Here is a 56,159-nt window from a genome sequence, read left to right on the forward strand (position 1 = left end):
CGTTGTCAGTTGGTGTTCCTGACCCGTGGCGGTCAGGGGGCGACGGTGTTCAGCCGGGCTCATGGCACATGGTCGGTGCCGGCTTGTTCGGTGAAGATTGCCGACACCGTCGGGGCTGGCGATACCTTCCAGGCGGCGCTGATTACCTGGCTGACCGAGCAGCAGCTGGATTCAGTCGACGGTTTGCAACAGCTGAGCAAGGAGCAGATCGATGCCATGCTCAGATTCGCCGTCAGCGCCGCCGCCCTGACCTGCAGCAAGACCGGGCCGGATTTGCCGTATCGGCGGCAGTTGGACTGAAATTCGCGCCCCCATGCCTCTTCTATCGCAGGTCCTGATTTCAGGACCTGCCGGTGGATTTGAATAAAAGACAGCCCGTATAGTTTTCTTCATTGGCTGTTGTATTTTTACGCCCATTATATTTTTTAGATATATTCTTATTGCAAATTAAAAAATATTAACCCAGACAAAAGATAGGCGGCCATTGACAGTTTTATATTTTTATTTCCGAAGTAAATTTATAGCGTTTTACACTTTCAGCTATTCCAAAAACGTAACCGACTACAACCAAGTAGTTACTTGACCGTTACATACCTTCAACTAGTCTCTTTTCCACGCACAGCGCAGGTAAGGATAACTGCTGTGCGCAATCCTTATACCCCCACAACAGGAAAAGGAACTCCAACATGGAAAGTGTCGCTATCTCAGCTGCCCAAATTAACTGGAACGGCGGACAACGCATTACGCTCACCGCAGGTGATACAGCCACCTGTACCGCGCTTAGCCCAGGCCAGCTGTATGGGATCTTTATCTACAACTCCGCGCAAAATGACAACAACTCGACTGTCTCCGTGAACTGGAGCAACAGCCAGCCGCCCGTACCGATCACGGTACCTGGCACCACGGCCAATGCAGGCCTGGCATCATTGGGCTTTGTCTCGGGCACCGATACTCAAACCGTTTCGGTCTCACTGTCCAGCAACGCCGGTAAATCACAGGTCGAAATCTGGCTGGGAAGTGTCAGCATGCCGACCAACACATCGGGGCTCAGCAACTATCCGCTGCCGGCCGATGGTGAGCAGCATCCGTTCAACAAGTACACCCGCTACTATGCGGTCCCCCCATCAAAATGGATGAACCTGACGATCACCAGCACCATTACACAGTTCCTCTCCTGCCAGTTCCGTGAGGCGCAGGCGACCGTGTTCGTCGTCAATGAGACCTCGAACGGCCTGCTCTCCGGCCAGGTCACCACGATCGGGCCTACTGCAAGTGAAGTTGGGGCCGTCAAGATCAGCTACTCGCAGATTCAGAGCATTTCCAATAATCTGCAAGGCGACGGTACGCAGTGGGTCTGGATGGATGCTGACAGCCAGCAAAACTCTCAGAGCGCGACCATTTCCTTGCAATCGCTTTGAATTTATTGGCTGAGTCATAAACGAAGGCCCCATCTGTGGGGCCTTCTTTTTTATCTGGCGTAGCGGTCAATTGCCTCGAAAAGTGCCTGTATTCATCGTGCAAAACCTCAGCTATAGGGGAAAGCCCTACAAGCGTCAGGCCCTTGACCTACGGCATTTGCGCCTTGAATGTGGCTCTTTAATATTGCACCATCCGCCCCTGCTTTTTCAAAGGACGGAATTCAAGGCATGCTGGACGCAAACGCAATCCATATCTCCCTCACCCTCGAAGGCATTTCCGTCGACCTTCAGGTGCTCAGCTTCATCGGCCGTGAGGCCCTCAACCAGCCGTTCTGTTTCGACATCGAACTGGTCAGCACCCGCCCCGACCTGAAACTCGAAGAGCTGCTGCACAAACCCGGCTGCCTGACCTTCGGCGCCACCGGCCAGGGCAAAATCCATGGCCTGGTGTACCGCATCGAGCAAGGCGATTCCGGCAAGAGCCTGACCCGCTACAGCATCAGCCTGGTGCCGCAACTTGCCTACCTGCGCCACAACCACGACCAACAGATTTTCCAGCACCTCAGCGTGCCGAAGATCATCGCCCAGGTGCTCGAGGCCCGCGGCATTCTGGCCGACGCCTACAGCTTCCAGCTCGGCGCGATCTACCCGGAGCGCGTGTACTGCGTGCAGTACGACGAATCCGACCTGCATTTCATCCAGCGCCTGTGCGAAGAGGAAGGCATCCATTTCCACTTCCAGCACTCGGCCAGCGGCCACAAACTGGTGTTCGGCGATGACCAGACGGTGTTCCGCAAACTGGCGCCGGTGAGCTACCAGCAGGACTCCGGCATGGCCGCCGAGAAGACGGTGATCAAGCGCTTCAACCTGCGCCTGGAAACCCGCACCACCCGCGTCAGCCGCCGCGACTACGACTTCGAAAAGCCCCGGCTGCTGCCGGAAAGCGCGGCCAAAAGCGCGTTCGCCCCGGACCTCGAAGACTACGACTACCCCGGCCGTTTCACCGACCGCGCGCGCGGTAAGCAACTGGCGACCCGCGCCCTGGAACGCCATCGCAGCGACTACCAACTGGCTGAAGGCAAAGGCGACGAACCGACCCTGGTCAGCGGCCATTTCCTGGCCCTCAGCGAACACCCGCGCGCCGAATGGAACGACCTCTGGCTGCTGCTGGAAATCGTCCACGAGGGCAAACAGCCGCAAGTGCTTGGCGAGAACATCACCAGCGACGTCACCGACAGCAAGGACGATTTCCACCAGGGCTACCGCAACCGCTTCCTCGCCACCCCGTGGGACGCCCATTACCGCCCAGCCCTGGAACACCCGAAACCGCAAGTGCTGGGCAGCCAGACCGCCATCGTCACCGGCCCGCCGGGGGAAGAGATCCACTGCGACGAATACGGCCGGGTCAAAGTGCAATTCCACTGGGACCGCGACGGCCAGGCCGACGACAAGACCAGCTGCTGGCTGCGCGTCGCCAGCGGCTGGGCCGGCAATGCCTACGGCGGCATCGCCATCCCGCGAGTCGGCATGGAAGTGCTCGTCACCTTCCTCGAAGGCGACCCCGACCAGCCGCTGATCACCGGCTGCCTGTACCACAAGGAAAACGTCGTCCCCTACGACCTGCCGGCGAACAAGACCCGCAGCACCTTCAAAACCCTCAGCTCCCCGGGCGGCAAGGGCTACAACGAGTTTCGCATCGAAGACAAAAAAGGTGCGGAACAGATCTACCTGCACGCCCAGCGCGACTGGGATGAAAACATCGAGCACGACCAGAAGATCCGCGTCGGCAATGAACGGCATGACACGGTCGAGGCCAATGTGTTCAGCGAGTTCAAGGTGGAAGAGCATCGCCTCACCCATCTGGATCGCAAGACCGAAGCGCGGGCGGATGATCACCTCACTGTGGGCGTGACCCAGCATGTGAAGGTGGGCACCGCGCAGTTTGTCGAGGCCGGTCAGGAGATTCATTACAACGCTGGCGAGAAGGTAGTGGTTGAGGGTGGCATGGAGCTCACGGCCAAGGCTGGCGGGAGTTTTGTGAAGATTGATGCGGGGGGTGTGACGATCAGTGGGGCTGAGGTGAAGGTGAATTCGGGTGGCGCTCCCGGCGCGGGCACGGGGATTCAGATTCTCGACCCCGTCATCCCATGGGCCGCCGCCAAAGACAAGGCTGGTGCCCTGCTCGTCCCGGCCGCCGTGCAAATGGCCATGGCCAAAGCCGCCCGAGCGGCCGGCGACATCCGCTGCCCGATTTGCGAAGCCTGCCGTGAAGGCAAATGTGATTTGGGGGCAACAGCATGAGCGACGCACTGAACAACTGGCTTGGCGAACAAGCAAAACTCAATCGCGTCCTGATCCTGGCCCTCGACAGCCTCGCCGAACCGAACCCCGTCACCTCGCTGTACGGCGCCGGCCTGATGCAGCGCTCGGTGCAACTCTATCGACGCACCCAATACGCCGAGTTCGCCGCTATCAGCCCGTGGCTGACCGAACTGCACAACCCCGGCGCCGATGCCTTCCGCAAACTGCTGGACGACCCACAGCGCAACTGGGGCTGGATCGGCAGCATGGACAAGGCCGACCTCGACGGCCTGACCCAACACTGGCAGGCCCGAATGGTGATTGAGGAAGACGGCGAACGTTCGCTGTTCCGTTTTCAGGACAACCGCGTGATTGCACGCTGCCTCGCCAACCTGAGCGAAGCCGAACGCCCCTTGCTGCTGGGCCCGATCAGCAGCGTGCTGTATTGGGACGAGGCGCAGTGGAAAAGCGCGGATAACGCCAGGCCCGGCATGTACCCGGTGCCAAACCCGGCGCCGTGGATGCGAATTCCAAACTCGCCGGAGCGCACACGCGGCATCTTGCGCGAGAACCTGAAACGCTGGTTGCTGGTGTACCACATCGAGGCCGCCGCCAAACTCTCCGAAACCCGCAACGTGCGCGAATGGCTGGAAGAACAGATGGACCTGCTTGAGGCCTGGCAATGGAACACGCCGGAACAGCGCGAGTTCATGCTCAGCCTGAGGCTTGATCCCAAGTGCGCGGAGGATGTGGCTTGGCAACCGCTGCCGGGTGAGACGCCAGAGCAACATTTTGCGCGGTGTCAGCGGGTGTTTGATGCGCAGCTGGGTCAGTCAGAGCGTGGGTGAGGTTGAGGCGTCTAACGCAACCTTTTCGGGACGTTTGCTTTGGTTGTTCGCTGTTGCGGGTGTCATGGCGGTTTCTGGTTGTTCGGTTAGATCTGCTGACAGTTTTACGCTGGTGACGGAATTGCCGCCGGGGTTCAGCATTAAAGGTGAGGCGTCTTATGTGCCTAGAACGGGAGAGGCTTGTACGGTCCCTCCTCGAAAGGGCAGGAACTATCCGGGTTTGAAGTTTTTTGAGCAGAAGCTGAGTAACGATGCACAAACGGCGCGTTTCGAAGTTCCGCTGACGAGCAAGGAAGGTGGTTGTCCTTTGGTACTTGATACCTTTGGATATGAGGTTGACGGAAAGTATGGGGCTGCACGGCTCGATTTAGGTAGGGATTACACGGGCATTGCCTTTCAGGATGGAACTGCAGACAGCCACACCTCTCCCTCCCCCATGATATTGCAGAAGCAGTGCGAATGGTTTTTCCGCACGGTTGGGCCTGATCGTTACATCGTTAAAATTCTGAAATGTAAATCGGTGGCAACTCCCGAACAGGCGAACGGCTCAGTGGCAAAAGGTCCCTTGCAACGAGCTCAGTTGGCGGGGAAAACGATAAAAGTGGTTTTCGATGTATCACGCGAGGAAAGACCCGCCGTTGGTGACAACTGGGTGAAGTTCTCCACGGGCTGGAAACGCTGCATGGGCGACAGTCTTGAGGATCCATACGCATTTTGTAATGGCAATAAAACAGATTTCAAACCCTTCAAAATGCCGGATGGACGTGATTGCACCGTCTATCCCAACTGCACTGAACAAGGACAATAAAATGTTTTCTCGAGACTTTTTCACTGGGCTTGTTCGAGCTGCGGCCATCGGCTTGGGGACGCTCGGGGCTACAGGATGCTCCGTTGCACAACAGGATAGCTTCACGCTAATAACTGAACTGCCACCCGGATTCAGCATTAAAGGCGAAGCATCCTATGTGCCTCGTACCGGAGAAAGCTGCAAAGTCCCGCCTCGAAAAGGCAGAAACTATCCTGGCTTAAAATTTTTTGAGCAAAAGCTTAATAATGATGCTCAGACGGCACATTTCGAAGTACCACTAACCAGCAATGAAGGTGGCTGCCCTTTGGTTCTTGACACCTTTGCATATGAGGTTGATGCCAAATATGGTGCTGACTTCCGGAATGTAGGCAGGGCCCACACAGGGGTCTCGTTCCGAGATGGAAATGCAGACAGTCCCGTTCCTCCCTCAGTTTTGGTATTGCAGAAGCAGTGCCAATGGTTCTTTCGCACTGCTGGACCTGACCGTTACATTGTAAAGCTTCTGAAATGTAAATCTGTGGAAACGCCGGATCAGGCAAGTGACTCAGATGTTAAAGCGCCCATGCAACGTGCTCAGTTCGCGGGAAAGACCATAAAAGTAATTTTCGCTATTTCAAGCGAGGAGAGCCCGGCCGTAGGTGATAACTGGGTGAAGTTCCCTGCTGGCTGGAAACGCTGCATGGGTGACAGCCTTGAAGACCCCTACGCGTTCTGCGGAGACAATAAAACAAATTTTAAACCTTTTAAAATGCCAGATGGACGTGACTGCACCGTCTATCCGACTTGCACCGAATAAGGAAATTCACACATGCCGGTAAAAAAACCAGTACAACCGCTACTGACTGACACTAAACAAGCCTGCCCACTCAGGGGCACTTGGGTTAGCTTTCAACTTGTGGATGAGTCAGGGAATGGTAAACCCTATGCAGGTTTAGCTTACAAACTTGTAGATAGTGCCGAACAATCTCATGAAGGAATTTTAGATTCTGAAGGCTTTGCCAAAGTTTGTGACACTTACGAAGGGCCCGTGGTCCTCACCGTTGATAGTGCCTATAAAGGAGACGAGAAGGACTACAAATGGTTAATGACACGACTGAACTATCCACTAAAAATCAGCGAATTGCAGGTACGGGCCGAAAAAACCCGTTTCCTGCGAAAGGACGGTCTGCGAGTTGAAAATAACCCTGCAAAAGCAAAAGCAGACCAGTTCTTTCATGTCGAAGTGAGAGATCTGGTTGAGAAATTCGCTCATCTTCCTCCCCTTTCAAAAAGCGCGCATCCGCCAAACTACAACCTCCTTAACGTAATGGGTGACCTCGGATTTGGTCCGGAAAAACCAGAATTACGGGGCGTTGTTCTTCTTCCAGACAAACACACGGTCCTTGAAGTTCGTCCGCTACGGGCTTTCCGTCCCATGCTATCGAAAGACAATAATTTCAGCGCCTTGAATTTGTATCAACTATCTTTGTTTGCCAGTTTGAGTTACAGCAACTTCGGCCAAGAACCAGCCGAACAGCCTACCGACACAGTATCATTCCCGTTGGACCCGAGCGTCGGGTATATGTTTGGCAATAGCCTTGCCAGTTTCAGGGAATCCTGGAAAGTCAATAAAGACCAAACAACTGCTTATTACCCGCTTTATGAAGATATACCTTATTCGAAGCGTTTCGAGATCCTGCCATTCGACCCCACGCTGTACAAGCAAAACAAACCTGAATTGGGTCCAAATCAAGAGTCCCCTGCCACATGGCACTTCTTCGATGATGGCAAAGCCGAAGGTGGCACCGATACCCAGGCGTTCATAACCCACCATGATGAAATTATTCTAATCTCGGTCCGAGGGACTTTAGAGGGCGCGGACTTCTTGCGAGACACCGATGCAGAGCAAGTTCCTATCACGGGTGGCGTAGGCAAAGCTCACCAAGGCTTTTATGATGCCTATAGAGCTATGAGTACTTTTGTTCTGACCTATCTTGAGAGTTTCCACGTAGACCAAAAGGTCATTGTTTGTGGTCATAGCCTCGGTGGAGCCATTGCAACATTACTTGCAGAAGCGCTTCGACGCGACACCAAAAAATTCAACGTCCTTCTCTACACCTACGGCTCCCCACGAGCCGGCGACGCAGACTTCGTCAACGGCGCGGCAGAGTTGGCCCATCACCGCATGGTCAACAACAACGACCCGATCCCAAGTGTTCCCGCGCCCTGGATGAACACTCGTAAAAGTATCTGGGTGCCCGGCGTAATCATCAGTTTTGTCACCGCCCCTTTAGGCGCACTTATTTTCGCCATAGGCCTGTCGCGAACTGGCGGCGCGCCATACGGGCACCACGGTAATTTGCACCACTTCATGCCCGTCCACTTTAAAGGACGTGAGCAATCCGCTGTTCTCTGGGATCCAGGTTGCGACTCCATCGAAGAGGCCGCCTGCACCAAGGCATTGAAAAAGGTCGGGGACCTGCCCGACCGTGCCGCTTTTGTGAAGCAACTGTTCCACATGAGCGATCACTTCATGGTGCCCTCCTACATTCCGTACGCCTGGGCAACATTGCGCCGCTGGCAGCAAACCCAGGAAAGCGGAACCACGGTGGTGACCAAGACTGAGTACGATCAGGTCTACTACCAACTGCAAGAAATGCAGGACCGTTTGAAGACGAAGGAAGCTGAACTGAACAACTCCTTCCAATACGACCGTCAGGCAAGCCAGCGAGAAGCGAGTTTACTGAGAGCGGAAATAGGTCGATTGAATACCGCCCGGCAACGGCTGCACGCCTTGAGCTTCCTTAAACTGACGCCCGAAGACATTTACGGTTCTGCCACCCAGGCGCCGGAACATAAAATCAACGTCGATCGCTGGATGGCGAAAAAAGAAAATACTGTCGAGGTCCAGCTCGCGATGATTCCTCAAGCGGGAAGCAGTGAACTGAGGACGGCTTAGTTTTCAGGACAGCAATGAATTAGTGTGTCCCGCAAACAAGCCAGCGACCATAAGGGACTGGCTTGTTTGTCATGCTGTGGTGTCAGGCAGGCGCTTTCCAGCCCATCATCCGCTGCTGCGCAACCTGCAGCAGGTCGTAACCATCCTGAGTCAGCAGATAAAGCGCATGGGTAATGTGCGGGATGTCTTGAACGTCACCGTGCTTGAAGCACAGGCAGTGGAGCGTTTCAAGTAACTGGCTGGAGGCTCGGATGCGCTGGAGGGCGGATTCGAGGATGTCTTGGGGATTGGCTTCTGTGTCGATCACCAAGGGATTTGAGTCGGTAAGGCCACTTTTGATTGAACGGTAACGATCGGGAAACGGATTTATCGTTGGCATAGTAATTACTCGAGTATTAGTTAGTAATCGCCAGCACCGTGACCAAACGATGGGAGGCGGCTGTGTACAGGCTTGGTCAACCGCTAACACTCAAAACGGCTCGCCCGAAAGCGTCCTGCACACAGCCACCATTGCAACGCACTACGAGACGTAGAAGTCCGCAGAGCGAATGATGGCACATATATGTGCAGTGTTAGTCAGGTGACCAAACCTGTTCGCTGATTTTGCAGCGATGCCAAACAGTAAACGCTCGCAGCCGGCCGGCGAAAGACGACAAAGCAACCACGCCTGTAGGAACACGCCGAAGCTCCCGCAGCTTTTTTCCTGCATGAAACATCCGCCAGAACCCTCCTCACAGATAACATTATTCACTTAAGCCGCAATGCGATCTGTAGCAGCTGTCGAAGCCTGCGTTCGGCCGTAGCAGCTGTCGAGCCTGCGAGGCTGCGTTCGGCTGCGAAGCAGTCGTGAATCCGGCTAGTGCGGTCTGTCTGACACACCGCAATCACTGGTTTGACGACTGCTTCGCAGCCGAACGCAGCCTCGCGAGCTCGGCAGCTGCTACAAGGAATGCGTTGCGGCTGAAATTGCTTAAGTGAACAGCATTACCTTACGACAGGCGGTATTCAGCCCGGTTAACCATGGCTTAACCCCACGGTCCAAAACTTTACTGGACCGCACTCCCTCAGCACCCTCTGACGCCCAGTGCGGCAGGTTCGACGCTCTTGCATCGAACTGGCTTCCCCTCTGCACTGGAGACCCATCATGAACATGCGAACACTGCTGATGACCACCGCCCTCACCTGCACCGCACTCGCCGGTTTTGCTCAGGCCAACGATACGTCGTCCTCTCAGGCCGTGCCTTATCACTACGGCATGCCGCTGAATGTGGGCAAGGTCATTTCCATGACCGAACCGTCGACGCTGGACTGCGAAGTGGTCACGGCGGACATGAAGTACATCGATAGCACCTCGGGCAAGCCTGCGGAAATTACCTATCGAAAACTTTCTGACGCGTGCAGTTATCAGAGCTGACAGACGATTCTGATTCGGCACTTGGCGGTAGGCCTGCGGGGATTCTGAGGCTATGCTTCGGCGTCCCCCTCTACTGCCGAAAGGATTCGCCATGCCGTTCTCGTTTCGCACGCTTTCAACGTTCACCGCCGCGCTTTGCTTTCTGCTGGCGCTGGTGTGGGGTTTGATGCCGCAATGGTTGCTGGCGATCTGGAGTATCGAGTATTCGCCCGCAGCGGGGTTTGTGGCCAGGCGCAGTGCGGTGCTGTTCGGTGCGCTTGGGGTGATGTTTTATCTCGTGCGGCAGGCACCGCCCTCGGCAGCGAGAAGTGCGATATGCAGCGGCTTTATGGTTGGCTGTTTCGGCTTGGCAGCGCTGGGCTTCGGCGAATGGCTCAATGGTCATGCCGGGCCGGGTATTTTGCTGGCGATCCTGGTTGAATCAGCGCTGGGTCTGGGGTTTATCCAGACCCGGCGCGTGTCGCTCGAATTGGGTGAAACAGTCGGCTAATGAGCTTTCGACTTAGTGCTGGGCAAATGGCTATGGGTCTTGTGCTCAAGGTCGGTGCGTAACTCGGCGATCAGATGATTAATCTCCCGACACCCATTGAGGCGATGGGCGTCTATGCCGGTAACGCACAAGTCGAGATGGTCAGTCTCGTTGTCCGAATACACCTTGACGGTCATCGACAGATCCGGCGATAGCGTGCATTGGCAGCGTTTCGGAAGAAAACTGCTTTCAACGATATTGCGTAGTTCCAAGGCAGAAAGAAACATGGCCACCCTCTCGGTATTATGAGATTGCCAATCGAAAATCAATTGTCGGTCGGAGCTCAGATCGCCCGTTCTTTTCTTCCTTGCGGGCTTCATCGTTCCAACGTCCGACCGTTTTTTTGTTTCAGCGCTGACTCAACGGGACCGTGGTCAGCTCAAGACAGCTTCAGCATAAAACATGCCCGGAATTTCGCCCTGCGGCTCGTCGGCCAATCAAGGGTTTAACAAAGAAGGCAACACATCACGTCATGCAAAATGCAAGAAAGGACTGTTTTCGATACCTGCATTTTGCAACCCATCTCTGATGGCGGGTTTGCATTGACCGAGGACGGCAGTGAGAATGAGGCCATCCGTTCAGTATCTGCTGACCCCACACACACGCAAGGAGGCATTATGGGTGCTTTGCCCTTTAACACGACCGTCGGGCTGATAATTGCCGTTCTGTCGTCCGTAGCCCAGGCCGCGACACTCGAAGACGTCGCGCCGTATCCCAAACCGGAGAGCGGCTTTACCCGCCAGGTCATTCGTCTCGCCCCGCAAAAACAGGAAGACGCCTACCAGGTCGAAATTCTGGCCGGCAAGACCCTGACCGTCGACTGCAACCGTCAGCGTCTGGGCGGCATGCTTGAGGAAAAGAACCTCGAAGGCTGGGGTTACCCGTTCTACCGGCTGGAAAAAGTCACCGGCCCGATGAGCACCCTGATGGCCTGTCCTGACGGCAAGCGCAAGCAGGACTTCGTGCCGGTGGTCGGTGACGGTTTCAAGCTGCGCTACAACAGCAAATTGCCGATCGTGCTCTACGTGCCCAATGATGTTGAAGTGCGCTACCGGATCTGGTCGGCGTCGAGCCGCGTCGAGAACGCCGTTCAGGAATAACGGTCCATCCCTCACACCGGGGCGCCGCTCAATGCGGCGCGCTCGGCCACATGACGCAAGCTGTCGAAGTTGATGTTCGCGCCGGAATCGATGGCCACCAGGGTCTGCCCTCGGGCGCCGGTCTGCGCCACGTACTGCTTGATGCCCGCCACGGCCAGGGCGCCGGAAGGTTCGGTGATCGAGCGGGTATCGTCGTAGATATTCTTGATCGCGGCACAGAGTTCGTCGTTACTGACGGTCAGCACTTCATCGACGCAAAACCGGCAGACCTCGAAACCATGCGCGCCGATCTGGGCGACGGCCACACCATCGGCGAAGGTGCCGACGGTTGGCAGCACAACCCGTTCGCCGGCCTGTAAGGCCGCCCGCAAACAGGCGGAATGTTCCGACTCGACGCCGATGATGCGCACTTCCGGGCGCAGGTATTTGACGTACGCGGCGATACCGGCGATCAAGCCACCACCGCCCACCGGCACAAAGATCACATCCAGCGGCCCTTGGTGCTGACGAAGGATCTCCATGCCGACGGTGCCCTGCCCGGCGATCACGTCCGGGTCGTCGAAGGGCGAGACAAAGGTGCGGCCGGTTTGCTGTGCCAGGTCCAGCGCATAGGCCAGGGCGAACGGAAAACTTTCGCCGTGCAGCACCGCATCGGCACCCCGGCTGTGCACACCCAACACCTTTAATTCCGGCGTTGTGCAGGGCATGACGATAGTGGCGGCAATCCCCAACTCGCGAGCCGCCAACGCTACGCCTTGGGCATGATTGCCTGCCGATGCGGTGATCACGCCCCGAGCCTTCTGTTCATCGCTCAGGTTCACCAGCTTGTTGTAAGCACCACGGATCTTGAAGGAAAAAGTCGGTTGCAAGTCTTCGCGCTTGAGCAGGATCTGATTACCCAACGCCTCGGACAAGGCCGGTGCCGCTTGCAGCGGCGTGCGCACGGCGAGTTCGTAGACCGGCGCGGCGAGGATCTTTTTCACGTAATGCTCAAGCAAACTCTGCTGGGCGGGGGTGCTGTTCATGGTCGTCTCCTTTACGGTATCCGGGTTTACCCGACCGGTGTAGGAGCTGCCGAAGGCTGCGATCTTTTGATCTTGATCTTCGGCAACCTCATGGACGCCAAAAAAGCAAAATCAAAAGATCGCAGCCTTCGGCAGCTCCTACACGGGTTGCGTGCGCCCGGTAAGCTCAAAACCCAAGAGACAGAAACTAAAAACCCGCCTCTAGGGCGGGTTGGGTGCTGCAGTCGTGAGCTAGCCCGCCAAATAAGGAATGGCGGTAATAATGCTTGGCTGGCAGCGCAATACGGTGGAAGTCATGGCTGGAAATTAGCCGGACGCTGATGGCAAGTCAATGGCCAATTTTCAACGGGCGCTGTAGGCTGGCGATTCTGCTCATTCGTCCCAAGGAAGGAAACCATGAAGTCTGTCGCCCTGCCCCTCGTTGCCCTGATCGCCTTCGCCGGCTACACCGTTTCGGTGATGCTGCAAGCCGAATAGTCGTTGCTCGACTTCGGGATCAGCCTGATGTCACGGCCCGATACCGCGCAGGTGGTCATTGATTTGTACCTGTTGGCAACGCTTGCCGGTATCTGGATGTACCGGGATGCGCGCAAGCGCGGGCAGTCAGGGTTGTCGGTGGTTCCTTATTTGTTGGTGACGGCGATTTTCGTGTCTGTGGGGCCGTTGTTGTATCTGGTGGTACGGGGACTCACCAAGCCTGACCACGGCGTTTGAGCTCCAGCCGCCGGACGAACTCTTCCAGCACCAGCGTGTACAGATCGTCCTGCAGGTACGCGTCTTCGATGCCGGCGTCGATGTTCGGGTTGTCGTTGACTTCGATCACCACCACTTTGTCGCCGGACTGTTTGAGGTCGACGCCATAGAGTCCGTCGCCAATGAGATTCGCGGTTTTCACCGCCAGTTCAACCACCGCTCGCGGCGCTTCGTGAACCGCCAGGGTGCGGCATTCGCCGTTGATGTCCTGGCCTTTGGCCTTGTGGTTGTAGATCTGCCAATGGCCCTTGGACATAAAGTACTGGCAGGCAAAAATTGGTTTGCGGTTGAGCACACCAATGCGCCAGTCGTACTCGGTGTAGAAGAATTCCTGAGCCAGTAGCAACACCGAGTGTTCGAACAGTTCAGCGGTGGCCTTGAGCAAGGCTTGCTGGCTTTCGACCTTGATGACGCCCCTTGAGAAACAGCCGTCGGGGATTTTCAACACCAAAGGAAACCCCAGACGCTCGCCTACCCGCTCAAAATCTTCCGGTCGCTCCTTGTAGAGGATTTCAGTGGCCGGCATGCCCAGCTGATGGCTCTTGAGCAAGTCAGTCAGGTAAACCTTATTGGTACAGCGCAGGATCGACGCCGGATCGTCCATCACCACCAGGCCTTCACTCTCGGCTTTTTTCGCGAAACGGTAGGTGTGGTTGTCGACGCTTGTCGTCTCGCGTATCAGCAGCCCGTCGTATTCGGCGATTCGGGCGTAGTCCTTGCGTTCGATCAGTTCAACATCGATGCCCAGCGTCTTGCCGACCCTGACAAAATTGTCCAGAGCCTTGGAGTTGGAGGGCGGCAATGCTTCTTGCGGGTCGTGCAGAATGGCCAGGTCATAACGGGCCAATCGCCTGGAGCGCGGCAGGCGCCAGATTTTGCGACTGAAACTATCCAGCGCGTTAGCAAACTGATCTTCCTGATCTTCACGCAACTTATGCAGAGTGCCAAACTTTACACCTTCGATGTGCCAACCGTTAGTTCGGCGAAATTCAACTAACAATATCGGACAGGGGAAAACTTCGAATAACTGTCGAGCCAATTCCTGTAATGGCTCGATGGAGGTCTGGCCGAAGTACAGGGTCAATGTGAAACCTTCGGTGTCGCTGTAGACATGATGACTTAAGGCTCTTTCCAGGGTTTTATCCAGATCGTCCAAGGCCAGGCCATACAGGGACTTTCGGGTCAGTTCGCTGATGGTCCGCACCGACGGAATCACCTTGTGCCCCCGCGCTTCGGCCAACAGCGAGCAGTAATAACCGTGCCCGAGGTACTTGTAACTGCGGCACAGGTTGATCACCTGAACCCGTTTGCCCTGCTCGTTGTTACGGGTCTGTTCGAGGTATTCCTGGGCGTTGACGATGTCTTCACTGGGAAAGTAGGAGGCCCAGTCTTCCTTGCGTTCGACGATTATCATCAACGGGCTGGAAGTTCTGATCGAGGCATTTAAATAGTTTGCAGAAGTTATTGCCGCCGGCAACGTTTGTTCGGATACTTCGCGCCAATGACCTTGTACCGCTGACATAGTGATTGATCCGTTGGAGAACAAGACCTTTCCTATTAAGCACGAACTTTTTCGAAAGTCCCGTTTCGTTACACAACTTTTACGGCGGTCATATGTATCCTGTTTTTCGCCTGGCGGTCATTGAAGACGTTCCAGCGCTGCTGGCACTCGAACAGCAATGCTTCACCACCGACCGGCTCAACCGGCGCAGTTTTCGATGGATGATCAGCCGGGCTCATGGGCAACTGCTGGTGGCCCAACGCGGCGAGCGATTGGTGGGGTATGCGCTGGTGTTGTTTCACCGGGGTACGTCACGGGCACGTCTGTACTCGATTGCGATCGCAGTTGATGCTCGCGGCAGTGGGCTGGGCAAGCAATTGCTCGAACGCGCCGAAGCCTGCGCCCTTGAGCATGATTGCGCCTACCTGCGACTTGAAGTGCGCATCGACAACCCGATGGCAATCGCTCTGTACGAACGCAACGGTTATCGGCGATTCGGGCTGATTCATGACTATTACCAGGACCATGCCGACGCGCTGCGACTGGAGAAACACGTTCTGTAGCAGCTGCCGAACACAGGCTACGCCAGCTGCTAAAAAGGTTGTGCGAGTCTGTTTACTTCAACCCAACCTTATACAAGGCACCATCGTCTTCATCGGTCAGTACATACAGATAACCATCCGGCCCCTGCCGCACATCGCGAATCCGTTTGTTCAGCTCACCCAACAGCCGCTCTTCGTGAATGACTTTATCGCCGTCGAACTGCAGGCGGATCAGCTCCTGGCCCACCAGCGCGCCGATAAACACGCTGTGCTGCCAGGCCTTGAAGCGATCGCCATCGTAGAACGCCATGCCGCTGAGGCCGGGGGATTTTTCCCAGACATGCTGTGGGCCCACGGTACCTTCGACGATTTTGCCCTTGGCTTCCGGAATCGGCAGGCCGGAATAGTTGATGCCGTGGGTTGCTATCGGCCAGCCATAGTTCTTGCCACGCTCGATGATGTTGACTTCGTCACCGCCCCGGGGGCCGTGCTCATTTTCCCAGAGCGTGCCGCTCCAGGGGTTGAGCGCCGCGCCTTGCGGGTTGCGATGGCCGTAGGACCAGATTTCCGGGCGAACGCCTTTTTGCCCAACGAAAGGGTTGTCCTTCGGCACCTTGCCGTCCGGATAGATCCGCACGACCTTGCCTTGCAGCTTGTCGAGGTCCTGCGCCGTGGGTCGATCGTTGTTCTCGCCCAGGGTGATGAACAGATAACCGTCGCGGTCGAACACTAGACGGGAGCCGAAGTGATTGCCGACCGAAAGCTTGGGCTCCTGGCGGAAGATCACATTGAAATCCTTGAGGGCCGTCAGGTCTTCCGACAACCGTCCGCGACCGACCGCCGTACCCGCCTTGCCGCCCTCACCGCCGCCTTCGGCATAAGACAGATAGACCATGCGGTCTTGCTTGAAGTCGGGCGACAACACCACATCGAGCAACCCGCCCTGCCCGTTGGCCCAGACCTGAGGCACACCGCTGAGCGGACTCGAAAGTTTGCCATCGGCACTGACCACCCGCAGGTTGCCCGGCCGTTCGGTCACCAGCATCCCTTGACGACCGGGCAGAAACGCCAGCGCCCAGGGATGCTCCAGACCTTTAACGATCGGCGTGACCTCGAGGGTGCCCTCCTCACTTTTCAGCTCTTGGGCGGGGGCGGCAAACACGGGCGCGGTGCTGATCATTACGCCGGCAAATAGCGTGGTCAGGAGGGTCTTACGCAACATGCACGATTCCTTTTGTGGTCAATATGGCTGGCAAGACCTCTGTCCTGCCGTTCAACGGTTGCTGGTGTCTGCGTCCCGATGAGGTGGATTGGGTATGAATGTCGGTGGGCTGGCAGGAGCCTGGCGATCCTGCGGATAACGGTTGCCGATACCGCCGTTCTCCAGGGTCGGTGGTCGCGGCACAGGCGCCGTACTCGGCCCGCGGATCACCGGGATGCCGGGGCGCGTGCCTTGCATGCTGTTGGGATTGGCCCGGCGGATCGGGTTGTTGTAAGGATTGTTATTGGTGCTGCCCGGCAGGTTCTGGGCCAGCAGCAAGGGCGAGGATGGCGGCGCGGCGGCATCGGCCAGGGCCAGGCTGCTTAGCACGCCGCTCAATGCCAGTGCGATGACGCCGAACACACATCGGTTCATGGAGACCTCTCTAAAAGCGCGTGCAACACTTAATGGGTGAATAGAGCCACGCTACGCCCGGGGTTCGGATTTGTTAACTAAAACCTCCTTTAGAAGATGTAACACCAGTTGACTGCACCGTCGATCAGCCCGCAAAAGCGGGTCGCAGCCGACTGAAACTTTCCCCCGGGCAACAGGTCACCTGAACATCAATGGGCTGACGAGAACACGACGATGGCACGGGCAATCTGGAAAGGCGCAATCAGTTTCGGTCTGGTGCACATCCCCGTGGCGCTGGTCTCGGCGACGTCTTCCCACGGGATCGATTTCAACTGGCTCGACAGTCGCAGCATGGAGCCGGTGGGCTATAAACGCGTCAATAAGGTCACCGGCAAGGAGGTCACCCAGGCGCACATCGTCAAAGGCGTCGAGTACGAAAAGGGTCGTTACGTGGTGCTCAGCGAAGAGGACATTCGCTCGGCCCATCCACTGTCGACCCAAACCATCGACATTTTTGCCTTTGTCGACAGCAAGCAGATCCCCCTGCAAAACATCGACACACCCTATTACTTGGCGCCGGACAAACGCGGTGGCAAGGTCTATGCGCTGTTACGCGAAACCCTCGGCAAAACCGGCAAGGTCGCCCTCGCCCGCGTAGTGTTGCATACCCGCCAGCACCTGGCGGCCGTCATGCCGCTGGAGTCTGCCCTGGTTCTGGTGATGCTGCGCTGGCCGGCCGAAGTACACAGCCTGGATCAACTGGAGTTGGGCAGTGAAGTGACCAAGCCGGACCTGGCCAAGGGCGAACTGGAGATGGCGAAACGGCTGGTGGAGGACATGAGCGCCGACTGGACGCCCGAGGAGTACCGCGACAGCTTCGAAGACAAGATCATGGCGCTGGTTGAGCAGAAGGCGAATGAAGGCAAGATCGAAATCGTCGAAACCGCTACGGGCGAGGAGGAACGCAGGACCGCGGATGTCATCGATCTGACTGAACTGCTCAAGCGCAGCCTCGGTGCCAGGAGTGCCGGTAAAACGGCAGAAAAAGCCAAAGCGAGCACAGATAAAAAAGCCACGAAGCGTTCTCGTGGCTGATTGGTTATTGGAGTGCCCATAGGTTATGCGGTGAAAATACCGGCCTGCTCGCAATGACTAAATGCGCCGCAAAGCAAAACTCAGATCAGCACAAAAATCGCCAGCAACCCGCCAAAAATCGCCCACTTCTCCAGGTAATAGCGAGCGCGGTTACGCTTCTTGAGCGCTTTGCCGCGCAAGCGAACCGTGTAGATTTTGGCAAACAAACGGTTGATAGCACCGGTCTTGTCACCTGCATCGTTCGGTGCCCCCGCCGCCGCCATCACTGTGCGGCTGAACCAGCGATTGAACGCCGCCGCCCAGCGATACTTCATCGGCCGTTCGACGTCGCAGAACAGGATGATGCGGTTCTGCTGGGTGCTGTTTTCAGCGTAATGAATGAACGTTTCATCGAACATCACCGCTTCGCCGTCACGCCAATGGTAGCTCTCACCGTCGACGTTGATATAGCAACCGGCATCGTTCGGCGTTTCCAGCCCCAGGTGATAACGGTACGAGCCGGCATACGGATCGCGGTGGCGGACCAGTTTGGAACCCGGTGGCAGTTCGGCAAACATCGCTGCCTTGATCGAGCCAATGCTTTGCACCAGTTCAGTAGTACGCGGGCAGAGCTTCGCGGCCGATGGGTGACTGTCGCCATACCACTTGAGATAGAAACGCTTCCAGCCACTTTTGAAAAACGAATTGAAACCGACGTCATCGTATTGATTCGAGCGCTTGATCTCCCCGGCCTTGAGCAGGTTCTGGCCTTCGGCGCGAATCTCTTCCCAATGAGCCTGCAATGGGCTCAAGTCAGGAAAGTCCGCGGGATTGAGATAAGGCCGATTGGGGATTTTCGAGAACATATAAAGGAAGCAATTGATCGGCGCCAGAAACGTCGAGTGGTCGCTTAGTTGGCGGCCTGGTTTGTGGCGCACTTTACCGCGCAAGTGGACATACGCGATGGAGATGACATAGATAGCGGCAATAATGAGTTTCACGGAAATCGTCACACGTCTGAAATGAACAAAGTGCGTCCCGATGGCGCGTTCTTGAGCCATGCCGACAATCGACATGGGGGCGAAAGATGTCATTTTAGCCATACTTTGTAACCAATAGTTAACCTTCAACTGTGAAAATGTGTCTACTCATGCCGCCAAAACGCCACGCGGCTTTAACGCCCTATTAGTTCAACGGATCGTCTAAGCTCAGATGTAAGCATGAGGGCTCAGCCATGTGCGGACGACTTTCGCAGTACCGGGGCATTCACGACTTCGTCAAGGCGCTGAGCATGCCCAGCGCCTTGGTCAACAATGCCGGCGATCAGCCATTCGAGCTCTACAACGCCGCACCGACGACTCAGCTCGCTCTCTTCCACCAGGAAGGCGACGTGCTGCACGCCGACAGGGTTCGCTGGGGCTGGCGGCCGCATTGGTCCGAAGAACACCCTATGCCGATCAATGCCAGGGTCGAGAAAGTCAGTCACGGCCCATTCTTCAAAGCCATATGGCCGCACCGGGCGATCGTTGCCATCGATAACTGGTTTGAATGGGTTTACGAGGGCGGCCCGAAGAAGCAGCCCTACCTCATCCGCCGCAAGGATCGCGCACCGATCCTGTGCGCGGCGATCGGTCAATACCCAAGGTACGAACATCAGCCGGACGAACATGACGGTTTCGTGATCATCACCGCCGACAGCAAGGGCGGCATGGTGGATATTCATGATCGGCAGCCGGTGACGCTGAATGCCGAGCTGGCCCGGGAATGGCTGGACCCGGCCACGCCGAAAGAGCGAGCCGAGCAGATAGTACTGTCGCAGGGCGAGCCGGCCGAGACATTCGAGTGGTTCAAGGTTGATCAAGCCGTGGGCAATGTGCACAACGATGGCCCTGGCCTGATCAAACCTATCTGAACATCGCGCGACACCATTCGTCGCATGGAAAGCGTGGCGCAGAATACGCGTCAATGTCTGGCTTAGGGTTTGCACATGCCGGCGATAGCGGCCCCAGAACGACGTAATTCTGACGCGGCGGCATTCACATTAACGTTTAAGGACTCCAGCGATCCGCTTGGTCAGTCACCGGGAGATGTAACGTGTCAACTCTCAACGAAATCGCAGCGAACCACGCGAGAATGGCTAAGGCAAAGGCAGAAGAGTCGACCGGGCTGAGTGAGCGACACCTTCAAGTAGTGGGAAGTATCGAAATCCCGTGCATTGATGAGCAACAGCACATTCCACTGCACCTGATCACTGGCGTACAGGACAACCACCTCGGACAAGCAGCGGGCTACTTGCTCTGAGTCTCGACCCGAACGATCGCCAGTTTGTAGCACGGCAGCCCCATAGGAGCTGCCGAAGGCTGCGATCTTTTCTCGATGGACTCGTCTGTAGCGCCGGAGTAAGTACTTTGAGCGGTCACAAGCGTCAGTAAAAAGAGCATGCCCGCAGCGTATTTGTTTCTCACTTCCATGTTCCTTGGGGGCGTGGGCTGATGGACAGGGGTGCCGTCAGGCTCGTTTATTCCCTTTTGCCCAACCAACTACCATTAGGCCCAGGCCGGGAATCCACAGGCCAGGCGCGGTGATAGCAAGACCGCAGATAGCCATCGGCAGCCCAGTCAAAAACATCGGGTTTCTAAACGCCTTTTCCATGGCACCTTCTCCTTCAAGAATTTCCCGCATTAAACCATCTAGCCTGCCGGTGAGCGGCAAAAAAGTCATTGGCACCACTGCGACTCACAGGGCACACCATCGTTGTCGCCGTCCATTTTCATTCCCGGACAATTTTGCAGAAAGTTTTTGGCCTCTGCACACGAGGTCATCTGCGAGCAATATTTGCGTCCGTCACATTTGAATGGCGCCGAAACAGGCTTCGGCACAGTTGTGACTGCAGGGGGTACTTTCGGATGCGGTAGCTTGGCCTCAACCCAGGGTTGTAACTCAGGGGAGAGCTTCCAGGCTAACAAACCCATGATAAGCACGACCAAAATCAGTTTCATTTGATTCATCCGTGACTAGAGGACGCTTATATTCTAGTCGCTGAGAACGAATCACTTGGTAAGGGCAACCAATGCCTCAATGCTCTGGAGGGGGACTACCGTCACACGCGGCATATGAGAGACGAATCTGAATAGGTGCCCACCCTGACCAAGTGCTGGCCATTCAGCAATCCTTCTGAAACACACCTGGCCGGGCAAGCGCTGCCGACTTTACCCAGAGCCGCGCCCAGTGTCCCGAACACAACGCTGAACAAAAATAACATTGGCGTTCAATCCAGGATTTCCCCTGCGTTTTGCCTCCCACCAGGATGAACCACCCACTCGGACAGACCCAAGCAGCGGGGCCAACCTGAAGAAGCTCGCGACACGTTATCGCGCGCCGTACAACTGCCGTCACACTTATGCGACAATATGCAGAATGTCTGGCATGAATCCCGCCTTTATTGCCCAACAGCTTGGACAAGCGTCCAGATGCTGCTCTCGACTTATGCGCGCCGGTTGAAGTCTAGCGGTGACTGGGGAGAGATGGAGAAACTCCAAAACGCCCCAGGTATGGCCCAAGCGCCAAAATGCGCAGCTCGCAACCCATTGATAGGTAAAGTAATTGATCTCCACAGCTAACATCACGATGCAGTTCGGCGCCAAGCCGCTATTCGAAAACGTTTCGGTCAAATTCGGCGCGGGCAACCGCTACGGCCTGATCGGCGCCAACGGTTGCGGCAAGTCGACTTTCATGAAAATCCTCGGTGGCGATCTCGAGCCGTCCGGTGGCCAGGTCATGCTTGAGCCGAACGTGCGTCTGGGTAAATTGCGTCAAGACCAGTTCGCCTACGAAGAATTCACCGTGATCGATACCGTGATCATGGGTCACGAAGAGCTGTGGAAGGTCAAGGCCGAGCGCGATCGCATCTACTCGCTGCCGGAAATGACCGAAGAAGACGGCATGGCCGTGGCCGAGCTGGAAACCGAATTCGCCGAAATGGATGGCTACACCGCCGAGTCCCGTGCCGGCGAGCTGTTGCTGGGCCTGGGTATCGGCATCGAGCAGCACTTCGGCCCGATGAGCGAAGTGTCGCCGGGCTGGAAACTGCGCGTGTTGCTGGCGCAGGCGCTGTTCTCCGATCCTGAAGTGCTGTTGCTCGACGAACCGACCAACCACCTGGACATCAACACCATCCGCTGGCTGGAAAACGTACTGACCCAGCGCTCCAGCCTGATGATCATCATCTCCCACGACCGTCACTTCCTGAACAGCGTGTGCACGCACATGGCTGACCTGGATTACGGCGAGCTGCGCCTGTTCCCAGGCAACTACGACGAGTACATGACCGTGGCGACCCAGTCCCGCGAGCAACTGCTGTCGGACAACGCCAAGAAGAAAGCGCAGATCTCGGAACTGCAATCGTTCGTCAGTCGCTTCTCGGCCAACGCCTCGAAAGCCAAGCAGGCAACTTCCCGCGCCAAGCAGATCGACAAGATCCAGCTGGCCGAAGTCAAACCTTCGAGCCGTGTCAGCCCGTTCATTCGTTTCGAGCAGACCAAAAAGCTGCACCGTCAGGCGGTCATCGTCGAGCGCATGGCCAAAGGCTTCGACGGCAAGACCCTGTTCAAGGACTTCAGCTTCACCGTTGAAGCCGGCGAGCGCGTGGCGATCATCGGCCCGAACGGTATCGGTAAAACCACCCTGCTGCGCACCCTGGTCAACGAACTGACCCCGGACGCCGGCACCGTGAAATGGACCGACGCTGCCGAGCTGGGCTACTACGCCCAGGACCACGCGCACGACTTCGAAGACGACTGCAACCTGTTCGACTGGATGGGCCAATGGACCCAGGGCGGCGAGCAACTGGTTCGCGGCACCCTCGGGCGCATGCTGTTCTCCAACGACGAGATCCTCAAGTCGGTCAAGGTCATCTCCGGTGGTGAGCAAGGTCGCATGCTGTTCGGCAAGCTGATCCTGCAAAAGCCGAACGTGCTGGTAATGGACGAACCGACCAACCACTTGGACATGGAATCCATCGAGGCGCTGAACCTGGCGCTGGAGAACTACCCGGGCACGCTGATTTTCGTCAGCCACGACCGTGAGTTCGTATCGTCCCTGGCCACCCGCATCATCGAGTTGAGCGCCGATGGCGTGATCGACTTCAGCGGCACCTATGACGACTACCTGCGTAGTCAGGGTGTGTTGATGTAAGGCGGCTTCTGGCTGCAAATGGAAAGCCCCGTCCTGGTGACGGGGCTTTTTGTTTTCAGGATCAAACGATTCAAGATCAAAAGATCGCAGCCTGCGGCAGCTCCTACGGGAACTGGAGGCGCCCGCTACATCGCGGTTAAACACGGCCGATGTAGGAGCTGCCGAAGGCTGCGATCTTTTGATCGTTAGCCTGCTTCCTTTTATTTCACGCCCGCGCCATGATGCAGTTCTCCTACCGCCGCCCGCGAACGAGCTCTCATGTCTGCGCAGCAACTGCCCCCGCAAAGCTCCATGGCGATCACCCTGCAGATCGTTTCCATCGTTTTCTATACCTTTATTGCCTTCCTCTGCATCGGCCTGCCGATTGCCGTGTTGCCGGGGTATGTCCATGAGCAGTTGGGGTTCAGCGCCATCGTTGCGGGGCTAACCATCGGTTCGCAATACCTGGCCACCCTGCTCAGCCGCCCGATGGCCGGGCGCTTGTCGGACAGCGTCGGCACCAAACGGGCGATTGTTTACGGGTTGTCGGGGATTGTGTTGAGCGGCGTGCTGACGCTGCTGTCGACTCTGCTGCAAAGTTTGCCGCTGTTGAGCCTGATCATCCTGATCGCTGGCCGGTTGTTGCTGGGGATCGCCCAAGGGTTGATCGGAGTCGGCACCATCAGTTGGTGCATGGGCCAGGTCGGTGTCGAGCACACGGCGCGTTCGATTTCCTGGAACGGGATCGCCTCATACGGCGCCATTGCCATTGGCGCGCCGCTGGGGGTGCTGATGGTGGCTGAATTGGGCTTCGCCAGCCTCGGGATTGTGCTGTCGTTACTGGCCCTGTTGGCACTGCTGTTGATCCGTAACAAACCCTCGGTGCCAGTGACTCGCGGCGAGCGCCTGCCGTTCTGGGCGGTGTTCGGGCGCATTGCCCCTTTCGGCGCGAGCCTGAGCCTGGCGTCTATCGGCTACGGCACGCTCACCACTTTTATTACTCTGTATTACGCCAGTCGTAGCTGGACGGGTGCGGCTTACTGCCTGACGGTGTTCGGGGTGTGTTTTATTCTGTCGCGGCTGTTGTTCATTTCCAGCATCAGCCGTTTCGGCGGTTTCACCTCGGCCATTGCCTGCATGAGCATTGAAACCGTGGGGCTGGTCCTGTTGTGGCTGGCGCCCTCGACCGTTTACGCCTTGATCGGCGCAGGCTTGACCGGGTTCGGTCTGTCGCTGGTCTATCCGGCGCTGGGCGTGGAAGCGATCAAGCAGGTGCCCAATTCCAGTCGCGGGGCGGGTTTGAGTGCTTATGCGGTGTTTTTCGATCTGGCGCTGGCGATTGCCGGGCCGCTGATGGGTGCGGTGGCATTGAACCTGGGGTATTCGTGGATTTTCTTCAGTGCGGCGTTGTTGTCCGTGACCGGGCTCGGTTTGACCTTGTTACTGAAACACCGCGCCATCCGCCAGGATTGATTTATTGATCCGCGGTTTGCATGCCGGCCCGACTCGGTTTGCCCAGTGCATGGGAGAAGAAACGTCCAGCCTCGGAGATCAGGTTGCGGTGAATGTCCTTGCGGTCGACGCCGTCGGCATCGGTGCACAGCGCCGGCATGGTGGCGATCTGTTCTTCGTTGCACGGTGCCAGGAACACGAAGTGCCCTGCCCCGGCCAGCAATTTGAAATCCGGAGCGGTCGGCAGTTTGCGCGCCAGGGCTGCGGCGTTTTTGTCGAACGCCACCAGTTTGTCGCCATCGCCGCTGTATAGCAGCACCGGCACATGCACGTCGGCCAGGGTCTGGCGGCCGAATTTCAGACTCAGCGGTGCCATCAACAACAAGGCATGCACTCGCGGGTCTGGCACTGGCTGCAAGTCATCGCGGTCGACGATCAGCTCGCCTTGAGTGTTGCAGGCGTCGTGGTCGTCCGGGCGCTCATGACAATAACGGCGCAGACGGTCCAGGTCCGGGGTGGCGCCGGACAGGATCAACGCGGTCTCACCGCCCGCCGAATAGCCGATCACCCCGACCTGATCGGCATTGACGAAGGGCGCAAGCATACGGTCGCCCAAGGTCGCGGTAATGGCTTCGGAAATCTGGATCGGCCGCCCGTAAAGATTGCTCAAGGTGCCGAGGCGGCTGTGGTCTTTGGAGTTGTCGCCAGGATGGATCACCGCCACCACCACAAACCCCTTGCGTGCCAGCGAGGTGGCCAGATCGTGCAGGGCCAGCGGGGTTCCGGTATTGCCGTGAGACAGCATCAACATCGGGAAGCGTCCGATGGCGACTTTGGTGTCTTCACCGGCTTCGACCGTGTAGCCCTCGAGCTTGCTGGAGTGCTCCCTCTCACTGGACGGGTAAAAGGCGATGGCGCGCATCGGCTGCAAGTCCAGCGGGTCGAGGAATGTCATCTCATGGAAACCGACGCTCCAGTGAGGAAACAGCACAGGCGCGGCGTGCACTGAATTCAGGCTGCCGAACAGGCAAATCAGTAGCGTTGCACAAAGACGCACCATGGAATGCCCCCACCTTGTTACCTGACCGCAGATATTAACCCTCGACTGCATAACCTGGGCCAGAAACTGATCACCGGCAGAAATTAAAAAAACTCTGTACCTGGCCATCAAGATGACCAGAATACAGAGTTTCAGGGGTATTGCGTGCGCTGTTTGACGTCTTTACGCAAGCCTTACGCGGCGGCGAACAATTGCTCGCTGATTTGCGCCTGAGCGTCGCTCATGGCTTTGCTGCGCACTTCATCACCGTAGGCCAGGCCATGGGCACGGACGAACTCGATGTCGGTGATACCGAGGAAGCCGAACATCACCTTCAAGTACTCTTCGTGAGCAGTGCCGGTCGGTTGGCCAGCGTGCAAACCGCCAGCCGTCGAAACGATCACCACTTTCTTGCCGCCGCACAGGCCTTCAGGGCCGGCTTCGGTGTAGCGGAAAGTCTGGCCGGCTACGGCGATGCGGTCGATCCAGGCCTTGAGTTGGGTCGGGATGGTGAAGTTGTACATCGGCGCTGCAATCACGACGGCATCGGCGGCGAGGAATTCGGCCAGGGCCTGCGCACCCAAATCGGCTTCATGCTGTTGCGCGGCGTTGCGCAGCTCAGCGGCGGTGCCAGCGGCGACCAGCGTGGCGGCGGAAAAATGGCTGATGGCATCGGCGGCCAGGTCGCGGTAAGTCACCACAACGCCAGGCTCGGCGGCTTGCCAGGCTTTGACGACTTCACCGCTCAACTGACGGGAAGCCGAGTTGTCACCCAGAATGCTCGAATCGATATGCAGTAATTTCATGTGGGATCTCCAAGGTGAGGATCGCCACCCGGCGACCTGATGGAAACAATCCTACCTACGAAACCAATAGCTGATTAGCCGGCAATAATGCGATAGTTCGTCCCACTGATAGAACAGTTGGATTTAAATCATGCAAGACCTCAACGACCTCTACTATTTCGCCAAGGTGGTCGACGCCGGCGGCTTCGCGGCGGCCGGGCGTTTGCTGGGGATTCCCAAGTCCCGGTTGTCGCGACGCATCGCCGAACTGGAAGAACGCCTGGGCGCGCGTCTGTTGCAACGCACCACCCGCCAACTCAACCTGACCGCCGTGGGCGAGCGCTACTTGCGACACTGTCAGGCAATGCTGCTGGAAGCCGAGATGGCCGATGAAGCGGTGGCCAGCATGTCCAGCGAACCCCGCGGCCGACTGCGGGTTTCCTGCCCGGTGGGGTTGGCCCACGACATGTTCCCGTCGGTGATCAGCAAGTTCCTTGAGAAATTCCCGCAGGTTCAGCTGGAGATGCTGCTGCTCAACCGCCGGGTTGATCTGGTGACCGAAGGCGTCGATGTCGCCTTGAGAGTGCGGGAACTGGGTGATGAAGACCCACTGCTGGTCACCCGCCGCTTACGTCAGGCGCAGACTGTCATGGTCGCCAGCCCGGCGTTTCTTCGCGAGCGGCAGATCAAGACCCCGGACGACTTGAAAAACGTGCCGATATTGGGCGCACTGGAAGCCGATCGGCTGGTGCATCTGCGGATGCTCGACCAGCAGGGCAAGGCCTGTGAAATGACATTCGAAGCCCGATTGGGCATCGACGATTTTCTCGTGCGCAAGGCGTGTACCCTGTCCGGGCTGGGTTTCACCGTGTTACCGATGATGTATTGCGAGCAGGAACTGGAAAACGGCTCGCTGGTGCAACTGCTGCCTGACTGGTCATTGCCGGGCGGCTGGCTGCAAGCGGTCTACCCTCATCGGCGCGGGGTAATGCCGGCAGTACGCGCCTGGATCGACCATTTGATCGAATCATTCAATGCCTGTGGGGACCGACTGTTATGAAGGCAAGACCAATGAGCGAAGAAGATGTCGCGCAATTCTGCCTGGCGCTGCCCGGCGCGCGGGAGGATTACAAGTGGGGTGGCGTGAGGGTGTTTTCGATTGCCGGGAGCAAGATGTTCGCCTTGCAGAACCTGCGGGGCCAGTCCCTGGCCTTCAAGGTCGACAAGGACCTGTTCCTGGGCCATTGCGACCGACCGGGCATTCACCCGGCGCCGTATCTGGCCCGGGCGCAGTGGATCATCATGGACACGCCCTACCCGCTGGGCACCGAAGAGCTGCAAGGCTTGCTGCAACGTTCCCACCAACTGGTGGTGAGCAAGTTGCCCAAGCGCACACAGGTTGGCTTGCTGCTTTAAAACAGCTTTAAAACAGCGCGAATAGCTGAGCACCCAAAAACAACTGGTCGATCCAGAACACCTGATGCATCAGCACGATGAGCCAGAACACCAGTTGAAACGAAACCTTGCGGGTCTTGTGCCGAAACACTTGCTGGGCCAGCAAGGCCCCCGGCCAACCGCCCGCCAGTTCCACCGCGTGCAACACGTTCTCCGGCGTTCGCCAGCTGTCGGCACGGGCCTTGTGCTTGTCGCTCCAGTAAAGCAAAAACGCCAGCACGCTGACGATGCCGTAGGCGGCCAGGGGAATCAGCGACACCCCGCGCAGCCACAGCGACACCGAGCCAAACAACGGCACTGCGCACAGCGCAACGAACACCAGCAATTTCAACCGCAGGTTTTGAATCACTCCCCCGGACTTGCGCCCGGGGTTGTTGCGTGCGGCGGCGTCGCTCATGGCTTGGCCGCGGTCCAGTCGACCCAACCGAACTGCCAGGTCGCCAGGATCACCAGGCCGAACACGATGCGGTACCAGGCGAACGCCGCGTAGCTGTGGCTGGCGATGAACTTGAGCAGGCCCCGGACGGCGATCATTGCAAAGATAAACGCGGTGACAAAGCCGATGGCGAACACCGGGAAATCAGCCGGTACAAACAGGTGGCGGTATTTATAGCCCGAGTACACTGCCGCGCCGACCATGGTTGGCATGGCGAGGAAAAACGAAAACTCAGTGGCCGTCTTGCGCGACAACCCGAACAGCAAACCGCCGATGATCGTCGAACCGGAACGCGAGGTCCCCGGGATCATCGCCAGGCACTGGGCGAAACCGACTTTCAGGGCTTCTTTCCAGGTGATGTCATCGACGCTTTCGGCGTGCACGACATGCTGCCGGCGTTCAGCCCACAACATGATGATCCCGCCCACGACCAATGCGCTGGCCACAGTGATCGGGTTGAACAGGTATTTGTGGATCAGGTCGGCGAAAATCACCCCCAATACCACGGCCGGCAGGAAGGCGATCAACAGGTTCGCGGTAAAGCGTCGAGCGCTGGGTTGCGTCGGCAAACCGATGATCACGTCGAGGATCTTGCGACGGAACTCCCAGACCACCGCCAGGATCGCGCCGAGCTGAATGATGATGTTGAAGGCCATCGCTCGTTCGCCGCCGAAATTGAGCAGGTCCGCCACAATGATCTGGTGCCCGGTACTGGAAATGGGCAAGAACTCGGTCAGCCCTTCTATAACGCCTAAAATCAATGCCTGAAAGGCTGTCCAAAGATCCATCATTCCCCCAAGAAGCCATGCCCCCAGGCATGCCCCGTTAATAATTTGTAGAGCGTTATTCGCGATCAGCGTGCGCTGAAACCCCGCGCGCACAAGATCCACACAAAACCGTAAAAATTCCGTGAAAAATCGACTTGGACTCAGGTTTTTCCGCGCGGGGCCGAAATCCTATCAGACAAGCCTCATTTACGCTGCCGCGTAATAAGACCTGAGTCGGATAGGCCCCGATCGGCAAAGTGTGGTTCGATGCTGGCGATCGTTTATGACAAGAACAAGAAAACGGAGTAACAGCGTTATGAACAGCTTGCGCAGTGTGTCGATCAGCCGACGCTTGTGGCTTATCTTGATCGTGGCCGTGGTGATGCTGTTGACGTTGGGCGCGTTGATGCTCAAGCAGATCCACGACGATCTCTATCAGGCCAAGGCCCAGAAGACCCAGCATGTGGTGCAGACCGCCAGTGGCATCCTGACCTACTACCACGACCTGGAAACCGCCGGCACCCTCACCCGCGCCGCCGCGCAACAGCAGGCACTGACCGCCGTGCGGGGTTTGCGCTACGACCAGAATGACTATTTCTGGATCAACGACCTGACGCCGGTCATGGTCATGCACCCGACCAACCCAAAACTCGAAGGCCAGAACCTCTCGACAATCCGCGACCCGGACGGTTTTGCACTGTTCAACGAAATGGCCGCCATCGCCAAGGCCAAGGGCGCCGGCATGGTCAACTATCGCTGGCCGAAACCGGGCGCCAGTGCGCCGGTGGAAAAAACCTCCTACGTCAAACTGTTCGAGCCCTGGGGTTGGGTGATCGGCTCGGGCGTGTACATCGACGACATGCAGGCCGAGTTTAATGCGCAGGTCTGGAAGGCGTCTTTCGTCGGCCTGGTGATTGCCCTGATCATGGCGCTGCTGGTGATCATGATTGCCCGCAGCATCGTGCGCCCGTTGCAGGAAACCGTGAATGCCATGGCCAATATTGCCAGTGGTGAAAGCGACCTGACCCGCAGCCTCGATACCCACGGCCAGGACGAAGTCACGCAACTGGCCCGGCACTTCAATGCCTTTACCGCCAAGCTGCGCCTGGTGATCAGTCAGTTGCAAGTGTCCGCCGGCGCGCTGGGCCAGTCTTCCAGCGAACTGGGCAACGACGCCGCGCAAGCCCAGCAACGCAGCCAGCAGCAGTCCCAGCAAATGGAACTGGTGGCGACCGCGATCAACGAAGTGACCTACGGCGTGCAGGATGTAGCGAAAAACGCCGAGCACGCGGCCAGCGAAATGCGCGATGCCGAGTCTCAGGCGCAGCAGGGGCAGATCAATATCGATGGCAGCCTGCAGCAGATCGACAAGCTGTCTTCGACCATCGATCAAGCGGTGGAAGTGATTCGTACGCTGGCCGACGAAAGCACGCAAATCGGCAGTGTCCTGGAAGTGATCCGCTCCATCGCCGAGCAAACCAACCTGCTGGCCCTCAACGCCGCCATCGAAGCCGCCCGGGCCGGTGAGCAAGGTCGAGGGTTCGCGGTGGTCGCCGATGAAGTGCGCCTGCTGGCCCAGCGCACCCAGAAGTCGACGGCAGAAATCCAGTCGATGATCGAACGCCTGCAAAGCCATTCCGAGGCGGCGGTCAAGGTGATTGGCGACAGCAGCCGTGCCTCGCAACTGACCATCGAGCAGGCCGGTCTGGCCGGCGCCAGCCTGAATGCCATCGGCCAGGCCTTGCGCAACCTCAACGGTTTGAACGCCTCGATTGCCAGCGCAACCTTGCAGCAGGCGCATGTGGTGGAAGACATCAATCAGAACGTCACCCAAGCCGCCGGGTTGTCCCACAGCACGGCATTGGCGGCCGAGCAGTCGAGCGTGGCCAGCGTTCACCTCAAGGAATTGAGCGAACAATTGAACGGGTTGCTCAAGCAGTTTCGGGTCTGATCACTTGTAGCAGCTGGCGCAGCCTGCGTTCGGACGCAGCAGTCGTGAAATCAGGCGACGCCGGTTCCAGATAGACCGTGTGCGCAGAATTTACGACGGCTTCGTCCGAATGCGGCCCACACCGAACGCAGCCTCGCAGGCTCGGCAGCTGCTACACCGGACCGCGCAAGCCGGTTCTACTTGGCAGCGCCTGCCGCTACAATCCTCCCCCCTTTTCGTCTTCCCCAAGGAACCTCCATGTCCGGGCTTGAACTGTTTGCCGCCGCCCTCGGTGTGATTGCCGTCTGGCTGACGGTCAAACAGAACCCCTGGTGCTGGCCGGTCGGTCTGGTCATGGTGCTGCTGTATAGCTGGATCTTTTTCGAGGTGAAGCTGTATTCGGACATGCTGCTGCAAGTGATCTACGCCGCGTTGCAGCTCTACGGCTGGAGGCAGTGGACTCGCGCGGGCGCGACGCATGACGGTCGGCACGTCAGCGTCCTCGATGGCAAATCCGTCGCGCAGGGCTTAACCGTGGGCGCGGTCGGCAGTCTGCTGCTGGGGGCTGCGATGGCTCACTGGACCGATGCCGCCCAGCCTTGGCTCGACGCCGCGTTGACCGGCTTCAGCCTGGTCGCACAGTTATGGATGGCGCAAAAGCGCTTGCAATGCTGGCCGCTGTGGATCGCGCTGGACGTCATCTTCGTCGGCCTGTTCATCTACAAAGAGCTGTACCTGACCGCCGCCCTCTATGGGGTTTTCGCCCTGCTGGCGGTGCAAGGCTGGCGGACGTGGCGCGCCGACCCGGCGTTGCGCACATGAAAGTGCTGGTGCTCACGGGGCCAGAATCGAGTGGCAAGAGTTGGCTGGCCGCCGAACTGCAACGGCAATTCGGCGGCGTTCTGGTGGGCGAATACGTGCGTCGGTTCATTGAACAGGAGGCACGGGACACCTGCCTGGCGGATATCCCCGAGATCGCCCGCGGCCAGTTGCAATGGGAAGATGATGCCCGCGCCCTTGCGCCACCGTTGCTGATTCTCGACACGCACTTGCTGAGCAACATGCTTTGGAGCCAGACCCTGTTCAGCGATTGCCCGGCCTGGCTCGAACAAGCGCTGCTGGCCCGGCATTACGACTTGCACTTGCTGTTGTCGCCTGAACTTGTCGACTGGACCGACGATGGCCAGCGCTGTCAGCCGCAGCTGGATCAACGCCGGGACTTTTTCAACGCGGCTCAGGCGTGGCTGGAGCAGAATCGGCAACCTGTTCAAGTGATCCAGGGTGACTGGGCAGAACGCCGAGCCCAGGCGTTGCAGGCCGTCACTCTGCTGCTAGGTTGCTGAATTCGGCTGTAGCAGCTGTCGAGCTTGCGAGGCTGCGTTCGGCTGCGCAGCAGTCGTGGATCCGACTGACGCGGTTTACCTGATGCATCGCAAGTTCTGGTTTTACGACTGCTGCGCAGCCGAACGCAGCCTCGCAAGCTCGACAGCTGCTACAGCCCCCCAGCCCCCCCAGCATTTGTTGCGATAATTTTTCAAATGCGTCCATTTGTGAAACATACCTTTGCACTCGAACAGCCCGTTTCAGCGCTATTCATCATTGCGTCATGATCTGTGTTAAAGCGCTGATACATCACAACGCAAGCTATGGATCCAGAGCGTTGCGCCTCCTTTTCCCCGTTATAGCCCCCGCTTTTGTCTCAGGCCTGAAACAGCTCGATCAAGGATCCATTTACCTTGATCGATAACCCCTTGAATCAAAACAACAATCAAAAACCGGCACGGCTTTCGCTATCACCTTCACAACGCTGATTAGGGCCAGCGCACAACAGAAGGAATCGCAGTCGTGGGGACTTTTCGTAAAGGCTTTACGCGCTTGATGCTGCTCGGATGTGCCGCCGTCTCGGTACTCAGTTTTGATGTTCAGGCTGAAGGCAATGGCGTGATCGTACTCACTCGTGATGTACAGCCCCACACCGTCGGCAGGCCGCCGTTCCAGAAAGACCCCTACCCGACCACTGTCAACGCCAACCCTTCGGATCGTGTCACCTCGACACTCAACAGCACCGAACTGAGCGATGGTGAGTTCGCCAGCGTGGCCAGCGGTTCGTCCATCAGCAACAGCATCAACCAGAACGGCAACATACCTGGCAGCCTCAATGTCGTGACCAATCCCAATGGCATGCCCGGCATGAGCGCCGGTCACGGCGGCGGTAGCGGTGGCGCGATTTCGGGAACGATCAACCATGCCATGAGTTCCGGCCTCGCGCCGTTGGGCAGACTGGCGGGAGGTCAATGACATGAGCCGCTCCCTGATTCTTCTCGCCCTGGTCATCGGTGCCAGTGTGAGCCCAGGCGCCATGGCCGACTCCAGCGTTCCGGTGGTCAACACCGCCAACATCCTGGATTCCGGCGCCCGGTACAACGGCAACTTCAACGTCAACCAGGCCTCCGGCGATCAACAGCAACAGGCCAATACCCGCGCTATCGCCATCGGCACCGATGCCTCGGCGACCACTCGCGTCATCCAGAAACTCGACACGCCCGCCAACCCGTCGATGAACGCGACGGCCACCATCGGCGGCAACTCTTTCAGTCAAGGCAACGGTGCACTGGGTGTCAACCAGGGCGCTGGGGCCAACAACCAGATGGCCAACGCAATGCGCATCAGCATCAGTGCTGCGCCGCAAAGCGTCGACGATAGCGCCCTTTCTCAACAGAACGTGGCGTTGTTACCAAGCTCAGGGGCAACTGACGCTTCAAAAGGCAGTCGCCAGGTCGTGACAAGCGACCAGGCCTTCACCGGCAGCCGAGGAGTGATTCAGGTGAACCAGAGTGCCGGGGTGGGGAACCGAATGGCTAACACCCTGAGCATACGGGTCGCTGACTGACCCGAACGCAGTGCGATTAGAAAGTAACCAACACTTAACCAACTAATAAGCACGGAGAAACACCATGAAACCCACAATGGCTCTCAAGCCTCTCGTGTTCGCCCTGGCAGCCGTCATGGCGATGGCTGCACAAGCCAACGATAACGACCATGGTCACGGCCACCATCATCACGGCCCCAAAGGCCCCACCTGGGAACAGCAACTGTCAATCGACTCAGCCGCCAGCGCCTATGTAGGGGATACACAGGACAGCAGCGGCAACTCGGTACTCAACCAGGGCACCGAAAACACTGCCAATGCCGACAACTCACTCAACGGTTCCAATGGCAACATGGGCGCCAACGTGGCTGGCGGTGACGGCAACCAACAAGACAACGCCGCCGCGCTGGCTACCGCCGATGAAAGTTTCATCTTCGGTTCTGCCGAGGCAACCTCCACCGCGTATCAGTACAACACCAATAACTACGTCAAAAACCGCTCTACCCAAAATAACGCCACGCTCGACAATGCTGGCAACAACGGCTCCGGCAACATTGGCATAAACGTGACTGCCGGCAACTTCAACCAACAGAAAAACAACCTGGCGATTGCCGTGTCCGGCGGACGCGTAGCGACAGCCTCGGCTGACGCTTATCAATCCACCACCGGTCTGGATGTAAAAAACAAAGCTGACCGGACCCACATCACCACCACCCTCACCGACACCACCACGTCCTCTGGCACCTTCAAGGCCCATGGCACCGGGACTATCGAGGACGATGGTTGGGATCACAGACGCCACGATGACGACAAGTTCAAGTTCACCGCCGTGGGCACCTTCGATCTGTCTAGCGTAACCACTCATCAAGTGTTGACACCAGACGGCTGGAAAAACCCTGTGATGAACAACGCCAGCATGAGCGGCTCGATGAACGGCTTCTCCGGCAACGGCGGCGCCAACGTGTCGGCGGGTGCGGGCAACCAACAAAGCAACTCGCTGTCCATCGCTGCCGGCTGCAGAGCCTGCATGTAATCGCGATCGAAATGAAAGCCCCGGCAACGGGGCTTTCTTTCCACGGTTCACCAAAGGCGTATCGATCATGCGTACGACAGCCTTTTTCGCCCTGCTGTGCCTGTGTGGCCTGACTCAGGCGGCACAGATGCCGGTGGCCGCCTTGCCGGGCGGCATACTGGTTTACAAGCAGGTGCAAAGCGTGCGTGAGCGCAAGTTCAGCGACATCGTCGAACAAAAAACCGACTTCAGCTGCGGCGCTGCCGCACTGGCCACGGTGCTACGCCAGGCTTACTGGCTCGATGTCGATGAGGAACACATCATCAAAGGCATGCTGGTCAATGCTGATCAGAACCTTGTCCGTACTCAAGGTTTCTCCATGCTGGACATGAAGCGCTACATCGAAGCAATCGGCATGCGCGCGCGTGGCTACCGGATACCGCCCGAGAAACTCGAAGCGGTGACCATTCCGGTGGTGGTGCTGATGGAAATTCGCGGCTACAAGCATTTCGTGGTGATGCAGCGGGCGGACAAGAACTGGGTCTATATCGGCGACCCGGTGCTTGGGCACAAACGCTATTCCCATGATGACTTTGTCAAAGGCTGGAACGGCATTGTCTTCGCTATCGTAGGTCCCGGTTACGACAAAACCAATGCATTGCGCAGCCCTCCGGAACCGCTGACGGCCAAGAACAAACTGGACACTTTCAACCCGGTCAAAGATGCCGAATTGATGGACTTTGGCTTCATTCAGAGCGACTTCTTCTAATCGCCCACTGATGATAGAGAGGGCCGGATGCCCCGGGAGCAGCAAATGAAAACCTCATACTGGCTGGCCGCCGCTTGCCTGGCAGCAAGCGCATCGGGCTATGCCAATGCAGGATTCAAACCCATCGAACTCAAGGACCATGAGCTCGCCGAGCTACGCGGTCGCTATGTCATGCCAGGGCGGATCATCAGCTTCGGCATTGTCATGAGCAGTACCTGGCGCAATGCCAGTGGGGACCTGATTGGCGCAACGACGTTGATGCAGATCCAGGCCTCTACCGTAAAGCCGCAGTTTTACGTGTCGACCATTAAAGAGTCCGGTAACGGCAGTGCGCCGCCATCGGGCACCGGGAATGTAATTGGTGGCGCAGGACTGACCACCACCCAGGGAGTCACCCAAACTGTGCGCGCCGCTGGTGACGGCAATACCGCCTACAACAATGTCGCCATCAACGTCCAGGAGGCCAACCAGGCGCCGGCGCCGAGTCCCGTCCAAGGGCAGGTGCTGACGAGCGGGCAAACCATTACCGACAGCAATGCCGCCGGTAACGTCGCAGTGGCGGCCACAGGTGGTGGCGTACAAATGGCCATCCAGGCCAACAACAACCAAGGCACGGCCATGCAACAGGCGGCTCAGGGGGGGCTGGTGCAGAACACCCGGCTTCTGGGCAACAGCAACAGGGTCAATAACCTGACGCAACTTAATGTAGTGCTTAACAACAACGGCCGAAATGCCGGAGCAGTCAACTGCAATCTGAATCAACTCAAGGCACTACGCAGCCTGGGATATTGAACTACGCTGATGTTCGATCATTGGGCTTCATGGGGGATGGCTAATCATGTATCGGTCAGTACCACTGCGCGCGATCGTTTGTCTGAGTACTTTGTTCCCGTCGGCGCTGCTGCAAGCAGCGTCCGATGCGGACGTGGAGGCTTTGAAGCAACAACTCATGGAGCTCAAGCAACGATACGAAGTACAACAAAAGGCCTTGGCAGTACTCGAACAACGAGTCCGCCAGGTGGAGGATCAACCGGCGGCGCCGCCGCCTAAACGCCTGGCCAAGTCGCCAGCCGACATGAAAGGCAACCCGCAAGTGGCCACAAGGACGGGAGCGGCCGCGGCTTCAGGAGGCGCCGCAGGCAGCGGCAGTTCCTATGGACAATCACTGGCCGATGACTCTCAACCGGCAAAGAGTGTTTCCAACCTGTATGACGAGGCCAGCGGATTCTTCGGCGGCGGCAAGTTCAGCCTCGAAACCGGGCTGACCTATTCGCGTTACGACACCCGCCAGTTGATCCTCAACGGCTTCCTCGCACTGGACTCGATCTTTCTGGGCAACATCAACCTGGACCGAATCAAGGCCGACACCTGGACGCTGGACCTCACCGGACGCTACAACTTCGACAATCGCTGGCAATTCGACCTGAACGTACCGGTGGTGTACCGCGAATCAACGTATCAGTCCGGCGGTGCCAACAACGGTGCAGCGGGGGTGACCAGCGAAGAAACCGTCACCCGGGATCCGACGCTGGGCGACATCAACTTCGGGATCGCCTACAAATTCATGGACGAATCGGTGAACACCCCGGATGCGGTGTTCACCTTCCGGGTCAAGGCACCGACCGGCAAGGATCCGTTCGGGATCAAACTGCGCCAGAGCGACGCCAATACCAACCTGTTCGTGCCTGACACCCTGCCAACCGGTAACGGCGTCTGGTCGATCAGCCCCGGTATCTCGCTGGTCAAGACCTACGATCCGGCGGTTCTGTTCGGTAGCCTGTCCTACACCCACAACTTCGAAGAATCCTTCGACGACATCAGCGCCACCGTCAATCAGAAAGTCCCGGGCAAGGTGCGGATCGGCGACAGCTTCCAGATTGGTGCGGGGATCGCGTTTGCGCTGAACGAAAAGATGAGTATGTCGTTCTCGGTGTCTGACCTGGTGCAACGCAAAAGCAAGCTCAAACAGGATGGCGGGGATTGGGAGTCGGTGGTGTCCAGCGACGCCAACGCCGGTTACTTCAATGTCGGCATGACCATCGCAGCCTCCGACAACCTGACCATCGTTCCCAACCTGTCCATCGGCATGACAGACGATGCGCCGGACTTTTCCTTCAGCCTGAAATTCCCGTACTACTTCTGATCGCTTCACCCCAATGGAAAAGGCCCGCTGCGATGGATGTCGCAGCGGGCCTTTTCGTTTACCCGCCCTAGCGGATCTGGTGCTTGTGCAGCAATCGGTAAAAAGTCGGCCGCGACACGCCCAGGACTCGGGCGGCAACACTCAGGTTGTCGCTGTGCCGATTCAACACATCACACAGCGCCTGGCGTTCGGCGCGGGTCTTGTAGTCTTCCAGGGTGCCCATCGGCGTGGCGAAGGCGTGTTGACTGAGCAGCCCCAGGTCTCGCGCCTCGATCTGCCGGCCTTCGGCAAGTACCAACCCACGACGTACCCGATTGGCCAGCTCGCGGACATTGCCCGGCCAGTCGTGCTTGCCCATGGCGACCAATGCATCTTCGCTGAAGCTGCGCGGACGACGACCGGTTTCACTGCTGTAGAAATGGGAAAAGTGGTTGGCCAGCATCAATAGATCACCATGGCGCTCCCGCAGCGGCACGGTGACTACTTGCAGGACGTTCAAACGGTAGTACAAATCTTCGCGAAAGCGTTTGTTCTCGATGGCCTCTTCAAGGTCGACGTGCGTCGCCGCCAATACCCGCACATCCACCGGAACAGGCTGATGACCGCCAACCCGCTCGATGTGTTTTTCCTGCAGGAAACGCAGCAGATTGGCTTGCAGCTCCAGGGGCAGATCGCCTATTTCATCGAGAAACAGGGTGCCGCCGTTGGCCGCTTCTATCCGCCCGACCTTGCGCTGATGGGCGCCGGTAAAGGCCCCCTTCTCGTGACCAAACAATTCGGACTGGATCAAATGTTCGGGAATCGCGCCACAGTTGATCGCCACGAATGGCTTGCTGTGACGCTGGGATTGTTGATGCAGGGTGCGGGCGACCATTTCTTTGCCGGTGCCGCTTTCGCCACGGATCAGCACTGGCGATTCGGTGGGCGCCAGTTTGCTCAGCAATTTGCGCAGCTCGCGAATCGGTTTGCTGTCGCCGAGCAGTTCGTGTTCAGGCTGATCGATATGAACCGTGCCCTGCCCGCGCAGGCGCGCCATGCCGAACGCTCGGCCCAGAGTGACCTGAACCCTTGAAACATCGAACGGCAAGGTATGGAAGTCAAAAAACCATTCGCAGACGAAATCCCCGACATTCTGCATTCGCAGGACATCCTGATCGAGCACGGCGATCCACTCGGTACCGCTACGGGTGATCAGTTCCTTGACGGCTTCCGGACGTTCCAGATGAAATGGCTGCAAGCGCAACAGGCCGACGTCGCAGGTTCGTTCCGCGGCGTTTTCCAGGGTACAGCTGTCGACATCCCAACCCACAGCGCGTAAACCCGGCAGCAAACGGTGGCAGTCGTCGCAAGGATCCACTACTAAAAGACGTCGTAAAGCAGGCGCTTCGATCATGACTGTTCCTTGGCGCCAAATTTTAGGAAATATTATTAAAAACAGTCATTTGGCGGGCTTCGGTGTAACACTAGCAAAAAATTGACGCTGGCTTGTATCGATTGCTTATAGGGACGTCGGCTTATTAGTTATAAAAAATCACTTAATGAGTTGCCTAACGAATTGAACCTTTCATTCAGCTTTCAGCAACTGCCTGAATCGCCGGCGAATCAAAGAAAGTTGAAATTTCTTTTGATTGTGTGTGACCCAACCCCCGGTTGCGGACATCAGTACAAGTAACCAGCCGAACGGTAAGCCCAACCGACGGCACATCACTTGATTGGGCACACAGAGAGAAGACCCCATGAACGCCCCGCTCCGTATCAACGAAGCTCTTTTGATTGCCGACCGCGCATTCCAACCCTTTCAATGCGTGGCCTGGGCCCCACAAGACGGTAATGGCGAGCTCAGCCTGGCCATCATTGATCGCACTAACACTCGTATCAGCCGCAAACAAATTCCCAGCAGTGCCTATTCCGATCCGCAGCAACTTGCACACTTGCTGGAACAAGCCCGCGCCGAGCTGAGCGAGGAAGGTTACACACTGCAATCGTGGTCCATGCCGCATTAATCTTTTTCGCGGATTACCGCCCGGTAATCCGCGTCCCTTCTTCTCCTTAGTTGACGGTTTTCTACGGTCAGCTGCATAACGCCATTTACGTTTTCCAACTTCTAGCCGCCAGATTACTTGGCAGGCTTGTCAGTGGTTCGAGAAGACACTGTTCTGGCACAAAACGCCGCTCCTCCCGAGCGTAATGGCAGTTGCGCATCATCGCATTCAGGGATTGAATGTTCTTCTCATGCAGTCAACCTCCGGGCACCCGGACAAGGACGACTGGCAAGGAGATGCGTGCATGCCACTCCAGACTGCTTTTGCCATACCGGCAGCGGTGAAAGACGCCGGGCAACTCGATAGCCATTTCGCCGGCAGCGGCAAGACTCAAGTGTATTTCGCCGGCAGTACCTCCAGCAGGGTCAATGGTGTGGCGATTGACCACACCGGCCGAATTCTGGTGGCAGCCAAGGTCGGCACGCCAGGTGGCTGCCGCTTTGGCCTGGCACGCCTGCGTGAGGATGGTTCGGCGGATCTGGCCTTCGGTAAACAAGGCAGCATCATCGGGCAATTCGCCCACGGCTACGAGGCCATGGCGGGCACGGTGCGGGTGCTGGCCGACGGGAACATTCTGGTGGCCGGCCTGCACTACGAAAATGCTCATCGTACGTTGCCCGCCGTGGCGATGTTTGATCAACGAGGCTGCCCGATACAGGGTTTTGGTGAGCACGGCCGCTGCGTGGTGCGCCTGCCGGGGAAGCTTTCCGAAGGCGCTCGCGACGCCTGGTTACCACCCGGCGTGCCGGGTACCGAAGCCTGTGATATCTGCGTGCAGGACGATGGTCGAATCCTGCTGCTGGCCAATCATCACTTTGAATTGGCCGATCACGTCGGCATGCTGATTCGGCTCAATGCCGACGGCTCGCTGGACAGTACCTTCAATGGTCGTGGCTTTGTCATGGTCCGGCACTTATTGATGAACACCTGGCTGAACAGTCTGATGGTGCAATATGACGGCCGAATCCTGGTGGGCGGATCGATCAACTTCCCCGAGGAAGGTTTGCTGGCGCGTTATCACACCGATGGCCAGCTGGATGACGGCTTCGCCGTGGATGGCTTCATGACCTTCAAGGCCTGGGGTCAGAGTGCCCAGGTCTGCCAGATCGTCCAGCACGAAAATGGTGATTTGCATTGTTTTGGCAGCAGTCGCGACCCGATGCACTGCCTCGCCCTGAATGTTCACAGCAATGGCCGACCTGACATGCATTGCAATAGCGGCCAGCCACAACTGTTGGAAATCAGCCACAGCGGCTGCCAGTGGACCGCCGCCCAGATACAACCGGACGACTGTGTGCTGACGGTCGGAGCGACGGGCGGCGGGCTCGAAGGCGATTTCATTCTCGCCCGGTATTTACCCAATGGGGCGCTGGATCGCAGCTTCGCCAATGGCATGGGCTGGGTCCGCACACGCCTGAGTCGAGGCCCCGACACCGCCACTTCATTGGCCGTGCAGACCGATGGTTGCATCGTCGTCGGCGGCTATTCACTGGATGGCAACTACCGCGCCGTCGTCGCCCGTTATCAACCCTAGTTTCCTGCACTTGATCTTCCCTTCCGCTTACGGCAAGTTGCGCGCTTCTTAATACAAGGAGTAGCCGATGTCCGGCTCAATGGCCCAGGCCTTCGCACACAATTTTCTTGGGCATTCACCCCGCTGGTACAAAGCCAGCATTATCGGATTCCTGATTCTCAACGCCCTGGTGTTGTGGACGATCGGTCCGGTGGCGGCCGGCTGGTTGTTGGTGCTGGAGTTCATCTTCACCCTGGCCATGGCGCTCAAGTGTTACCCGCTGATGCCCGGCGGGTTGCTGCTGATCGAAGCTCTGCTGCTGAAAATGACCACGCCCCAGGCGCTCTATGACGAACTGGTGCACAACTTCCCGGTGATCCTGTTGCTGATGTTCATGGTGGCGGGCATCTACTTCATGAAAGACCTGCTGCTGTTTCTGTTCTCCCGCCTGTTGCTGGGAGTTCGCTCCAAGGCGCTGCTGGCGTTGATGTTCTGTTTCCTGTCAGCGTTTCTCTCGGCGTTTCTCGATGCATTGACCGTGACCGCGGTCATCATCAGCGCGGCCGTGGGGTTTTACTCGGTGTATCACCGCGTCGCCTCGGGCAACGATCCGCGTCAGGACAGTGAGTTCGGCGATGACCGGCAGTTGCCGACGTTGCACCATGCCGACCTCGAACAATTCCGCGCCTTCCTGCGCAGCCTGCTGATGCACGGCGCGGTCGGCACAGCGTTGGGTGGTGTTTGCACGCTGGTTGGCGAGCCGCAAAACCTGCTGATCGGCCATGAGATGGGCTGGCACTTTGCCGAGTTCTTTCTGAAGATCGCCCCGGTGTCGTTGCCGGTGCTGGCAGCGGGCCTTGTGACCTGCGTACTGCTGGAGAAACTGCGCTGGTTCGGTTACGGCACGCTGCTGCCGGACAACGTGCGAGCGGTGCTGGCCAACTACGCCGCCGAAGACAACGCCGAGCGTACTTCGCGTCAGCGCGCCGCATTGCTGGTTCAAGGGGCGGCGGCGCTGATTCTGATTGCCGGGCTGGCGTTTCACATCGCCGAAGTCGGCCTGATCGGCTTGATGGTGATCGTGCTGATCACCGCGTTTACCGGTATCACTGACGAACACCGCCTCGGCACCGCCTTCAAGGACGCCATGCCGTTCACCTCGCTGCTGGTGGTATTTTTCGCCGTGGTGGCGGTGATTCACGATCAGCAACTGTTCGCGCCGCTGATCCAGTGGGTGTTGACGCTGCCGGCGGACCAGCAGCCGGGCATGCTGTTTATTGCCAATGGCTTGCTGTCGGCCATCAGCGACAACGTGTTCGTCGCGACCATTTACATCACCGAAGTGAAACAGGCATTCATCTCCGGCCACATGAGCCGCGAACACTTTGAAACCCTGGCGATTGCGATCAATACCGGAACCAACCTGCCGAGCGTGGCGACGCCTAATGGTCAGGCGGCGTTCCTGTTCCTGCTGACCTCGGCGATTGCCCCGCTGATTCGTCTATCGTACGGGCGGATGGTGTGGATGGCGCTGCCATACACCGTGGTGATGGGGGTTCTTGGCTGGTATGCGGTAAGTTACTGGCTGTAGCAGCCAATGTAGGAGCCGTAGGAGCCGTAGGAGCCGTAGGAGCCGTAGGAGCCGTAGGAGCTGTCGAGTGAAACGAGGCTGCGATCTTTTGATTTTGATTTTTTAAGATCAAAAGATCGCAGCCTCGTTTCACTCGACAGCTCCTACAATCGGTTGTGTATTCAGCGCTTGAGGATGTATCGCTCGATCGCCTGGGCCGCGCCGTCTTCGGTATTGGCCCCGGTCACCACGTCGGCCTGACGCTTCACCGCCTCTTCCGCCTGCCCCATGGCGATCGACAACCCGGCACGATGAAACATCGCCGGGTCATTGCCGCCGTCGCCCATGGCGGCGGTCTGTTCCAGCGACACCCCGAGAAACCCGGCCAGTGTCGCCAGTGCCGCGCCCTTGTTGGCCTGCATCGCGGTCACGTCCAGATAGACCGGCTGCGAACGCGACACCTGCGCCTGGCCTTCGACCTTGGCCAGCAACCGCGCTTCCAGCTCGATCAACAGTTCGGTGTTGTTGCTGGCAGCGACGATCTTGTCGATGCGTGCCAGGCAAGGCTCGAAACTCTCGACCACCACCGGCGGATAACCCAGGCCATGTTGTTCTCGCGGGACCATCGGGCCGTTCGAGTCCTTCAACAGCCAGTCACCACCGCTGAACACCCAGACTTCAATATCCGGCTGATCGGCAAACAGCGCCAGCGCCGTCAGCGCCGCCGTTGCCGGCAAATAATGCGCCACCAGCAAACTGCCATCCGGGTTGACGATCGTGCCGCCATTGAACGCCGCCGTTGGCAAATCAACGCCCAGGGCTTCGATTTGCTGCAACATGGCTTTTGGTGGACGCCCGGTGGCCAGGCTGAACAGCACGCCGGCGTCACGCAAGGCGCGGACGGCCTCGATGGTGCGCTGGCTGAGGCTGTGATCGGGCAGCAACAACGTGCCGTCCATGTCACTGAGCAGAAAACGGATGGGTTGTTGCGTGACGTCCCTCATCCGAGGCTGTGCCAGACGCGACCGTCGCGGGTCAGCAGCTCATCAGCGGCCTGTGGCCCGTCTTCGCCGGCCGCATAGCGCTCCAGGGTTGCGTCCTGCTGCCAGGCGTCGAGAAACGGCTGCACGGCACGCCAGCCGTTCTCGATGTTGTCGGCACGCTGGAACAGCGTCTGATCGCCGGTGAGGCAATCGTAGATCAAGGTTTCATAGCCAGTGGACGGCTGCATTTCAAAGAAATCCTTGTAGGCAAAGCCCAGCTCGATATTGGCCATGTTCAACGCCGGTCCCGGCCGTTTGGCCAGCAGGTCGAACCACATGCCTTCGTTGGGCTGGATCTGGATCCGCAGGTAGGTCGGCTGCAGTTCTTCGACTTCGGTATCGCGGAACTGCGCGTACGGCGCCGGCTTGAAGCAAATGACGATCTCGGTGTCGCGCACGCTCATGCGCTTGCCGGTCCGCAGGTAGAACGGCACGCCGACCCAGCGCCAGTTGTCGATCATCACTTTGAGCGCGACATAGGTTTCGGTGGTGCTGTCGGGCGCGACGTTGGCTTCGTCACGATAACCGCGCAGCGAATTGCCATCGATTTCGCCGGCGGTGTATTGGCCGCGCACTGAGTTGGCTCGCGCTTCCTCGATCGACCAGGGGCGAATCGCGCCGATGACTTTGGCCTTCTCGCCGCGTACCGCATCGGCGCCGAACGCCGCCGGTGGCTCCATGGCGACCATCGCCAACAATTGGAACAGGTGATTGGGCACCATGTCCCGCAGGGCGCCGGTGACCTCATAAAAACTGCCACGGGTTTCCACGCCGACGGTTTCGGCGGCGGTGATTTGTACGTGGTCGATGTAATGATTGTTCCAGAAGGCTTCGAACAGGCTGTTGGAGAATCGGCTGACCAGAATGTTCTGCACGGTTTCCTTGCCCAGATAGTGATCGATCCGGTAGATCTGCTTTTCCGTCATCACTTTGAGCAAGCACGCGTTCAAGGCTTCGGCGGTGTACAGATCCGAGCCGAAAGGCTTTTCGATCACCACCCTTCTGAACGCTTCAGGGGCTTCTTGCAACAATCCGGCAGCCCCGAGACGCCGCACCACTTCGCTGAAAAAGCGCGGGGCGGTGGCCAGGTAGAAGATGGCGTTGCCGGTGCCGCTGGCGTCGATTTTCGCCGCCAGCGCGTCATAAGTGCGTTCATCCAGGAAATCGCCCTGGACATAGCTGATGTGATTGGCCAATTTTGCCCACAACGCCGGATCAAGGGCCTGATCGCCCTTGCCGACCTTGGCTGCCACTTCCGCCCGAATGAAATCTTCGAGTTTTTTGGCAAAGGCTTCGTCACTGATGGCGTTGTGATCAACGCCGACGATCCGCAGTCCATTCCCCAGCAAACCATCGCGACTCAGGTTGTACAGCGCCGGCATCAGCAGGCGCTTGACCAGATCACCATGGGCACCGAACAAAAACAGCGTGGTGGGCGGTGCGGGTTCTGCCTTGGATTTCCTGCGGATCACGTGGGTCATTTTTTCGCAGTCTCCACATGGCCGCCGAAGCCGAAGCGCTGGGCCGAGAGAATCTTGTCGCCAAAGTTGCCTTGCCCGCGCGAACGGTAGCGAGAGAACAGCGAGTTCGACAGCACCGGTACCGGCACCGCTTGTTCCATGGCGGCTTCGATGGTCCAGCGCCCTTCACCGCTGTCGGCCACTTCACCCGAGTAGCCGTCGAGTTTCGGATCGGACGCCAGCGCATCGGCGGTCAGGTCGAGCAGCCAGGACGAGACCACGCTGCCACGACGCCAGACTTCGGCGATGTCAGCCACGTTCAGGTCGAAACGCTGATCTTCCGGCAGGTTGGTGCTGGCTTTGGTCTTGAGGATGTCGAAGCCTTCGGCGAAGGCCTGCATCATTCCGTATTCGATGCCGTTATGGATCATTTTGACGAAGTGGCCGGCGCCGGCGGGGCCTGCGTGGATGTAACCGCGCTCGGCGCGATCGTCATCGGACTTGCGATCCTTGGTGCGCGGAATGTCGCCCATACCCGGGGCCAGGGACTCGAACAACGGGTCAAGACGCTTAACCGTCTCGGCATCGCCGCCGATCATCATGCAGTAGCCACGTTCCAGGCCCCAGACGCCGCCGGAGGTGCCGACGTCGATGTAATGCAGACCTTTTTCCGACAGGGTTTTGGCCCGACGGATATCGTCCTTATAGAAGGTGTTGCCGCCATCGATGATGGTATCGCCCTCTTCAAGCAGGGTGCTCAGGGTGTCGATGGTGTCTTCGGTCGGTGCGCCGGCGGGCAGCATGACCCACACCGCGCGCGGCTTGGCCAGGCCAGCGACCAGGGCTGGCAAATCGGCGACGCCGGTAGCGCCCTCTTCGGCCAGGGTGTCGACAAAAGCGGTATTGCGGTCGTAAACAACGGTGGTGTGCCCGTTGAGCATCAGGCGCCGCGCAATATTACCGCCCATGCGGCCCAGTCCAATAATCCCGAGTTGCATGTACTGATGCTCCCTACTACAAATAAAGTGTGTCTAAGGTTATAGCCCAACGCGACTAGTGAAGGTTAGTCCAGAGCGGCGGGATGAAGTTTCCGGGCATTGTGCCCGATCCAGACTGATAACGTCGGGAATCGTGCCGAAGACACAACGACAATGAAAAATAAAAAAGTTCCCTTCAGGGGCAAAAGAAATCAAAATTGGCGCCGATAGTAAGTGAGCACCCGATTTCGGGAGCCGACTTACAGTTGATACCGCCATTTGCGAGGTGAGCAATGGGCACCGTACACACCGCACTGCCAGCACAAACCCTTTACGTCACGATCCGTCGCGATGAACTGCGCCAGTTGAAAGACGAGCGCGATCAGTTGAAACGGGAAGTTGCGCAATTGCGCCTGCTGACCCAAGGCAATCAGGCTCAGCCCTTGCCCATCACCCAACGTGCTCCTCACGCCTGATCTCCTCGCCTGCTCCTTCGTTTGAGAGAAGGGATCAGCCGCCGCTGTTTCCTTCTCGCTGCAATCCTGACCGCTTCGACAACTCACAAAGTTTTCACACTTGCTTGGCGATACTCCGGCCCTTTGTGGCTGCTTGCTTTGCGAGCGGCATCCGTTCGTCTGTAACAAGGAGAGTGCCGACGGCCGATCATCAGGCTGGAGTGTTGAATGGCTTTGTTTAAACGCAGCAAAACGTCTGCGAATGGTTTTGATTGGGCAGGATTTCTCTGGTTATTTCTGTTCTTCTGGTATTTCTCCGGTATCACCCAACTGCTGATTCAACTGACGGGCACCTCCGGTTTTAGCGGGTTCCGCCAGGCCTTTGTGATGAGCGCCGTCTGGCTCGCGCCAATGCTGTTATTCCCCAAACAAACCCGTGTGATGTCCGCGCTGATCGGCGTGGTGCTGTGGGCCTGCTCGATGGCCAGCCTGGGTTATTTCTTCATCTATCAGCAGGAATTCTCCCAGAGCGTCATCTTCATCATGTTCGAATCGAACGTGTCTGAAGCCGGCGAGTACATGACGCAATACTTTGCCTGGTGGATGGTACTGGCGTTCCTCGCCCACACCGCGTTCGCGTATTTCCTTTGGACCCGCGTGCGTCCGGTGTACCTGCCACGCGTCCAGGCGCTGATTGCAGCGACGGCGATTGTGCTGGCCGTGATCGGTTACCCGCTGATCAAGCAGACCGCGCACACCGGCAGCCTGGCGGAAGGCTTCGATAAATTCGAAACCCGCATCGAGCCCGCCGTGCCGTGGCAGATGGCCGTGGCCTATCACCGTTACCTCGGTACCCTGGCCGGCATGCAAGACATGCTCGACAGCGCCAGCAAGATCCCGCCGCTGAAGAACTTCACCGACTCGATGGCCAATCAGCCGGCGACCCTGGTGCTGGTGATCGGCGAGTCCACCAACCGTCAGCGCATGAGCCTGTACGGCTACCCGCGGGAAACCACCCCGGAACTGGACAAGCTCAAGGACCAACTGGCGGTTTTCGATAACGTCATTACCCCACGCCCCTACACCATTGAAGCGCTGCAGCAGGTGCTGACGTTCGCCGACGAAGAAAACCCGGACCTCTACCTGACGACACCGTCATTGGTCAGCATGATGAAACAGGCGGGTTACAAAACCTTCTGGATCACCAACCAGCAGACCATGACCAAGCGCAACACCATGCTCACGACCTTCTCTGAACAGGCCGACGAGCAGGCGTACCTGAACAACAACCGCAACCAGAACGCCGCCCAGTACGATGGCGATGTGATCGAGCCGTTCAACAAGGCGCTGGCCGATGCGGCGCCACGCAAGCTGATCGTCGTGCATTTGCTCGGCACGCACATGAGCTACCAGTATCGTTACCCGCCGACGTTCAACAAGTTCACCGACCGCAACGGCGTGCCGGACGGCGTGCGTGACGATCAGGTGCCGACGTACAACAGCTATGACAACGCGGTGTTGTACAACGACTTCGTGGTCTCGAGCCTGATCAAGGACTACGCCAAGACCGATCCAAACGGCTTCCTGCTGTACCTCTCCGACCACGGCGAAGACGTGTTCGACTCCGCTGGCCACAACACCCTGGGCCGCAACGAGAACAAGCCGACCGCGCCGATGTACACCATTCCATTCATGGCCTGGGCCTCGCCGAAATGGCGCGAAAGCCATGACTGGAGTTTTGCCGCTGATCTGGGTCGGCCGTACAGTAGCTCCCAGCTGATTCACACCTGGGCGGATCTGGCCGGCCTGAGTTTCGACGAACTGGACCGCAGCAAAAGCCTGGTCAGCGACAGCTTCAAGCCTCGGCCATTGATGATTGGCAACCCTTACGAGCGTGAGCAGCGGCCGTTGATCGACTTCAGCCTGATAAAACCCAAGGCCGCGCCGGTCGCCCCGGCAGTCGTTAAGCAGTAGTTTTGAAGAACCCGCGACCTGTAGCGCTGTAGCAGCTGTCGAGCACCGCGAGGCAGCGTTCGGCGGCGCAGCCGTCGTAAAATCAGGCGCTGCGGTCTGTCAGACACACTGTGCATTCAGGATTTACGACGGCTTCGCCGCCGAACGCTGCCTCGCGGTGCTCGACAGCTGCTACAGATGAATTAAGGGCGTCCTGATGGGTGCCCTTTTTTATGGCTCGGAGGACTAAAGCGCTTTGGTCCAGAACAGCATCCGGCCGTGCGCCGGGTCGAACATGCCGGGTGAAAAACCGAATTTGCCATAAGACGCCTGGGCCACTGGATTGCCTTCCAGCACTTCCAGGGTGATTTTGCAGCAGCCGCGCTGACGTGCGATGTCCTCGACTTTGTGCAGCATTTTCTGGCTCAGTCCCAACCCGCGAAACTTCGACACCACGACCACATCGTGCACGTTGACCAATGGCCGACAGGCAAAGGTCGAAAAGCCTTCGAAGCAATTGACCAGCCCTGCCGGCTCGCCACCGACAAACGCCAATACACTGAAGGCATGGGGCCGCTTGGCCAGCTCCCCCGGCAGTTGTTGCAACACATGGGTGGGCAACGACTTACCGCCACCCATTGGGTCTTCGGCGTAATGGTTCAATACAAGACAAATCGCCTCGGCATGTGTCGGGTTGCTGTAACTGGCCTGAAGCACAAGAATTTCTGCGGATTCCATTTCCACCCTCGATCACACATGAAGTTGCCCCAGTTCGCTTCTTGCGCACTGAAAGGTCCTGCGACATTATCGCGAGCGCCGGGGTGCCGACAACCGGATCCCGTTGTAATTTCGCACTTTCAAGCGCCCCAGATCAGTGCCTCGGTCCATCCCAGCTCGGCAAAGTCCTCGGCCCTCAACCCCGCCTCACCGGCACAGAAGAACTCGTCCAGTTGCGGCGGCTTGACCGACGTACCACTGAGCATCGCGTGAACCTGCCCGCGATGGTGAATCTGGTGCTCGAACAGATGGGACAGCAGGCGTAATCGGCTGTCGTGTTGCGGGGTATCGCGCGCAATGGTCACGATTCGCCCGAGCTCTGCGTCACGCAATTGCTCGCAGTAGGCGATCAGTCAACGGTCGACCACCGCTTGCTCGCGCTTGAGATCGGCGCCGTCGGTGAATGGCTCATCCTGGTTGAAAAACACATAGCAATCGGGATGCGGCTCGTCACCGCGCAACTCCCGCTCCAGGGCGTCCGCATAGAACCAGTCGCACGTCAGAATGTGGTTGAGGGTTGCGCGCAGGCTGGGGAAGAAACTGACGCGCGGCGCCGCCAGCTCAGCCGGGCTCAGTTGCATCCAGGCCTTGGCCAGTCGGTGATTGGCCCAGGCGTTCTGATAGGCCATGGTCAGCAAATGGTGGGACAAGGGCTGATTCATGTTCACTGCTCCCGGACATCAAGCCTCGGCAAAACGTTTTAGCTGCATCTCCTGCAAACGGCTGAGGGTGCGGCGAAACGGGAATTCCAGATAGCCCTCGGTGTACAGCGCCTCCATCGGCACCTGCGCTTCGAGGTACAGCGGCACCTTGCGGTCGTAGCATTCGTCCACCAGGGCAATGAACCGCCGCACACCGTCGTCATGCACCGATAACTGCGGCAACTCGCGATCCCCCGCCGCCACCCGCTCGACACCGTCTTCAGTGCCGCGGGCGATGCGCCCTTCGCGTTTTTGCGCGCTGAGATTAGGCACGTCACTCAACAGAATAGCGCTGAAGGTGTCGCACAGGGCCATGAAGTCCATGGCGGCAAAAGGCTGCTCGCAGACCTCGGCGTAACGACACCAGAGCACAGTTCGACTGGCCTGCATGACATTGACCGAACGGTAGCCGATCTGCACCGGAGCGCTGGACAGCGTCTGGCCGACGGTCAAGGCCTTGAACACGTCGCCGAGTGCGCCGGGCTGACCCGAAACGTTCACCCAATAACGCTGCAGGCCGGCGCCGGGGTGCAGACGATGATCTTCTCCACCGTCCACCGCAATCACCTGCATGTGCTGCTTGATCGCGCTAATCGCCGGCACAAAGCGGTCGCGGTTGAAGCCATCGGCGTACAGCTGATCCGGCGGTTGGTTGGAGGTGCAGACCACCACCACGCCCTGTTCGAACATCACCTGGAACAAGCGCCCGAGAATGATCGCGTCACCGATGTCGTTGACGAACAGTTCATCGAAACACAGCACCCGCACTTCCTGGCTCAGCTCGCGGGCCAGGGCCTTCAGCGGGTCGGCGGTGCCGGTCAACTGGAAGGAGCGCTGATGCACCCAGCCCATAAAGTGGTGAAAGTGCTGCCGCCGGGCCGGGACGCGCAGGTTTTGATAGAACTGATCCATCAACCAGGTCTTGCCCCGCCCGACCGGGCCCCAGAGGTACACGCCGGTGATGGGCGCGCGGCCTTCCTGCAAGGCTTCGTGGCATTTTTGCAGCGCCCACACGGCATGTTCCTGGGCTTCGTCCTGGACGAAGCCCTTCTGTTCGATGGCGTGTTGCCAGGCGGTTAAGGGAGAGTCGACATTCATGCACGGCAGTATACGTCTCTATAGCGGCTCGCCAAGCCTGGGCCGGTGGTTACAGAGAGATGTCCAGCCGGGCGATCTTGCCCTGTTCATTGAGGCGGAACATATAGCGCAATTCCAGCGGGCTGCCGGGAAAAGTGCCGGAGATCAGGTTGTGCACCAGCACTTTGCCGGTGCGCTGTTGAACGTCAAGCACCTCGACCCGCGGCTGATAACGTTGTGCTGTGTCTTGCATCCATTGGGCGATGGCTTGCGTGCCGACCTGATGCTGCCCCTCATCGAACACGTTGGCATCCTCAGCGAAAAAACTGGCGACCCTCGAGGTGTCGCGAGCATTGGCGGCAGCAATGTAGGCGGCAATGGCGGGGGCCAGTGAAGAGGCTGGATTGGACATGTTTACGGCTCCTTGTGAGTTGATTCTGGAGCCATGCTAAAACAAGCCAGTGTCAGTTCTTGTCAGGAGTGAAACGCCCTGCTTCGTCCAGTTGCATCTGCTTGCGCCAGGTGCGCAACAGGTCGCTGCGCCGCCCCGGATAGCGCTCACCCTGTTCACTGGCAGCCGAGATCCGGTCAGTGCGGAACGTGCGATAGGCACTGCGCAACTCACACCAGGCGACGATGATCCGCACCTCATTGAGAAACCCCAGGGCCAGTGGCCAGATCAACCGTTGGCTGGGCACCTGGTTGGCGTCTGCGTAATCGATATGCAACTTGGCCTGATCGCGGATGGCCTGGCGAAACACATTCAATGGCACGGCATTTTGCGGATAGCCATATCCCGGCGGGCCCGGCAGCACCGTTGGGTTGCGCAAGGCGTCCTGGGCCGTCGGGTCGAGCACCGCGGCGATTTTTGCCAGGGCATCGGCCGCAGCTTTGCTCAAGACCTCATCGCCACGCTGATCCACGTAGCGCAAACCGAGCACGATGGCTTCGGTTTCATCGGCATTGAGCATCAAGGGCGGCAGAAACAGACCGCTGCGCAACACATAGCCGATCCCCGCTTCACCAAAAATCGGCGCGCCGAGTGCGGTGAGTTCAGCGATGTCTCGGTACAGCGTGCGTTCGGAAATCTCCAGCTCGCTGGCCAATGTCGCGGCAGTCACCGGACGACTTTTGCCCCGCAGCACTTGTAACAAGGTCAGTAAACGAGTGGTTCGCGACACGGTCGGCAGGCTCCTTTCTGGAAGTCGCCGGAGCTTAGCAGAGGCTACTGTCAGAAAGTGGCAGGAGCGAAAGTCTGACACAGCCCGGAGCGGGTTTATGTGGCGAGGGGGCTTGCCCCCGTTGGGGTCCGAAGCGCCCCTAAAACCAGCCTTCGCGGTCTTGCATCAGAAAATGCAGTGACCGGTTTACGATTGCTTCGCAATCGAACGGGGCGGTGCGGCGGTCCGACAAGCCCCCTCGCCACACAAGCCCCACCCGCCACATCGGCTTGCCCGTTACCGATCGACCTTATGCCTGGCCGCATACAAACACAGCATTTCCATGGCCAGGGTCGCCGCAGCCAGTGAGGTAATGTCGGCGTGGTCGTAGGCCGGTGCCACCTCCACCACGTCCATCCCCACCAGGTTGATCCCGCGCAAGCCGCCGAGAATCTCCAGCGCCTGCACCGTGCTCAAGCCGCCGCACACCGGCGTCCCGGTGCCGGGCGCGAAGGCTGGGTCGAGGCAGTCGATGTCGAAGGTCAAATACACCGGGTGATCGCCGACCCGCGCACGAATCGCCTCGACAATCGCCTCGCACCCTTGCCGATGAACCTGCCGCGCATCCAGCACCTGAAAGCCCTGATGATCGTCATTGGTGGTGCGCAAGCCGATTTGCACCGAACGCGACGGATCCACCAGCCCTTCCCTGGCCGCATGCCAGAACATCGTGCCGTGATCGACACGCTTGCCCTCTTCATCCGGCCAGGTGTCGCTATGGGCATCGAAGTGAATCAATGACAACGCGCCATGCTGGCGGGCATGGGCCTTGAGCAGCGGATAACTGATGAAGTGATCGCCGCCGAAGGTCAGCATCGCGCAACCGTTATCCAGGATGTGCCCGGCGTGGGCTTCAATGCTTTCCGGCACCGAATGCGGCGCGCCGTAATCGAAGGCGCAATCGCCGTAGTCGATCACCGCCAAGTGATCGAACGGGTCGAACGTCCACGGCCAATGGCGTTCCCAGGCGATCCCGGTGGACGCCGCCCGAATGCCGCGTGGTCCGAAACGCGCACCGGGGCGGTTGCTGGTGGCGGTATCGAACGGCACGCCGCTGACCACCACGTCGACGCCACGCAAGTCGCGGCTGTAGCGCCGACGCATGAAGCTGGTGATTCCGGCGTAGGTGCTTTCGGCGGCAGTCCCGTAAAGACTGTCGCGGGTCATGGCCTGATCGTTCTGTGCAGGGACATCCATGGGTGTGTTCCTTATTGTTGGCTTATTGACGGCTACGGAAAGTGGTCCACAGGCGGGTGCGCTGACGCATGTCCTTGAGGCTCATGCTGCGGTCGGCGTACAGCCGCTCACGCACCTCGGCCTGCGGGTAGATGTCGGGATCGCTGCGCACCGCCTCATCCACCAGTGGCGTCGCCGCCTGATTGGCCGTGGCGAAGAACAGCGTATTGGTCAGTGCGGCAACGGATTCGGGGCGCAACATGAACTCGATGAAGGCTCGAGCGGCTTCGGGGTGCGGCGCATCCTTGGGAATTGCCAGGTTGTCCTGCCATACCAGTGTGCCTTCACGTGGAATGCGGTAAGCCACCTCGAACGGTTTATTGGCCTTGCGCGCCTGATCGGCGGCCATGCTCGCGTCACCGTTGTAGGTCAGTGCCAGGCAAACGCTGCCATTGGCCAGATCATTGATCTGCCGCCCGGTGGCGACGTACAGCACCGACGGCTGTAGCTGACGCAACAGGGCGTCGGCGGCTGTCAGATCAGCCTTGTCGGTGCTGTAGGGATCTTTACCCAAATAATGCAACGCCAGGCCAATCACCTCTTGCGGCGAATCGAGAATCGCGATGCCGCAGTCTTTCAGTTTGCTGGCGTATTCGGGCTTGAACAGCAGGTCCAGGCTGTTGAGCGGTATGTTGGGCAAGCGTTGTTTTGCCGCTTCAACATTCATCCCTAGCCCGAGCGTGCCCCAGGTGTAAGGCACGCCATAGCGATTGCCGGGATCGACCGCCGCCAGTTTTTCCAGCATGTCCGGGTCGAGGTTGGCGTACCCCTTGAGGCCATCGTGCGGAATTTCCTTCAGCGCTCCCGCCGCCAGGCCGCGCGCCAGGACACTGGACGACGGCACCACCACGTCGTAACCGCTGCCGCCGGTGAGCAGTTTGGTTTCCAGCACTTCCGGCGTATCGAACGTGTCGTAGCGCACGTGGATGCCGGTTTCCTTTTCGAAGCGCTGCAAGGTCTCGGGCGCCACGTAATCGGCCCAACTGTAGAGATTGAGGACTTTTTCCTCAGCCTGGGCCGGCATGGCCATGGCGAGGAACAGCGCGGGTAAACACAGCTTGAAGAGCGGAGCCATGACGAACACCTGACCGGAGGAAGTGGTTGCAGGATGCGTCGTCGGTTACATTGGAAAAATACCAGGTTAGTTATCCTGACTTTATTGCGGAGTAATGTTTGATGCTTGGCCAACTGCATGATCTGGACCTGCACCTGCTGCGCCTGTTTGTCAGCGTGGTGGAATGCGGAGGCTTCAGCGCGGCCCAGGGTGAGCTGGGGCTGAGCCAGTCGAGCATCAGCCAGCAGATGGCCAAGCTCGAAACCCGGCTCGGTTATCGCCTGTGCAGTCGCGGCAAGGGCGGGTTCAAGATCACGCCCAAGGGCGAACAGTTGCTCGTTGCCACCCGCGCCTTGTTCGAATCAATCGAAGCGTTCCGCCATCAATCCAACGGCGTGGCCGGACGCTTGATTGGCGAAGTGCGCCTGGGCTTGTCCGAAGCGCTTGATCAGTCGGTGCTGCAACGGGTGGCCGAGGCGATCCGACGCTTTCGCGATCGGGACGAATCGGTGCGCATCGAGTTGATCAGCGCCATGCCCGGCGAAATGGAACGGCTGTTGCTGCAACAACGGCTGGACTTGGCGATCGGCTATTTCTCACAGGCGCAGCGTGCTTTTGACTACCGTGAACTGTTCACCGAAACCCAGCACCTGTACTGCGCCTCCGGGCATCCGCTGTTCACCGATGACGCACCTGACGATCAAGCGCTCCAGGCCTGCGACCGGGTCGATCACCCCTATCGTTTCCTGCGCAGCGATGAGCCGTTTCAGGGGAAGCTCTGTTCAGCGCGATCCGAACAGGTCGAAGGCACCCTTGCCTTTATTCTGTCCGGCAAGCACGTGGGTTACTTGCCCGATCACTTCGCCCGTAGCTGGGAAGACAAAGGGTTGCTCCGTGCCGTGCGCCAGGGCGATATGAGTTTCGAGGTGGCGTTCCACCTGGCGCGCCATCGCGCACAAGTGCCGGGGGATGCGCAAAAGGCCTTTGAAGAGGATCTGCTTGCGGCATTCGCGGCGCCCGTTTGATCTCCTGTGGCGAGGGAGCTTGCTCCCGTTCGGCTGCGCAGCAGTCGCAAACCCACTATATGCGGTTTGACTGGCCGATTTTGGGGCCGCTTCGCAGCCCAGCGGGAGCAAGCTCCCTCGCCACAGGTGTTGTGCATGCCCCCTGTACCGTTTAGCGTTGCCCTCGATGCCCACGGCTGGCATCCTGCGCTCCCTTTTCCGACCGGCCCGCCTTCTGGCACGCACCTGACCATGACCGCAGCTGAACAAACCGCTTCCCCACGCCACAACGATCTGATTTACGGCCTCGACGACCGCCCTCACCTGACTGCCACGGTCTTCGCCGCCCTGCAACACGTACTGGCGAGTTTCGTCGGCATCA

55 protein-coding genes and 5 pseudogenes (2 of these 60 running past the window's edge) are annotated in these 56,159 nt (G+C 58.4%); 36 read left to right on the plus strand and 24 right to left on the minus strand.

From position 1 onward, the window contains the following. The 7 genes from ACEN9A_RS15650 to ACEN9A_RS15680 form a co-directional block, all read left to right on the plus strand. Positions 1–300, plus strand: the 3' end of a protein-coding gene (locus ACEN9A_RS15650) for a carbohydrate kinase family protein (RefSeq protein WP_019649922.1). Its footprint begins 639 nt before the window's first position; 300 of the gene's 939 nt are visible here — the last part of the coding sequence; the start codon falls outside the window, past its left edge; it ends in the stop codon at positions 298–300. 386 nt (positions 301–686) lie between these two features. Further along, positions 687–1,418 carry a hypothetical protein gene (locus ACEN9A_RS15655; protein ID WP_018926045.1) on the plus strand — a complete coding sequence of 244 codons (732 nt, stop codon included), beginning with the start codon at positions 687–689 and terminating at the stop codon, positions 1,416–1,418. 228 nt (positions 1,419–1,646) lie between these two features. Further along, the gene (locus tag ACEN9A_RS15660) at positions 1,647–3,719 is read left to right on the plus strand and encodes a type VI secretion system Vgr family protein (RefSeq protein WP_258668510.1); all 2,073 of its coding nucleotides are present in this window, start codon (positions 1,647–1,649) and stop codon (positions 3,717–3,719) included. Continuing rightward, positions 3,716–4,567 carry a DUF4123 domain-containing protein gene (locus ACEN9A_RS15665; RefSeq protein WP_258668511.1) on the plus strand — a complete coding sequence of 284 codons (852 nt, stop codon included), beginning with the start codon at positions 3,716–3,718 and terminating at the stop codon, positions 4,565–4,567. Before ACEN9A_RS15660 ends, ACEN9A_RS15665 begins: the two co-directional genes overlap by 4 nt. Next, positions 4,536–5,375 (plus strand): hypothetical protein, encoded by an 840-nt coding sequence (locus ACEN9A_RS15670; RefSeq protein WP_258668513.1) that lies wholly within the window; start codon positions 4,536–4,538, stop codon positions 5,373–5,375. The genes ACEN9A_RS15665 and ACEN9A_RS15670 overlap by 32 nt, the downstream gene beginning before the upstream one ends. A 1-nt stretch (position 5,376) precedes the next feature. Beyond that, positions 5,377–6,171 (plus strand): hypothetical protein, encoded by a 795-nt coding sequence (locus ACEN9A_RS15675; RefSeq protein WP_258668514.1) that lies wholly within the window; start codon positions 5,377–5,379, stop codon positions 6,169–6,171. A gap of 12 nt (positions 6,172–6,183) precedes the next feature. After that, on the plus strand, positions 6,184–8,313 hold the full coding sequence (locus ACEN9A_RS15680) for a lipase family protein (protein WP_258668516.1): 2,130 nt from the start codon (positions 6,184–6,186) through the stop codon (positions 8,311–8,313). A gap of 82 nt (positions 8,314–8,395) precedes the next feature. On the opposite strand, the gene ACEN9A_RS15685 is transcribed toward ACEN9A_RS15680, so the two are convergent. Beyond that, complete coding sequence (locus ACEN9A_RS15685) at positions 8,396–8,692, minus strand: hypothetical protein (RefSeq protein ID WP_258668517.1); 297 nt, start codon at positions 8,690–8,692, stop codon at positions 8,396–8,398. A gap of 765 nt (positions 8,693–9,457) precedes the next feature. On the opposite strand from ACEN9A_RS15685, the gene ACEN9A_RS15690 reads away from it, so the two are divergent. Next, the gene (locus ACEN9A_RS15690) at positions 9,458–9,727 is read left to right on the plus strand and encodes a DUF2790 domain-containing protein (protein ID WP_258668519.1); all 270 of its coding nucleotides are present in this window, start codon (positions 9,458–9,460) and stop codon (positions 9,725–9,727) included. Positions 9,728–9,818: 91 nt separating this feature from the next. Next, positions 9,819–10,217, plus strand: a complete 399-nt coding sequence (locus tag ACEN9A_RS15695; RefSeq protein ID WP_019649930.1) for a hypothetical protein — start codon at positions 9,819–9,821, stop codon at positions 10,215–10,217. Here ACEN9A_RS15695 and ACEN9A_RS15700 read toward each other — a convergent pair. Then, positions 10,214–10,483, minus strand: coding sequence for a DUF1652 domain-containing protein (locus ACEN9A_RS15700; protein ID WP_026286409.1), 270 nt, complete (start codon positions 10,481–10,483; stop codon positions 10,214–10,216). The two genes, ACEN9A_RS15695 and ACEN9A_RS15700, sit on opposite strands and share 4 nt — an antisense overlap. Before the next feature lie 390 nt (positions 10,484–10,873). On the opposite strand from ACEN9A_RS15700, the gene eco reads away from it, so the two are divergent. Further along, positions 10,874–11,356 (plus strand): serine protease inhibitor ecotin, encoded by a 483-nt coding sequence (eco, locus tag ACEN9A_RS15705; protein WP_258668520.1) that lies wholly within the window; start codon positions 10,874–10,876, stop codon positions 11,354–11,356. 29 nt (positions 11,357–11,385) lie between these two features. Here eco and ilvA read toward each other — a convergent pair. Beyond that, a pseudogene (ilvA, locus tag ACEN9A_RS15710) lies at positions 11,386–12,381 on the minus strand (threonine ammonia-lyase, biosynthetic); the annotation flags it as partial. A 396-nt stretch (positions 12,382–12,777) separates the two neighbouring features. Here ilvA and ACEN9A_RS15715 point away from each other — a divergent pair. Then, positions 12,778–13,095: pseudogene (locus ACEN9A_RS15715) on the plus strand (DUF2834 domain-containing protein). Here ACEN9A_RS15715 and ACEN9A_RS15720 read toward each other — a convergent pair. Beyond that, positions 13,070–14,548, minus strand: a complete 1,479-nt coding sequence (locus tag ACEN9A_RS15720) for a RimK family ATP-grasp domain-containing protein (RefSeq protein WP_258668522.1) — start codon at positions 14,546–14,548, stop codon at positions 13,070–13,072. The pseudogene ACEN9A_RS15715 and the gene ACEN9A_RS15720 overlap by 26 nt on opposite strands. A 200-nt stretch (positions 14,549–14,748) precedes the next feature. Between ACEN9A_RS15720 and rimI the strand changes: the two are divergent. Then, positions 14,749–15,195, plus strand: a pseudogene (gene rimI, locus ACEN9A_RS15725) (ribosomal protein S18-alanine N-acetyltransferase); the annotation flags it as partial. A 55-nt stretch (positions 15,196–15,250) separates the two neighbouring features. On the opposite strand, the gene ACEN9A_RS15730 reads toward rimI, so the two are convergent. Next, the gene (locus tag ACEN9A_RS15730) at positions 15,251–16,399 is read right to left on the minus strand and encodes a PQQ-dependent sugar dehydrogenase (RefSeq protein ID WP_258668523.1); all 1,149 of its coding nucleotides are present in this window, start codon (positions 16,397–16,399) and stop codon (positions 15,251–15,253) included. A 51-nt stretch (positions 16,400–16,450) separates the two neighbouring features. Continuing rightward, positions 16,451–16,813 (minus strand): hypothetical protein, encoded by a 363-nt coding sequence (locus tag ACEN9A_RS15735; protein ID WP_026345913.1) that lies wholly within the window; start codon positions 16,811–16,813, stop codon positions 16,451–16,453. A 213-nt stretch (positions 16,814–17,026) separates the two neighbouring features. Here ACEN9A_RS15735 and ku point away from each other — a divergent pair, with 213 nt between their 5' ends. Continuing rightward, positions 17,027–17,887 (plus strand): non-homologous end joining protein Ku, encoded by an 861-nt coding sequence (gene ku / locus ACEN9A_RS15740; RefSeq protein WP_258668524.1) that lies wholly within the window; start codon positions 17,027–17,029, stop codon positions 17,885–17,887. Positions 17,888–17,967: 80 nt separating this feature from the next. On the opposite strand, the gene lpxO is transcribed toward ku, so the two are convergent. Continuing rightward, on the minus strand, positions 17,968–18,867 hold the full coding sequence (gene lpxO / locus ACEN9A_RS15745; protein WP_026286412.1) for a lipid A hydroxylase LpxO: 900 nt from the start codon (positions 18,865–18,867) through the stop codon (positions 17,968–17,970). Between the two features lie 233 nt (positions 18,868–19,100). Here lpxO and ACEN9A_RS15750 point away from each other — a divergent pair, with 233 nt between their 5' ends. Together ACEN9A_RS15750 and ACEN9A_RS15755 are read left to right on the plus strand one after the other, a co-directional pair. Beyond that, entirely contained in the window at positions 19,101–19,778 is a 678-nt protein-coding gene (locus ACEN9A_RS15750; RefSeq protein WP_258668525.1) for an SOS response-associated peptidase family protein, read from the plus strand. Between the two features lie 182 nt (positions 19,779–19,960). Continuing rightward, positions 19,961–20,167, plus strand: coding sequence for a hypothetical protein (locus ACEN9A_RS15755; protein ID WP_019649940.1), 207 nt, complete (start codon positions 19,961–19,963; stop codon positions 20,165–20,167). Positions 20,168–20,374: 207 nt separating this feature from the next. Here ACEN9A_RS15755 and ACEN9A_RS15760 read toward each other — a convergent pair whose 3' ends face one another. Further along, positions 20,375–20,587: a hypothetical protein gene (locus ACEN9A_RS15760; protein WP_155943474.1), complete on the minus strand. Its 213-nt coding sequence runs from the start codon at positions 20,585–20,587 to the stop codon at positions 20,375–20,377. Continuing rightward, positions 20,584–20,865: an excalibur calcium-binding domain-containing protein gene (locus ACEN9A_RS15765; protein WP_258668526.1), complete on the minus strand. Its 282-nt coding sequence runs from the start codon at positions 20,863–20,865 to the stop codon at positions 20,584–20,586. The genes ACEN9A_RS15760 and ACEN9A_RS15765 overlap by 4 nt, the downstream gene beginning before the upstream one ends. Positions 20,866–21,214: 349 nt before the next feature. On the opposite strand from ACEN9A_RS15765, the pseudogene ACEN9A_RS15770 reads away from it, so the two are divergent. The 3 genes and pseudogenes from ACEN9A_RS15770 to ACEN9A_RS15780 all read left to right on the plus strand — a co-directional run. Next, positions 21,215–21,486 (plus strand): annotated as a pseudogene (locus tag ACEN9A_RS15770) (hypothetical protein); the annotation flags it as partial. Beyond that, positions 21,470–23,059, plus strand: a complete 1,590-nt coding sequence (locus tag ACEN9A_RS15775; protein ID WP_026286413.1) for an ABC-F family ATPase — start codon at positions 21,470–21,472, stop codon at positions 23,057–23,059. The pseudogene ACEN9A_RS15770 and the gene ACEN9A_RS15775, both read left to right, overlap by 17 nt. 258 nt (positions 23,060–23,317) lie before the next feature. Then, a complete protein-coding gene (locus ACEN9A_RS15780; RefSeq protein ID WP_258668529.1) occupies positions 23,318–24,511 on the plus strand; it encodes an MFS transporter in 1,194 nt (397 codons plus the stop codon). Between the two features lies 1 nt (position 24,512). Here the strand turns inward: ACEN9A_RS15780 and ACEN9A_RS15785 are convergent, their stop codons facing one another. Further along, positions 24,513–25,550 (minus strand): alpha/beta hydrolase family protein, encoded by a 1,038-nt coding sequence (locus tag ACEN9A_RS15785; RefSeq protein WP_019649945.1) that lies wholly within the window; start codon positions 25,548–25,550, stop codon positions 24,513–24,515. Between the two features lie 173 nt (positions 25,551–25,723). Then, on the minus strand, positions 25,724–26,335 hold the full coding sequence (locus ACEN9A_RS15790; protein WP_064618091.1) for an FMN-dependent NADH-azoreductase: 612 nt from the start codon (positions 26,333–26,335) through the stop codon (positions 25,724–25,726). A 130-nt stretch (positions 26,336–26,465) separates the two neighbouring features. Between ACEN9A_RS15790 and ACEN9A_RS15795 the strand changes: the two genes are divergently transcribed. Together ACEN9A_RS15795 and ACEN9A_RS15800 are read left to right on the plus strand one after the other, a co-directional pair. After that, positions 26,466–27,374 carry a LysR substrate-binding domain-containing protein gene (locus ACEN9A_RS15795; RefSeq protein ID WP_019649947.1) on the plus strand — a complete coding sequence of 303 codons (909 nt, stop codon included), beginning with the start codon at positions 26,466–26,468 and terminating at the stop codon, positions 27,372–27,374. Continuing rightward, positions 27,371–27,730, plus strand: a complete 360-nt coding sequence (locus tag ACEN9A_RS15800; RefSeq protein ID WP_028940519.1) for an MmcQ/YjbR family DNA-binding protein — start codon at positions 27,371–27,373, stop codon at positions 27,728–27,730. The genes ACEN9A_RS15795 and ACEN9A_RS15800 overlap by 4 nt, the downstream gene beginning before the upstream one ends. Before the next feature lie 7 nt (positions 27,731–27,737). Here ACEN9A_RS15800 and ACEN9A_RS15805 read toward each other — a convergent pair whose 3' ends face one another. Next, on the minus strand, positions 27,738–28,166 hold the full coding sequence (locus ACEN9A_RS15805) for a DUF1294 domain-containing protein (RefSeq protein ID WP_258668535.1): 429 nt from the start codon (positions 28,164–28,166) through the stop codon (positions 27,738–27,740). Next, a complete protein-coding gene (locus ACEN9A_RS15810) occupies positions 28,163–28,993 on the minus strand; it encodes an undecaprenyl-diphosphate phosphatase (protein ID WP_019579207.1) in 831 nt (276 codons plus the stop codon). The genes ACEN9A_RS15805 and ACEN9A_RS15810 overlap by 4 nt, the downstream gene beginning before the upstream one ends. 295 nt (positions 28,994–29,288) lie before the next feature. On the opposite strand from ACEN9A_RS15810, the gene ACEN9A_RS15815 reads away from it, so the two are divergent. The 9 genes from ACEN9A_RS15815 (at position 29,289) to fapF (ending at position 37,695) form a co-directional block, all read left to right on the plus strand. Continuing rightward, positions 29,289–30,923, plus strand: a complete 1,635-nt coding sequence (locus ACEN9A_RS15815) for a methyl-accepting chemotaxis protein (RefSeq protein WP_258668537.1) — start codon at positions 29,289–29,291, stop codon at positions 30,921–30,923. 237 nt (positions 30,924–31,160) lie between these two features. After that, positions 31,161–31,724 carry a nicotinamide riboside transporter PnuC gene (gene pnuC / locus ACEN9A_RS15820; protein WP_413387822.1) on the plus strand — a complete coding sequence of 188 codons (564 nt, stop codon included), beginning with the start codon at positions 31,161–31,163 and terminating at the stop codon, positions 31,722–31,724. Beyond that, a complete protein-coding gene (locus ACEN9A_RS15825) occupies positions 31,721–32,245 on the plus strand; it encodes an AAA family ATPase (RefSeq protein ID WP_019649953.1) in 525 nt (174 codons plus the stop codon). The genes pnuC and ACEN9A_RS15825 overlap by 4 nt, the downstream gene beginning before the upstream one ends. 502 nt (positions 32,246–32,747) lie before the next feature. Beyond that, positions 32,748–33,200, plus strand: coding sequence for a functional amyloid chaperone FapA (gene fapA, locus ACEN9A_RS15830; RefSeq protein ID WP_019579211.1), 453 nt, complete (start codon positions 32,748–32,750; stop codon positions 33,198–33,200). 1 nt (position 33,201) lies between these two features. Next, entirely contained in the window at positions 33,202–33,792 is a 591-nt protein-coding gene (fapB, locus tag ACEN9A_RS15835; RefSeq protein WP_019649954.1) for a fibril amyloid subunit FapB, read from the plus strand. A gap of 64 nt (positions 33,793–33,856) precedes the next feature. Then, on the plus strand, positions 33,857–34,804 hold the full coding sequence (fapC, locus tag ACEN9A_RS15840) for an amyloid-like fimbrin subunit FapC (protein WP_026345917.1): 948 nt from the start codon (positions 33,857–33,859) through the stop codon (positions 34,802–34,804). A 67-nt stretch (positions 34,805–34,871) separates the two neighbouring features. After that, positions 34,872–35,552 carry a fibril amyloid maturation endopeptidase FapD gene (gene fapD, locus ACEN9A_RS15845; RefSeq protein ID WP_258668540.1) on the plus strand — a complete coding sequence of 227 codons (681 nt, stop codon included), beginning with the start codon at positions 34,872–34,874 and terminating at the stop codon, positions 35,550–35,552. A gap of 45 nt (positions 35,553–35,597) precedes the next feature. Then, positions 35,598–36,344, plus strand: coding sequence for a fibril amyloid subunit FapE (gene fapE, locus ACEN9A_RS15850; RefSeq protein ID WP_019579215.1), 747 nt, complete (start codon positions 35,598–35,600; stop codon positions 36,342–36,344). Positions 36,345–36,390: 46 nt separating this feature from the next. Continuing rightward, complete coding sequence (fapF, locus tag ACEN9A_RS15855; RefSeq protein WP_019649957.1) at positions 36,391–37,695, plus strand: fibril amyloid transporter FapF; 1,305 nt, start codon at positions 36,391–36,393, stop codon at positions 37,693–37,695. Between the two features lie 67 nt (positions 37,696–37,762). On the opposite strand, the gene ACEN9A_RS15860 is transcribed toward fapF, so the two are convergent. Beyond that, complete coding sequence (locus tag ACEN9A_RS15860; RefSeq protein WP_019649958.1) at positions 37,763–39,088, minus strand: sigma-54 dependent transcriptional regulator; 1,326 nt, start codon at positions 39,086–39,088, stop codon at positions 37,763–37,765. A gap of 343 nt (positions 39,089–39,431) precedes the next feature. Between ACEN9A_RS15860 and ACEN9A_RS15865 the strand changes: the two genes are divergently transcribed. The 3 genes from ACEN9A_RS15865 to nhaB all read left to right on the plus strand — a co-directional run bounded on the left by ACEN9A_RS15865 (position 39,432) and on the right by nhaB (position 42,841). Next, the gene (locus ACEN9A_RS15865) at positions 39,432–39,698 is read left to right on the plus strand and encodes a hypothetical protein (RefSeq protein ID WP_064618110.1); all 267 of its coding nucleotides are present in this window, start codon (positions 39,432–39,434) and stop codon (positions 39,696–39,698) included. A 283-nt stretch (positions 39,699–39,981) separates the two neighbouring features. Next, positions 39,982–41,271 carry an NHL repeat-containing protein gene (locus ACEN9A_RS15870; RefSeq protein WP_258668542.1) on the plus strand — a complete coding sequence of 430 codons (1,290 nt, stop codon included), beginning with the start codon at positions 39,982–39,984 and terminating at the stop codon, positions 41,269–41,271. 67 nt (positions 41,272–41,338) lie between these two features. Continuing rightward, positions 41,339–42,841, plus strand: a complete 1,503-nt coding sequence (nhaB, locus tag ACEN9A_RS15875) for a sodium/proton antiporter NhaB (RefSeq protein WP_064618114.1) — start codon at positions 41,339–41,341, stop codon at positions 42,839–42,841. A 161-nt stretch (positions 42,842–43,002) separates the two neighbouring features. On the opposite strand, the gene ACEN9A_RS15880 is transcribed toward nhaB, so the two are convergent. The 3 genes from ACEN9A_RS15880 to gnd are packed head-to-tail and all read right to left on the minus strand — an operon-like array spanning position 43,003 to position 46,321. Continuing rightward, positions 43,003–43,824 carry an HAD family hydrolase gene (locus ACEN9A_RS15880; protein WP_258668544.1) on the minus strand — a complete coding sequence of 274 codons (822 nt, stop codon included), beginning with the start codon at positions 43,822–43,824 and terminating at the stop codon, positions 43,003–43,005. Beyond that, the gene (gene zwf, locus ACEN9A_RS15885; protein WP_258668547.1) at positions 43,821–45,344 is read right to left on the minus strand and encodes a glucose-6-phosphate dehydrogenase; all 1,524 of its coding nucleotides are present in this window, start codon (positions 45,342–45,344) and stop codon (positions 43,821–43,823) included. The genes ACEN9A_RS15880 and zwf overlap by 4 nt, the downstream gene beginning before the upstream one ends. Further along, on the minus strand, positions 45,341–46,321 hold the full coding sequence (gene gnd / locus ACEN9A_RS15890) for a phosphogluconate dehydrogenase (NAD(+)-dependent, decarboxylating) (RefSeq protein ID WP_258668549.1): 981 nt from the start codon (positions 46,319–46,321) through the stop codon (positions 45,341–45,343). The genes zwf and gnd overlap by 4 nt, the downstream gene beginning before the upstream one ends. A gap of 272 nt (positions 46,322–46,593) precedes the next feature. On the opposite strand from gnd, the gene ACEN9A_RS15895 reads away from it, so the two are divergent. After that, positions 46,594–46,776, plus strand: coding sequence for a DUF6026 family protein (locus tag ACEN9A_RS15895; protein WP_019579222.1), 183 nt, complete (start codon positions 46,594–46,596; stop codon positions 46,774–46,776). A 207-nt stretch (positions 46,777–46,983) separates the two neighbouring features. Further along, positions 46,984–48,729: a phosphoethanolamine transferase CptA gene (locus tag ACEN9A_RS15900; protein WP_258668550.1), complete on the plus strand. Its 1,746-nt coding sequence runs from the start codon at positions 46,984–46,986 to the stop codon at positions 48,727–48,729. A gap of 225 nt (positions 48,730–48,954) precedes the next feature. Here ACEN9A_RS15900 and ACEN9A_RS15905 read toward each other — a convergent pair whose 3' ends face one another. The 7 genes and pseudogenes from ACEN9A_RS15905 to ACEN9A_RS15935 all read right to left on the minus strand — a co-directional run bounded on the left by ACEN9A_RS15905 (position 48,955) and on the right by ACEN9A_RS15935 (position 54,794). Continuing rightward, on the minus strand, positions 48,955–49,446 hold the full coding sequence (locus ACEN9A_RS15905) for a GNAT family N-acetyltransferase (protein WP_018926090.1): 492 nt from the start codon (positions 49,444–49,446) through the stop codon (positions 48,955–48,957). Positions 49,447–49,565: 119 nt separating this feature from the next. Next, positions 49,566–50,147 (minus strand): annotated as a pseudogene (locus ACEN9A_RS15910) (DinB family protein). A gap of 18 nt (positions 50,148–50,165) precedes the next feature. Then, complete coding sequence (zapE, locus tag ACEN9A_RS15915; protein WP_258668551.1) at positions 50,166–51,284, minus strand: cell division protein ZapE; 1,119 nt, start codon at positions 51,282–51,284, stop codon at positions 50,166–50,168. Between the two features lie 49 nt (positions 51,285–51,333). Then, positions 51,334–51,675: a nuclear transport factor 2 family protein gene (locus ACEN9A_RS15920; protein ID WP_008010768.1), complete on the minus strand. Its 342-nt coding sequence runs from the start codon at positions 51,673–51,675 to the stop codon at positions 51,334–51,336. A 52-nt stretch (positions 51,676–51,727) separates the two neighbouring features. After that, positions 51,728–52,444, minus strand: a complete 717-nt coding sequence (locus ACEN9A_RS15925) for a helix-turn-helix transcriptional regulator (RefSeq protein WP_019579228.1) — start codon at positions 52,442–52,444, stop codon at positions 51,728–51,730. Positions 52,445–52,720: 276 nt separating this feature from the next. Further along, a complete protein-coding gene (gene speB / locus ACEN9A_RS15930) occupies positions 52,721–53,680 on the minus strand; it encodes an agmatinase (RefSeq protein ID WP_258668553.1) in 960 nt (319 codons plus the stop codon). A 22-nt stretch (positions 53,681–53,702) separates the two neighbouring features. Beyond that, positions 53,703–54,794, minus strand: a complete 1,092-nt coding sequence (locus tag ACEN9A_RS15935; RefSeq protein WP_258668554.1) for a polyamine ABC transporter substrate-binding protein — start codon at positions 54,792–54,794, stop codon at positions 53,703–53,705. Positions 54,795–54,895: 101 nt separating this feature from the next. On the opposite strand from ACEN9A_RS15935, the gene ACEN9A_RS15940 reads away from it, so the two are divergent. Both ACEN9A_RS15940 and ACEN9A_RS15945 read left to right on the plus strand, forming a co-directional pair. Beyond that, entirely contained in the window at positions 54,896–55,798 is a 903-nt protein-coding gene (locus tag ACEN9A_RS15940) for a LysR family transcriptional regulator (RefSeq protein WP_258668555.1), read from the plus strand. A gap of 231 nt (positions 55,799–56,029) precedes the next feature. Further along, a protein-coding gene (locus ACEN9A_RS15945; protein ID WP_258674185.1) for a nucleobase:cation symporter-2 family protein crosses the window boundary here: on the plus strand, positions 56,030–56,159 show its 5' portion. 1,346 nt of this gene lie beyond the right edge of the window; the window shows 130 of its 1,476 coding nt (coding positions 1–130); it begins with the start codon at positions 56,030–56,032; its stop codon lies beyond the right edge, outside the window.

The sequence above is a fragment of the Pseudomonas sp. Pseusp18 genome, assembly GCF_059506005.1.

Coding starts and splice junctions, on each gene's coding strand:
- ACEN9A_RS15655 (WP_018926045.1), top strand. CDS start 687: ATGGAAAGTGTCGCTATCTCAGCTGCCCAAATTAACTGGAACGGCGGA.
- ACEN9A_RS15660 (WP_258668510.1), top strand. CDS start 1,647: ATGCTGGACGCAAACGCAATCCATATCTCCCTCACCCTCGAAGGCATT.
- ACEN9A_RS15665 (WP_258668511.1), top strand. CDS start 3,716: ATGAGCGACGCACTGAACAACTGGCTTGGCGAACAAGCAAAACTCAAT.
- ACEN9A_RS15670 (WP_258668513.1), top strand. CDS start 4,536: ATGCGCAGCTGGGTCAGTCAGAGCGTGGGTGAGGTTGAGGCGTCTAAC.
- ACEN9A_RS15675 (WP_258668514.1), top strand. CDS start 5,377: ATGTTTTCTCGAGACTTTTTCACTGGGCTTGTTCGAGCTGCGGCCATC.
- ACEN9A_RS15680 (WP_258668516.1), top strand. CDS start 6,184: ATGCCGGTAAAAAAACCAGTACAACCGCTACTGACTGACACTAAACAA.
- ACEN9A_RS15685 (WP_258668517.1), bottom strand. CDS start 8,692: ATGCCAACGATAAATCCGTTTCCCGATCGTTACCGTTCAATCAAAAGT.
- ACEN9A_RS15690 (WP_258668519.1), top strand. CDS start 9,458: ATGAACATGCGAACACTGCTGATGACCACCGCCCTCACCTGCACCGCA.
- ACEN9A_RS15695 (WP_019649930.1), top strand. CDS start 9,819: ATGCCGTTCTCGTTTCGCACGCTTTCAACGTTCACCGCCGCGCTTTGC.
- ACEN9A_RS15700 (WP_026286409.1), bottom strand. CDS start 10,483: ATGTTTCTTTCTGCCTTGGAACTACGCAATATCGTTGAAAGCAGTTTT.
- eco (WP_258668520.1), top strand. CDS start 10,874: ATGGGTGCTTTGCCCTTTAACACGACCGTCGGGCTGATAATTGCCGTT.
- ACEN9A_RS15720 (WP_258668522.1), bottom strand. CDS start 14,548: ATGATAATCGTCGAACGCAAGGAAGACTGGGCCTCCTACTTTCCCAGT.
- ACEN9A_RS15730 (WP_258668523.1), bottom strand. CDS start 16,399: ATGTTGCGTAAGACCCTCCTGACCACGCTATTTGCCGGCGTAATGATC.
- ACEN9A_RS15735 (WP_026345913.1), bottom strand. CDS start 16,813: ATGAACCGATGTGTGTTCGGCGTCATCGCACTGGCATTGAGCGGCGTG.
- ku (WP_258668524.1), top strand. CDS start 17,027: ATGGCACGGGCAATCTGGAAAGGCGCAATCAGTTTCGGTCTGGTGCAC.
- ACEN9A_RS15750 (WP_258668525.1), top strand. CDS start 19,101: ATGTGCGGACGACTTTCGCAGTACCGGGGCATTCACGACTTCGTCAAG.
- ACEN9A_RS15760 (WP_155943474.1), bottom strand. CDS start 20,587: ATGACTTTTTTGCCGCTCACCGGCAGGCTAGATGGTTTAATGCGGGAA.
- ACEN9A_RS15765 (WP_258668526.1), bottom strand. CDS start 20,865: ATGAAACTGATTTTGGTCGTGCTTATCATGGGTTTGTTAGCCTGGAAG.
- ACEN9A_RS15780 (WP_258668529.1), top strand. CDS start 23,318: ATGTCTGCGCAGCAACTGCCCCCGCAAAGCTCCATGGCGATCACCCTG.
- ACEN9A_RS15785 (WP_019649945.1), bottom strand. CDS start 25,550: ATGGTGCGTCTTTGTGCAACGCTACTGATTTGCCTGTTCGGCAGCCTG.
- ACEN9A_RS15790 (WP_064618091.1), bottom strand. CDS start 26,335: ATGAAATTACTGCATATCGATTCGAGCATTCTGGGTGACAACTCGGCT.
- ACEN9A_RS15795 (WP_019649947.1), top strand. CDS start 26,466: ATGCAAGACCTCAACGACCTCTACTATTTCGCCAAGGTGGTCGACGCC.
- ACEN9A_RS15800 (WP_028940519.1), top strand. CDS start 27,371: ATGAAGGCAAGACCAATGAGCGAAGAAGATGTCGCGCAATTCTGCCTG.
- ACEN9A_RS15805 (WP_258668535.1), bottom strand. CDS start 28,166: ATGAGCGACGCCGCCGCACGCAACAACCCCGGGCGCAAGTCCGGGGGA.
- ACEN9A_RS15810 (WP_019579207.1), bottom strand. CDS start 28,993: ATGGATCTTTGGACAGCCTTTCAGGCATTGATTTTAGGCGTTATAGAA.
- ACEN9A_RS15815 (WP_258668537.1), top strand. CDS start 29,289: ATGAACAGCTTGCGCAGTGTGTCGATCAGCCGACGCTTGTGGCTTATC.
- pnuC (WP_413387822.1), top strand. CDS start 31,161: ATGTCCGGGCTTGAACTGTTTGCCGCCGCCCTCGGTGTGATTGCCGTC.
- ACEN9A_RS15825 (WP_019649953.1), top strand. CDS start 31,721: ATGAAAGTGCTGGTGCTCACGGGGCCAGAATCGAGTGGCAAGAGTTGG.
- fapB (WP_019649954.1), top strand. CDS start 33,202: ATGAGCCGCTCCCTGATTCTTCTCGCCCTGGTCATCGGTGCCAGTGTG.
- fapC (WP_026345917.1), top strand. CDS start 33,857: ATGAAACCCACAATGGCTCTCAAGCCTCTCGTGTTCGCCCTGGCAGCC.
- fapD (WP_258668540.1), top strand. CDS start 34,872: ATGCGTACGACAGCCTTTTTCGCCCTGCTGTGCCTGTGTGGCCTGACT.
- fapE (WP_019579215.1), top strand. CDS start 35,598: ATGAAAACCTCATACTGGCTGGCCGCCGCTTGCCTGGCAGCAAGCGCA.
- fapF (WP_019649957.1), top strand. CDS start 36,391: ATGTATCGGTCAGTACCACTGCGCGCGATCGTTTGTCTGAGTACTTTG.
- ACEN9A_RS15860 (WP_019649958.1), bottom strand. CDS start 39,088: ATGATCGAAGCGCCTGCTTTACGACGTCTTTTAGTAGTGGATCCTTGC.
- ACEN9A_RS15865 (WP_064618110.1), top strand. CDS start 39,432: ATGAACGCCCCGCTCCGTATCAACGAAGCTCTTTTGATTGCCGACCGC.
- ACEN9A_RS15870 (WP_258668542.1), top strand. CDS start 39,982: ATGCCACTCCAGACTGCTTTTGCCATACCGGCAGCGGTGAAAGACGCC.
- nhaB (WP_064618114.1), top strand. CDS start 41,339: ATGTCCGGCTCAATGGCCCAGGCCTTCGCACACAATTTTCTTGGGCAT.
- ACEN9A_RS15880 (WP_258668544.1), bottom strand. CDS start 43,824: ATGAGGGACGTCACGCAACAACCCATCCGTTTTCTGCTCAGTGACATG.
- zwf (WP_258668547.1), bottom strand. CDS start 45,344: ATGACCCACGTGATCCGCAGGAAATCCAAGGCAGAACCCGCACCGCCC.
- gnd (WP_258668549.1), bottom strand. CDS start 46,321: ATGCAACTCGGGATTATTGGACTGGGCCGCATGGGCGGTAATATTGCG.
- ACEN9A_RS15895 (WP_019579222.1), top strand. CDS start 46,594: ATGGGCACCGTACACACCGCACTGCCAGCACAAACCCTTTACGTCACG.
- ACEN9A_RS15900 (WP_258668550.1), top strand. CDS start 46,984: ATGGCTTTGTTTAAACGCAGCAAAACGTCTGCGAATGGTTTTGATTGG.
- ACEN9A_RS15905 (WP_018926090.1), bottom strand. CDS start 49,446: ATGGAATCCGCAGAAATTCTTGTGCTTCAGGCCAGTTACAGCAACCCG.
- zapE (WP_258668551.1), bottom strand. CDS start 51,284: ATGAATGTCGACTCTCCCTTAACCGCCTGGCAACACGCCATCGAACAG.
- ACEN9A_RS15920 (WP_008010768.1), bottom strand. CDS start 51,675: ATGTCCAATCCAGCCTCTTCACTGGCCCCCGCCATTGCCGCCTACATT.
- speB (WP_258668553.1), bottom strand. CDS start 53,680: ATGGATGTCCCTGCACAGAACGATCAGGCCATGACCCGCGACAGTCTT.
- ACEN9A_RS15935 (WP_258668554.1), bottom strand. CDS start 54,794: ATGGCTCCGCTCTTCAAGCTGTGTTTACCCGCGCTGTTCCTCGCCATG.
- ACEN9A_RS15940 (WP_258668555.1), top strand. CDS start 54,896: ATGCTTGGCCAACTGCATGATCTGGACCTGCACCTGCTGCGCCTGTTT.